This is a genomic window from Methylobacterium sp. BTF04 (assembly GCF_010692745.1).
GTDB lineage: Bacteria > Pseudomonadota > Alphaproteobacteria > Rhizobiales > Beijerinckiaceae > Methylobacterium.
The window spans coordinates 1-42,564 of record NZ_JAAHTB010000037.1 but is presented as its reverse complement, the minus strand read 5'-3'; the positions used below and the strand labels follow the sequence as shown (position 1 = coordinate 42,564).

Here is a 42,564-nt window from a genome sequence, read left to right as displayed (position 1 = left end):
ACCTGCTCGAAATCCACGACGAGGTCGCGGCCAAGAACTACCACCGGGCGATCAAGAGCGGGAAACGCCTGATCGAATACGAGGCCATATCTTAGGCAGGACCACAGCGTTGGCGGCCTCCACCGCCAGGGGCGCGCGCGACAAGTCGGACGATCATCGCAACATCCGGCTGGCTTCGGCCCTCCATGTGCGCTCACAAAAAAGCTGCCCGGACGCGGTCCGGGCAGCTCTGCCGTGTTGCGGTGTCTGAGACCTACTTCGGCATCAGGACGGTATCGACCACGTGGATCACGCCGTTCGACTGCATCACGTCGGCGATGGTGACGGTGGACATGCCGCCCTTGGCATCGACGAGCTCGATCTTGCCGCCCTTCTCCTCGGCGGTCAGGCTACCGCCCTCGACCGTCTTCAGCATGGCCTTGCCACCGCCGGCCTTGATCGCCTTCTGGAGATCGGCCGCCGTCATGGTGCCGGCCACCACGTGGTAGGTGAGGATCTTGGTCAGCGTGGCCTTGTTCTCGGGCTTCACCAGTGTGTCGACCGTGCCGGCCGGAAGCTTGGCGAAGGCGGCGTTCGTGGGAGCGAACACCGTGAACGGACCCTTGCCGGAGAGCGTGTCGACCAAGCCGGCCGCCTTGACTGCGGCGACGAGGGTGGTGTGGTCCTTCGAGTTGACCGCGTTCTCAACGATGGTCTTCGACGGGTACATCGGCGCACCGCCGACCATCACCGTCTTCTCTTCCGCCGCCTGGGCCGCCGTGCCGAACGCGCCGATGCCGGTGAGGGCCATGGCGACGGTGAGGCTTGCGACCTTGAACATGCGTGTCATGCGTAACTCCGAGTCTTCGGCCCCGTCAGGCGGGGTCATCAGTCGTTACGATCCACGGACGGAATAAGTTTCAGGTCGACCGACTTGGACCGGTCGACGGGTTCGTTAGACGCGCCGGCAGACGGCCATGAGTGGCACGCAACGCCGTCTGGTCGTCTCATCACGTCCCTTGGAGGGACGCCTTCACTTTCGCGGGGGTGAAGGGCACCGAGCGCGCCCGCGCACCGGTGGCGTCGAAGATCGCGTTGGAGATCGCGGCCGGCACGATCGCCGCAGAGGGCTCACCGGAGCCCCACGGCTTGTCCGAGGGGTGGTCGATGAGATCGATGATCACCTCCGGCACGTCCGGGAACGTCAGGATCGGGTAACTGGCCCAATCGAGGCTCGTCACTGCGCTCCGGTTGAAGGTGACCTCCTCCATCAGCACGCGGCTCACCGTCTGAATGACGTTGCCGTCGATCTGGTTTCGCACGCCGTCCGGGTTGATGATCTGCCCGCAATCCTGGACGATGAAGAACCTCGGTACCCGGACGGCACCGGTTTTCCGGTTCACCTCGACCTCGGCGATACCTGCCACATAGGTCCGGTAGAGTTCATAGCGCACATAGGAAAGCCCGCGCCCCCGGAGGATATCGCCCTCGCGGGCGGAGGGGTCCCGGTGGGCGGGAGACGGACGCGTCTCCCATTTCGCGAGCTCGGCAGCACGCTTCAGCACCGCGATGCCGCGCGGGTCCTGGAGCGCCTTCAAGCGATAGGCGAGCGGATCGGCCCCCGCCGCTGCGGCGCATTCGTCCAAAAACGCTTCGTTCGCATAGGTGTTCTGCATCCGTCCCGGTGTGCGGATCCATGACGGCCGGAGCGGTGTGTCGGCCAGACGGTGGCAGACCGTGCGAATATTCGGGAAGGCGTAGGGCAAGGCCGAGTTCTGGATGATGTTGCCCGGCGACAGCGTCGTTTCATGAGGCAATTCGGCCAGGGTCGCCGCCACGAGCGGAACGTTACCCGCGGCGCCGTCCGGCAGGAGGAACTGCGAGTGCCAAGTAAGCACATTGCCATCCTGGTCGAGCCCCGCCCTCACATCGATCAAGGTCGGCGGTCCCTTCGGGTCCCAGCCATGCTCGTCGGCGCGCGACCATTGAACCCGGACGGGGCGTCCGACAGCCCGCGCGACGAGTACGGCATCGCCCGCGGCATCCTCGTGACCGTTTCGCCCGTAGCAGCCCGACCCTTCGAGGTAGATGCAGCGTACGGCTTCGGGCGCCATGCCGGTCATCGCCGCGAGTTGCTTGCGCAGCGCATGCGTCATCTGCGAAGCGCTCCAGCAGGTCAGCTGGCCGTCTTTGATCTCCGCGACCGCGCAGGACGGGCCGATCGAGCCATGCGTATGAATGGCGAAGTCGTAGCTCGCCGACAGGGTCTTGGCCGCATTCGGGAAAGCAGCCGGAGCGTCGCCGACGTTGCTCGTGACATCGTCCTTCGTCACCTTGGTCGCGCGGACGTGATCCCAGAGATGCTCCTGCTCGGGCAAGCCCTCCCAGGATGACCACTGTGCCTTGAGGGCGCCTGCCGCCTTGATCGCCGCCCATTCGCGCTCGGCCACGACGGCGAGAAAGTTGCCCTCGCGAACCACCTTGATCAGACCCGGGATACCGGCGACCGAGTCGGCGTCGACACTCTCCAGGTTCGCGCCGATCGCGGGCGGGCGCACGACTCGCGCATGCACCATGCCGGGGACGCGGAAGTCCTGCATGTAGGTGAAGCGCCCCGTCATTTTATCGGGAATGTCGAGGCGGGCCACGGATCTGCCGACGAGTTTAAACAGGGCCGGGTCCTTGGTGGGGACCTCTTTATCGACCTTCATCTCGAAGTGGCCGCCCTGAATGAGATCGGCATAGCTCACGCTCGGTCCACCGGCCGTCGAACGAATGGTGCCGTTTTCTGCGACGAGGGACTGTGAGGCGACTCCAAGGCGTTCGGCCGCGAGACTGATGAGGCGCGCGCGCGCCGTTGCCGCCGCTTGGCGGATCTCGACGCCGCCCTTCTGGATCGAGAGGCTGCCGTAAGTCGGCCCCTGGTCGGGCGTCAGTGCCGTGTCACCCTGAATAATGGTGACGCGGTCGAGCGGCAGGTCGAGTTCCTCAGCCGCCATCTGCGCCAGTGCAGTCTTGACCCCGGTGCCGAGGTCGACCTTTCCGGAGAAGATCGTCACGCGGCCATCCGCGTCGAGCGCGAGGAAGCTGTCGACTTGATCGAGAGCAACGGACTTGCTGCCCGTTGCCTTCGGGTTCGGCGCGCCACCCTGAGCGGCAAGCGTGTCGCCGAGGCTGAAGCCGATGAGGAGGGCGCCGCTTCCGGTCAGGAGCGTCCGACGCGACAGGGCCGTCTGGGTCATCAAGGACATTTCGGCCACCCTCTCACAGCGTCTCGGAGGCGCGCTTGACGGCGCGCACGATGCGAAGATGCGTTCCGCACCGACACAGATTGGCCGCCAGCGCCTGCCGGATATCGTCCTCGCTCGGTCGCTTGTTCGTCGAGAGCAATGCGGCCGACTGCATGATCATGCCATTGATGCAGTAACCGCACTGCGCAGCCTGCTCATCGATGAACGCCTGCTGCACCGGATGCGGCGCCTCCGGGGAACCCAGGCCCTCCAGGGTGACGATTTTCTGAGACGGCTTGAGGCTCGAGATCGGCGTGACGCAAGAGCGTATGGCCTGGCCGTCGACGTGAATGGTACAGGCCCCACACTGGCCGAGGCCACAGCCGAAGCGCGGCCCGCGCAAGCCGAGATCGTCGCGCAGCACGTAGAGAAGCGGGGTTTCCGGATCGTCGAGAGACGCTGTGATGCCCTGGCCGTTCACGTTCAGAGATACGGTGTGCGCCACGCTGCGCCTCCTCGCCTGGAACCATTCTTATCTGGTGCGATATACCTCAATCGACACCATGACAACGTGACGTCATGGACCTATATTTCTCACGTCTATCCGATGTCTGGCGCGATACAGGTGCGTTCGGTCGGCTTGCTCGGCCGGGAGACGCCCATGTCGACCTGTTCGGGGCGGCGCATCGGTCGCGCCTGCGACCAGCGCGCCAGCCGATCCTCGACCCGCAGGCGGATGGGCCGACCCCGACCCCAACCTTTAAGCCGAACTGACCGAAGGCGGTCCCTGCGACGCCGGGTCCCGGAGCCTTCGCAAGTGTCGGCAGGATTCCGCGAAGGCCATGAACTCGCGAAGGCCATGAATCCGCGAAGGCAAAGCCCTTGGTCGTCGACGAGCGACGACACGCGAACCGGGCAAATTCGAGATTCGGGTGCGACATCGCAACGAGGCTGTACCTCTTGCCAGCGGACCGTTTCGGCTGGCTTGTCCGCCGCCTGAGACCGACGCGTCCAAGGTCATGGTACGGCGCTCGGAGGACGGACAGCTTTTGCGACGGTGCCGCTTAGCCCCGGCCCGCCGTCTCGCCCTTCCGGTCGGCAACGGGCCGTAGGGAGGATCCGGTGGGAGACTTGCCGTGCCTCTGTCGCCCGATCGATCCGATGAGCGAGGAAGATCATGTGCCGGCTCGTAGCTTGACTGGTCGAATGCCCGCCGCCGTCGTGCAGCACCATCGTCATGGGCAGCCCCCAGGTCCGCCGCGCCACGTCGCTTGCAACCGGATACTGCGTCGTTTGCGGACGATCACCGTGGCCGTGCCGCTCCTCTTCGTTGGCGGCTGCGACGTGTTTAAACTCGGCGTCGCAAACCATGCGGGGCCCGTCGCCGAAAGCCAATGGCACCTTCTCGTTATCGTCGGGATCGTGCTGTTCTTCGTCGCTGCGCCGGTGTTGGTCCTGACCCCGATCATCGCCTGGCACTATCGGCTGGGTAAGAAGGGCAACGTCTATAAGCCGAAGTGGAACTTTTCCTGGCCGCTCGAAGGTCTGATCTGGATTCCGCCCACCGGGATCGTCATCGGGCTCGGCTTCGTGCTGTGGACCTACACCCAGGCGCTCGATCCCTATCGTCCGATCGCGTCGGCGCAGCCCGCCCTCGAGGTTCAGGCGGTCGGGCTCGATTGGAAATGGCTCTTCATCTACCCCGATCAGACGGTCGCCGTGGTGAACCAGATGGCGATTCCCGTCGGTCGCCCGGTCCATATCAGCCTGACGAGCGGCACGGTGATGCAGTCGCTGCTGATCCCCCAACTCGCCGGTCAGATCTACGCGATGGCCGGCATGACGACCCAGCTCAATCTCGCGGCCAGCCGGCCCGGAACCTTCCGCGGTGAGAACACCCAGTTCAACGGCGACGGTTTCCAGAACCAGAAGTTCGACGTGCTGGCCCTGTCGCCCGCCGACTTCGACGCATGGCTCGCGAGCGTGCGGGCTTCGGCCCGGCCGCTGGACCCGGCGGCGATCGACCGGCTGCTGCAGAAATCCGTTCCGCCCGAGCCGATCCTCTTTTCGTCCGTCCCGCCGGATCTGTTCCAGACCTTCATCGCCCGCGCCCAGGAACCGTCCCGATGACCGAGCCCCTGTGGAGTGCCGTGTTCGGCCGCTTCGGCTGGCTTGACCTCCCGGTCGTGCGCGCCTGGGAGAATCCGAGCGTCAACGAGATCATCGGTGCCGGTGCCGCCGCCCTCGTCATCCTCGGTGCGGTTGCGCTGGTCGTCCTGATCACGTGGCTCGGCCGCTGGGGCTATCTGTGGCGCGAATGGTTCACCAGCCTCGACCACAAGAAGATCGGCATCATGTACGTGGTGATCGCGTTCGTGATGCTGTCGCGCGCCCTCGTCGAGGCCGTCCTCATGCGGATGCAGCAGGCCGCCGCGATCAATGCGCCCGGCTTCGTCGAGCCCGATCACTTCGCGCAGCTCTTCAGCACGCATGGCAGCATCATGATCTTCTTCATGGCGATGCCGTTTCTCACCGGCGCGATCAACTACGTGATGCCCCTCCAGATCGGCAGCCGCGACGTGGCGTTTCCGCTCCTCAACTCCATCAGCCTGTGGCTGACCGGAGGCGCTGCCGGTCTGATGATGGTGTCGCTCGTCATCGGCCGGTTCTCGACCGGCGGGTGGACCGGGTATCCGCCCTATACCGAATTGGCCTTCAGCCCCGATGTCGGCCCCGATTACTGGATCTGGGCGGTGACGCTGGGCTCGATCGCCACGACCCTGTCCGGTCTCAATTTCGCGGTGACGATCTACAAGATGCGCTGTCCCGGCATGGACCTGATGCGCATGCCGCTCTTCGTCTGGACGTCGCTATGCACGGCGATCCTGATGATCTTTGCGATGCCGCCGCTCACTGTCGCGACCGCGCTCCTCGCCCTCGATCGCTACCTGGGGTTTCACTTCTTTACGAACGACCTCGGCGGCAACATGATGAACTACGCCAACCTGTTCTGGCTGTTCGGTCATCCCGAGGTCTACATCCTGATCCTGCCGGCCTTCGGAGTCTATTCCGAGGTGGTGTCGACGTTCTCCTCAAAAGAACTCTACGGCTACACCTCGCTCGTCATCGCCACGATGGCGATCGCGGTGCTGTCCTTCACGGTCTGGGTGCACCACTTCTTCACCATGGGCCAGAGCGCCAACATCAACGCGGTGTTCGGCATCGCGACGATGACCATCGGGCTGCCCACGGGGGTGAAGATCTACGACTGGATCTGGACGATGTTCCGCGGCGAAGTCCGCTTCACCGTGTCGATGCTCTACTCGCTCGCCTTCATGATGACGTTCGTGCTCGGCGGCCTCACCGGCATCATCCTGGCCTTTCCGCCGCTCGATTACCTCGTCCACAACACGCTGTTCCTGGTCGCACACTTCCACAACATGCTGATCCCGGGCCTGCTCTACGGCATGCTCGCCGGATATCATTATTGGTTCCCCAAGGCGTTCGGGTTCCGCCTCGACGAGAAATGGGGGCGGATCGCGTTCGGCTGCTGGGTGGTGGGCTTCTACCTCGCCTTCATGCCGCTCTACGTCCTGGGTGCGGGTGGGATGGCGCGGCGGACGCAGGCGGTGTTCGAGCCCGCTTTCCGGCCCTGGCTCTACATCGCCGGCGTCGGCGCCCTGGTTCTGCTCAGCGCCCTCGTATCGCTCCTCGTCCAGCTCTGGGTCAGCATCCGTGATCGGGCGGAGAACCGGGTGTTCGCGGGTGACCCGTGGGATGCGGGCGGGCTCGAATGGGCGATCTCGGCACCGCCGCCCGAATACAACTTCGCCGTCATCCCCACCGTCACCGCGCGCGATCCGTTCTATGTTGAGAAGGCCGGGGGTAATGCCTACGCACCGCCCGCGAGCTACGCGGACATCGAAGTGCCGAGGAACAGCATGACCGGCCCGGCTCACGGCATCCTGGGCGCGATGACCGCCTTCGCGCTTGTCTGGCATATGTGGTGGCTCGCCATCCTCGGCACGCTCGCCATCGTCGGCACGGTCATCGCCCGCAGCTTCGTGCGGGACCTCCACCGCATCGTCACCGCCGCCGAGGTCGAGCGCATCGACGGGCAGTGGCGCCGCGCAATTCGCGACGCAAGACCGATCGGGCGCATGATCGAGATGACGCCAGCCAATCAGGGCCTCGCCGAGGTGCGCGCATGAGCCGGAGCGAAGGCGCGCATCCCGGCCTCAATCTCGGACACACCGACGCGGTCACGCATGAACAGGCCGAAACGGGCTTGTTCGGCTTCTGGGTCTTCCTCATGAGCGACGCGGTGATCTTCGCGCTGCTGTTCGCAACATATGGCGTTATGTTGCACGCTACCGTCAACGGACCGACGCCTGCGAGCGAGTACCAGATCGGCCCGGCTTTGGCCGAGACGCTGATTCTGCTCACCAGCAGTTTCACCTTCGGCATGGCGTCGGTGGCGATGAAGCACGGTGCCCCCCGCCTGCAGCTGCTCGGCTGGATGGGCGTAACGCTTCTCCTCGGCCTCGCCTTCCTTGTCCTGGAAGGCAACGACTTTGCGACGATGTTCGGCCATGCGGCCTACCCGACGCGCAGCGGGTTCCTCTCGTCCTTCTTCGCGTTAGTCCCGCTGCATGGCCTGCACTTGCTCGCCGGCTGCCTCTGGCTGGTCGTCATGATGGTCCAGATCGTCACGTTCGGGCTCGACAGCCGAGTGAAGATCAACATCATGCGTCTTGGTCTCTTCTGGCATTTCCTCGACGTGGTCTGGATCGCGATCTTCTCCGTCGTCTACTTGCAGGGGTTGATCCGATGAGTGGCGCACATCCCGATCGGGCGCGCGAAATCCAATCCTATACGATCGGATATCTCATCGCCCTGCTTCTGACCGGCGCGGCTTTCGGTGCGGTCTATTGGCAGAGCGCCTCAGCGACGGTCACCCTTGCCATCGTGCTCGGCCTCGCCCTGATCCAGATGGTCGTCCACTTCCGCTTCTTCCTTCACATTACCCTCGGAAAATCATCGCGCGCCGACCTCCAGTTGATCCTGTTCTCGACGCTGATCATCGTCTTGATGGTGATCGGAACGTTGGTCATCCTGTTGAATCTGCACCATCGCATGATGTGAGGCGGCGTCCTGAAACCGGTTCTGGGGAGGCCAGGCAATCCAACGGTGCTATCGAAACTGCGCCTGACGCGATCCAGAACGCGATGGCCCGTGTGATCGCCCTGCGGCGGCAGTGGGAAGGTTCAGTGCGGATGGCGCAGGTGAATTCGGATTGTCTCGCGACCCCGGCCGAAGGACGGGACCTGCAGGAGATAGTCCAAGCCGTCCTCTGGGCGTGCGGAGCGTGAAGGGGCACGCCTTTGCCAGACGCGCATCATCGGCCACTCGCAGGCGCAAGTCAGTGATGATGCGAAGCTGCCGAGACAAGGGCGCTGCGTGCGTCTGCTCCTGAGGACGAGGTCCGCCGAATTCGACGCATACGCCTCCCTATTTCGCCGGGATAGGCTTGCCATCGCCGGGGCGACCCTTCGGCCCTGGAGCGCTTCCCGAGACGGCCGTCTTCGTCGCCCATTCGGGATTGGACCGCGGTCCGCCCGGGGTATCGGTCGCGCCGGTCAGCTGCCCTGGCACGACATCCGTCACGCGTTTCCAGGTCTGCGTGGCGCACAGCACGGCCAGCAGGCAGCCCCGCACCGAGAGCTCGGTCGGTGTCTCGCTCCAGATGGTCACATCGTAGGACTTGCCGTTGTCGCCGTTATAGATCTTGCCCTCGTGCCGGCCGTCCTCGCTCGGCTTCAGCCCGAGGATCAACTGGTGGCCGAGCAGGGCGCGCGTCTGCTTGCCCGGATCGGGATTGTAGCGGTCGACCTTCGGCTTGCCCGTCTCGTCCAATGGCTTGCTGCCCCAGACGACGTAGCCGCAGAGATGCGCGTTCCTCGGCCCGCAGGGCTCGGTACGGACACGGGCACGGCCGTCCTCGGTCAGCCACGTCCCGGCGGCATCGGCCGCCTTGGCGGGACCTGATCGCACGCAGGAAAACGCTGCTAACCCGACCAGTACTGCCGTCGCGACGCGGACGATGATGGGTGTCATCGGGACTCCTGATTTGAAAGATGGACTGGGGTTTCTACACCGGCCGAGCCAGTGCATCGTCCCGAAAAGTAGGCACCACTCTTCGGAAAAAATATTATAGAACAGTATGTTAGGATATCAGGTCGGTTGCCCTGTCCGATCCGATATCCTAGTGGACGCGTTCCGTCATCGGATGCGCCATCGATGAGTCCGTGGCCTCGTCGCGGGCGCCGACGAAGCGTCCGAACAGGTGCCCGATCAGGGTGCCGAGGCTGTCCATCAACAGGAACACGGCGGGCACGAAGACCAGCGAGAGCAGGGTCGAGACGATCAGTCCGCTGATGACCGCCACCGCCATCGGTGCGCGGAACTCGCCACCGACCCCGAGCGCCATCGCCGAGGGAACCATACCGGCGGCCATGGCGAGCGTGGTCATCACGATGGGCCGGGCGCGTTTGCGGCCGGCATCGACGATGGCGGTCACCCGGTCGACGCCCCGCGCCATCTCCTCGACCGCGAAGTCGACCAGCATGATCGCGTTCTTCGTGACGAGGCCCATCAGCATCAGGATGCCGATCACCACCGGCATCGAGATCGGCATGTTGAAGACGAGCAGACCGAGGATGGCGCCGCCGATGGAGAGCGGCAGCGAGAACAGGATCGTCAACGGCTGGAGGAAGTTGCCGAACAGCAGCACCAGCACCGCGTAGACCATCATGATTCCGGCGCCCATGGCCATGAGAAAGCCGGAGAAGACCTCGCCCATGATCTCGGCGTCGCCGGTCTGTCGGATCGTCACGCCCGGCGGCAAGTTCTTCGCCGTCGGCGTGGCGAGCGCCTGGGCGATCAGGGATCCGAGGGCGTCCGAACCGTCCATGTTGGCCTCTACCGCCACGCGAACCACACGGTCGTAGCGGTCGATGGCGCCCGGGCCCTGGTCGAGCTCGATGTCGGCCACGGCGGCGAGCGGCACCGCGGCGCCGTTCCGGGCCGTGACCTTGAGGTTCTCCAGCCGCGAAACCGCACCACGGGCGCTTTCGGGCAACTGCACCCGGATCGGGATCTGCCGGTCGGCGGCGTTGAACTTGGCGAGGTTCAAGCCGATATCGCCGATGGTCCCGACCCGGACGGTCTCGGCGATGGCGTCGGTGGAGACGCCGAGATCGGCCGCCGAGCCTTTTTTGGGACGGATGCGGACCTCGGTCCGATTGAGCGGCGCGGTCGACATCACCGCCACGAGATGCGGGATCGCCGCCATGTCGCGCTGGAGCCGAGCCGCCACCTCGGCGACGATCTCGGCGTCGGGGCCGCCGACCACGAGGGCGAGATCGCGCTGGCCGTTGTCGCGCAGCGACCATGAGCGGATATCCGGCTCGTCGGCGAGCAGTGCCGCGATCTCGGTCTCGACCTGGGCCTGCTTCTTGGAACGCCGGTTCTTCGGGGTCAGGTTGACGGTGAGCGTGGCGAGCCGCGTCTCCTTCTTGCCGCCGACCTGACGACCGCCATCGGCGAAGACCGAGACGACCTCCGGGAGCGCCCGGATGCGTGCGACGACCCGGTCGGACACCGCGATGGTGTCGGCGAGCCTGGCGCCCGGGGCGAGCTCCACCATGAACAGGGTGCGGGCGTTGTCCTGCTTGGGGACGAAGCCCGAAGGCAGTAGGACAGTGGAGGCGAGCGACCCCGCGAACAGGCCGAGCCCGACGAACAGGGTGATCACCCGGTGGCGCACCGACCAGCCGACGAGCCGGCCGTAGGCCCGCATCACCGGGCCTTCCGTCTCCTCGGCAGGGCCATGGTCGCGCAGGAAGTAGGCGGCGAGCATCGGAGTGATCAGACGCGCCACCAGGAGCGACATGAACACCGAGACCGCGATGGTGAGCCCGAACTGAATGAAGTAGCGCCCGGCGATGCCCGGCATGAACGAGACCGGCGCGAACACCGCGATCAGGGTCGCGGTGATGGCGATGACCGCGAGCCCGATCTCGTCGGCCCCGTCGATGGCCGCGCGGTAGGGCGATTTCCCGAGCCGCATGTGGCGGACGATATTCTCGATCTCGACGATGGCGTCGTCGACGAGGATGCCGGTGACCAGCGTGATCGCCAGGAGGCTGATGCCGTTCAGGGTGAAGCCAAGCGCGTCCATGGCCCAGAAGGTCGGAAAGACCGAGAGCGGCAGGGCGATGGCGGCGATCAGCGTCGCACGCCAGTCCCGCAGGAACAGGAACACCACCAAGACGGCGAGCAGGGCGCCCTCGACCAGGGTGTGCATGGCCGAGTCGTAGGAGCCGATCGTGGCCGAGACCGAGGAGTCAATCTTATCGAAATGGACGTCGGGATAGGTCTCCCGGAACTCGGCGATCTTCTTGTCGACGCCGGCTGCGACCTCGGCGTCGCTGGCGCCGCTACCCCGCGATACCGCGAAGGCGACCACCGGATTGCCGTTGAAGCGGGCGAAGGTGCGCGGCTCCTCGATGGCGTCCTGCACGGTTGCAAGGTCATCGAGGCGCACCTTGCGGCCGCCGGGCAGGACGATGGATGTGTCTTTAAGATCGCGCACTGTGCGGGAGGCCGCGAGGGTCCGGATCGACTGTTCGCGTCCGCCGACTTCACCGCGTCCGCCAGCCATGTCGGCGGAGGTCAGGCGCAACTGCCGGTTCACGTCCGCCGCGGTGATCCCGAGGGCCAGCAGGCGGTCGGGCCGGAGAACGACGCGCATCTCGCGGGCGACACCGCCGACGCGCTCGACGCCGCCGACACCCTTCACGCCCTGGAGGGTCCTGGCGACCTTGTCCTCGACGAACCACGACAGCTCGGACGGCATCATCGCGGGTGCGGTGACGCCGTAGACGAGGATCGGCAGCCCGGCGATCTCGACACGGCTGATCACCGGCTCGTCGATGGTGCGCGGCAGGTTGATGCGGATCTTCGAAACCGCGTCCTTCACGTCGTTGACGGCACGGTCGGTGTTCACCTCCAGGCGGAACTCCACCGTTGTGACCGACGAGCCCTCGGTGATGGACGAAGTGATGTGCTTGACGCCGCGCACGCCGGCAATCGAGTCCTCGACCCATTTCGTCACCTGGGTCTGGAGCTCGGACGGAGCGGCGCCCGATTGCGTGATCGCCACCGAGACGATGGGCACGTCGATGTTGGGCATCCGCGTCACCGCCAGGCCGCGGAAGCTGACGAGGCCGAGCACGATCAGCACGAGGAACAGGACCAGCGGCCCGATCGGGTTACGGATCGCATAAGCCGAGACATTCAGGCGCATCGGGGCAACCCAATCGAACAGGGCATCATGGGATCGGACGAACGCGGCGGGGAACGCGGCGGTTAAGGCACACTGGCGTCGGCGGCCTCGCGCGGCGATGCGATGCCGGCCATGGCCGGCTCCTGTGCGGCCTGAACGACGGGGCGGACGCGGTCGCCGTCGCGCAGGAAGCTGCCCGCTCGGGCCACGACCCGTTCTCCGGCCTCGAGGCCCTGGCGGATCTCGATGTCGTCGTCGTCACCGAGTCCGGTACGGACCTCACGGGCCTCCACGGTATCGCCCGTGACCACCAGCACGCTGCTGCGCTTCGGGCCGCCGTAAAGCACCGCAGCCTGCGGGATGGTCACACCGCGGGTGCGGTCGAGCTCGATCCCGCCCCTGGCGAAGCTCCCGACGCGTAGGCGTGGATCCGCATCGAGCCGCACCCGGACCTTGCCGAGCCGCGTCGCCTTGTCGACCTCGGGGTAGACGGCGCGCACGCTTCCGGCGACGCGGACGCCGCCGCCGAGATCGATCCAGGCGGGCCGCCCCTCATGAAGCAGAGGAAGCTTGGTCTCGATGACCTCGCCCTCGAGTTCGATCTCGCCGCGGGCGATGAGGCGGAACATGGGTTCCGCTGACGCCGAGGCCGCCGAGCCGACGCGGGCCGTCCGGCGGTTGACGATTCCCGCCTCGGGAGCGCGTATTTCCGTGCGGGCGAGGCGCAGGTCCATCTCGTTGCGCACGGCGCGGGCTTCGGCGAGATCGGCCTTGGCGACGAGCAGGCCACTGCGTGCGAAGGACAGCTTGCTCTCCGCCTGTCGCAGGGTCGACGTCCGGCCTTCCATGATGACGGCTGTGCCGTTTCCGCTCTGCATGAGCTGCTTTGCCCGGTCGTAGGACAGGCGCGCCTCCATCTCGGCGGCTTCGGCCTGCTCGATGGTGCTCTGCGCCTGCGGGACCGCCGCCGTGGCCTTGTCGACGAGGGCGTTCTGCTGGGCGATCTGTCTGTCGATGAGGTCCCGCGACAGCCGGGCGAGCACCTGCCCGCGCTCGACCCGCATGCCCTCTTCGACGAGGACTTCGGTGACCCGGTAGCCTTCGATCTCCGGCGTCACCAGGATTTCGTCACGGGGGACCAGCGTCCCGGTGACGATGACCGTCTCCACGACCTCGCGCCGCACCGCCTCGACCACGCTGACAACGGGGAGCAGCGGTGCTCTTAACGGAGCGGGTGCGCTTTCGGCCCACGCCGCGGTCCCGGTCATGCCGAGTCCGAAGGCCAGGATGAGAGGACGAAAGATCTTGAGGCTCCGGGTCATCGGTCGAGCTCCCCATCGCGGCTCGAAGAAGCCGGCAGGCGGCCCGCCAATCCCGCGTCGATCAGGCTGCAGAGTCGCGCGACCGCGCGTGCCGGGTCGTAGGCAGTCTGCAGGGCCCGATCGACGATGAGGCCCTTCATCAGGGGGCGGACGGTCTCGTACAGCGCTGTGGGATCGCAGTCCGGCGATGTGGCAAGGGTCTGGAACATCGCGATGAACCAGGCGCGTGTTTCCGTCTCCGATTCTTCGGTCATGGCCGCGATGGCTGGGTTCCGGGTCGCCTCTGACCAGATCTCCAAGCGCAGCACGGCGGTGTCGCGCGCCATGGCGACGAAGTAGCGGGAGAAGACGCCGAGAACCGCCGCGCGCCGGTCGCCGTCCTGTTCCAGACGCAGGACGAGTTGCGCGCCCCGCTCCCGCTCCCGCTTCGCGAGGCCGAGGACCAAAGCCTCCTTCGATCGGAAGTAGTGGTAGAAATTGCCCGCCGTCATTCCGGCTTCACGCGACAGATCCTGCATCGTCGTCCGGTGGAAGCCGTTGCGGACGAAGCAGGCCTCGGCGGCGTCGAGGATCTGTTCGCGACGGGCAGTCTGGCCGCTTCTGGCGTCGATGACGGTGCTGGCGACCGCACTCATGACGCAGCTCCGGCAACGGCCCCGTGAGGAGCGATGCGGCTCTGATCCTTCCGGGGCTGGACGGAACTGCAGGAAGCCGGCGGCAGGTCGAGACCGGCGCAGGATCGGGCCTGCCAACTGTCCGGGCCTGCTCCCGTCCATCCGATGAGCGCCATCCAGCTCAAGGCGATGACGCCCGCAAGTGCCAAGCTCGATGGCGTGCACAATGACCAGACGCATGTCGCGACCTTGACGGCCAACGGACGATCAATAGCCGTGCCGTCGACAGGGTCGGCCCAACGGTCTTGTGGTGACATGCCCATCGCGAACTCCTGCGTGTCCGTTTGATCTATCGAACGTTCATTCAAATGTCAATGAACGTTCGTTCATTCGATGGTTTCCCTTGTGGGATGCGAGCCGTAATTCAGGCTCGGCACGGGTTCGACGTGGTGTTTTCCGAAATCGCCTTGGCGGGGATGGACGGCGTCGATATGGCTCGCGAGCTTCGCCACCGTTATGCGGACCCGTCAGCGTCGCGTCGGCCTTGGGCTTCAATCCCTGTGTTCGGAGCGATGTGATGGCCGAGCAGGGCAGGCCCTGACTCCCGCCACCGACGAACTTGGGTTCGGTGGAGAACCTGTCCCGTGTGCTGCGATGGGCCGTGAACCGTGAACGGGATTCTCAAGGCCGCCACGCGTCCCTTCGCCCCAATGCAACGGTTGCGCTCCCGACAGCGTTCTGGCCCGTGACCCGGGTTTCGCCGGGTGTCTCGGGAGTAAAACATGTTGGTACGTTTCGGGCTCAGCGTCGTGCTCGCCACCCTTGCGACGAGCGCTGCTCTGGCAGCTCCCATGGCCCCCGAAGACAAAGCGGTCCTTCAGCAGCAATGTGCCGGTGATTTCACGACGTTCTGCATTGGCCTGCCGCCGACGGATGGGCCAGAGACGCAAGCCTGCTTCGAGAAGAACATGTCCAAGCTCTCGCCCGGGTGCCATGCCGCGATCCAGGCCTACAAGAAAAAGGGCTGAAGACGAGGCGAGGCCCAGGTCTCGCCGTTTCAGTCGTTGTGGACGTCGGCAGCACCGCGTTGCTGCCGACCCATCCTATCGCGCTCCCCGTTTTAGTCCCTAAGCCTGGACCGTGTTGAATTTGACGAGGGTCTCGGGCTTCTTATATTCAGTGCAACTCTAGTTAACTTGGCATTCTCGCAGGATACCGGACTGCTGCCGGCGGCGCAGACGCGGGAGCAACGATCTGCATGAAGTTGCACGGGCTCACTTTTTCGGCTCGCTCCATCCAAGATGAGCGGAGTAGTGCGGGTATCTCCTGACCGCCGGCGTCATCCCGTCGGCAAAGCCTCGTCGAGCACCCGTGCCACGTGGAGCGCCTCGATCCCCAACCCATCGTGGATCTGATGCCGGCAACTCGTGCCGTCCGCTACCACGAGATCGCCGGGGCCCGCCTTGCGCAAGGCCGGGAACAGCGACAGCTCCGCCATGGCCAGGGACACGTCGATGGTGTCGGCGCCGTAGCCGAAGGCGCCGGCCATGCCGCAGCAACTCGATTCGATCACCCGCACATCGAGCCCCGGCACCGCACGCAGCACTGTTTCCACCGCCCCCATGGCAGCGAACGCCTTCTGGTGACAATGGCCGTGGAGATGGGCGACCCGGCCGTGCTGGTCGGCCAGCGGCAGGGTGATCCGACCGGCCTGGAGATCGGTCGCCAGCAACTCCTCGAACAGGAGGCTCGCCGCGGACAGCGCATCGGCGTCCGAGCCCGGAAGCAGGGAGGCGAACTCGTCACGGAAGGTGAGGAGGCAGGAGGGTTCGAGCCCGACCACCCGAGCCCCAGCTCTCACATAGGGCAACAGGGCGGTGAGGGTGCGGCGCGCCTCGGCGCGGGCGCGATCGGTCTGGCCCGAGGCGAGGTAGGTGCGACCACAGCAGAGCGGGCGCCGTCCGCGGCTCGGAAAGACGCGGTGCAGGCGATAGCCGGCGGCGATGAGCACCCGCTCGGCGGCCTCGAGATTTTCGCGCTCGAAGGCCCGGTTGAAGGTATCGCCGAACAGGACGATGTCGCGAAAATCGCCGGCCACGTCGGCCGGATGGGCCGGCTCGCCCTTTTCGCGCCACGGCCGGCGCCAGTGCGGCAGGGTCCGCCGGGCCGAGAGGCCGAGCATCCGCTCGGACAGTCTGGCGAGGGCGGGCAGGCGATCGCGCAGGTTGAGGAGCGGGGCGAGACGCGCGGCGGTGCTGGCATAGAGCGGGAGCGCCGCTACCAAGCGCTCCTTCAGCGGCAGGCCATGCCGGGCATGGTAGTGATGAAGGAACTCGATCTTCATCTTGGCCATGTCGACGCCGGTCGGGCATTCCCGGCGGCAAGCCTTGCACGAGACGCAGAGATCGAGGGTGCGCTTCATCTCGTGGCTGGTGAAGGCGTCCGGCCCGAGCTGCCCCGAAATCGCCAGCCGCAGGGAATTCGCCCGACCGCGAGTGAGGTGCTGCTCTTCGCCCGTCACGCGGTAGGACGGGCACATGGCGCCACCAGCGAGCTTCCGGCAGGTGCCGTTGTTGTTGCACATCTCCACGGCCGGACCGAACCCGCCCCAACCCGACCAGTCGAGGGCGGGCGCCTCGGGCTTCGTGACCGCGTAGCCCGGCTGGAAGCGCATCAGTGCGCGGTCGTCCATCTTCAGCGGCCGGACGATCTTGCCGGGGTTCAGCCGATTGTCCGGGTCGAAGCCGTCCTTCACCGCCTCGAAGGCGCGGGTCAGGCGCGCCCCGAACATGGGCTCGATGTATTCCGAGCGCGAGATGCCGTCGCCATGCTCGCCCGAATAGGAGCCCTTGAAGCGGCGAACCTCCGCGCTGGCCTCCTCGGCGATGGCGCGCATCTTCGCCACGTCACCGCCCTGCTTCATGTCGAGAATCGGACGAACGTGAAGACAGCCCACCGAGGCGTGGGCGTACCAGGTGCCGCGCGTGCCGTGCCGGGTGAACACCGCGGTCACCGCATCGGTGTAGTCGGCGAGGTGCTCCAGCGGCACCGCGCAATCCTCGATGAAGGAGACGGGCTTCGCGTCCCCCTTCATCGACATCATGATGTTGAGACAGGCTTCGCGCACCTCCCAGACCGACTTCTGCCGGACCGGCTCGGGCACCTCCACGACGGCATGGGGAAAGCCGTGATCGGCCATGCAGGCATCGAGGCGCTGGAGGTCCCGCAGCAGCGTGCCGTGATCGTCGCCGGCAAACTCCACGAGGAGCAGGCAATTCGGCCGGCCCCGGGTGATATCGGCGAGCGTGGTGCGGAACAGCGGAATATCCGCGCCCAGCACCAGGACGTTGTTGTCGACGAGTTCGACGGCGACCGGACCGAGATCCACCAGCGCCTTCGTCGTCTCCATGGCGGCGCGGAAGGACGGGAAGTGGCAGACGCCCATGACGCGATGGGCCGGCAGGCGTGACAGCTTCAGGGTCACGGAGGTCGTGGCCGCCAACGTCCCCTCCGAACCGACGAGCAGATGCGCGAGATTCGGGCGCGGCTCGATGAGGGCGTCGAGATTGTAGCCGCCGACCCGGCGCTGGACCTGGGGAAACCGCGCCAGGATCTCATCCCGCTCTGCCTCAGCGAGGGCACGAAGGGTTGCGGCCAGAGTGTCGGCGCGGGCAGACCCGGTCACGCCCGTTGTATCGTTGCCGGTGAGCCCGAAGCCAAAGGCCGCGCCGTCGTGGAACAGCGCCTCCATGGCGAGGACGTTGTCGCTCATCTTCCCGAAACGCAGCGAGCGCGCACCGCAGGAATTGTTGCCGGCCATGCCGCCGATGGTGCAGCGGGTGGCGGTGGAGGGCTCCACCGGGAAGAACCAGCCATCGGCCTTCACGCGGGTGTTGAGGCGCTCCAGCACCATGCCGGGCTCCACCGTGACGGTGCCTTGCTCGGGATCGTAGGCGGTGATGCCGTTGAAGTGGCGCGCGCAATCGACGACGAGGCCGCGCCCGATCGGCTGGCCGTTCTGCGACGTGCCGCCCCCGCGCAGGATCACCGGCACGTCGTGCTCGGCCGCGATCTTCAAGGTGGCAACGATATCGGCCGCACTTTTGGGGAAGACGACGCCCGCCGGCATGATCTGGTAGATCGAGGCGTCGGTGGCGTAGCGTCCACGCGTGAAGGCATCGAAGCGCGCCTCACCTTGCAGGGCCTCCGCCAGGCGCCGCGGCAATCCGGCATTCTGCCGCGTGGCGGCGCGGAGCGTGGTTTGAAGCTTGGCCTGGGCAGTCATGTCTCAGTCGTCCTCGTGCGGGCGCGGCCGATAGCCTCCGCGCCGCGATACCGGGATGAAGCAATTGGACGGAAGGACCGGAACGGGGTGGCGGTCCGGGTCGGCCCGGCTAGGATGGTTTCAGACGGTTACATGCAAGCCAGGCGGGCCGATGATCGACTTGTTCAGCGATACCCAGACGCGGCCCACGGCGGGGATGCGAGCCGCCATGGCGGCGGCGGAGGTGGGGGACGAGCAGTCGGATTCGGACCCGACGACGCTGGCCCTGTGTGCGCGTGTGGCCGGCTTGCTGGGCTTTGAGGCGGGCGTGTTCATGCCGTCCGGCACGATGTGCAACCTCGTGTCGGTTCTGGTGCAGACGCGGCCCGGGGACGAGATCGTGGTCGACGACCAGTCCCACATCTACAACACCGAAGCGGCGGGATCGGCGGCCATCGCGGGCGTGTCGGTGGCAGCCCTGAAGACCCCGGCGGGGGTCTACACCCCCGAAGCGTTCGAGGCCGCGATCCGCCCCACGGGTCGAACGGCACCACGCTCGGCCCTGGTCTCCATCGAGCAGACCACGAGCTTCTCCGGCGGCTCGGTCTGGGCCCTGGCGGACATGCGGCGGATCCGCGACATCGCCCATGGCCGTGGACTGAAGGCGCATATCGACGGGGCCCGCCTCCTGAACGCGGTGGCGGCCACCGGCATCTCGGCCCAGGATTATGCGGAAGGGTTCGACAGCGCCTGGATCGACCTGAGCAAGGGCCTCGGCTGCCCGGTGGGGGCCGTGCTGTGCGGCAGCCAGACCTTCATCACCGAGGCTTGGCGCTGGAAGTACCGGCTCGGCGGCGCCATGCGCCAATCCGGCATCCTGGCCGCGGCCGGGCTCTACGCGCTCGATCACCACATCGACCAGCTCGGCCGGGACAATGCCAATGCCGGGCTCCTGCGCGACCGGATCGCGGACGCGCCCGGCCTCGCCATCGACGCCGGCGCGGCCCAGTCCAACATCCTGTGCTTCTCGGTGGAGCCCCTCGGGGTGACGGCCGCGGATTTCGCGAAAGCCTGTCTGGCGGACGCGGTCAGGGTCCGGGCGATCGGGGCGTACCAGATCCGCGCCACCACCCATCTGGAGGTCGACGCCGCCGATATTCTTCGCGCCGCGACAGTGATCCGCGCCGAGGCCGAGCGTCTGTCCGCCAAGCGCGGATGAGGCCGGAGGCGGCAGGACGACCGACGGTAAGGCTGCCATGGCGGTCGGTCAGCCGTCGGTGGCGTCGGGCGGAACGACAGTCTCTTGTACTGCCGCCGCTTTTCGCTTGTTGCGCAGGTGCCGGAACAGGATGTCGCTGAGCTCGGAGCCGGCCCGCCGGCGCAGGGCGTCGAGGATTTCCTCGTGCTCGCGCATGGCCTCGCCCCAGCGGTCGCGGTTGTTGTCGAGATTGGCGGCATAGCGCACCCGGCGCAGGCGCCCGGCGAAATTGGCATAGGTCGTCCGCAGGGGCGCGTTGTCGGCTGCCTCCACGATCCGATCGTGGATCGCCTGGTTGCAGGTGAAGTAGCCATGCAGGTCCCGCCGCAGATAGGACGCGTACATGGTATGGTGCAGGCGCTCGATCTCGGCATAGCCGGCTTCGGTGATCTTCTCGCAGGCGAGCCGGCCCGCCAGGGCTTCGAGACCGCCCATCACGTCGAAGAGCGCGACCATCTCGTCGGCTCCGAGCTGACGGACCCGCGCGCCGCGGTTCGGCAGCAGCTCGATCAGACCCTCCGAGGCCAGGACCTTGAGGGCTTCCCGCAGGGGGGTGCGCGACACGCCGAAGCGCTCGCACAGGCTCCGCTCCGGCACCCGGGCGCCGGGGGCGAGGTTCCCCTCCACGATGAAATCGCGCAGTTGCGCAAGAACACCAGCATGCAACGTATCGGGGGGGGTTGCACCCGGCGACGCGGCCGAATGCATCGCGGCAGGCGCCGCCGCGGCGCCTTCGTCGATCGCTGGGCCGGTCGCGGAATCTAGCATCATCGTTCCACGATTAGCAGCCGGAATGGCCCCGGTCGAGCCGCATGGCGCGCAAAATAATGCTTGTGCCATTGAAAAATGAATGCAAATTCTTGGTCGATCAGATCGAAGTGAGCGCAAATCGCCGACGATCCAGCCTGTGCTGGCGGCGATGCCGCTGTTCCCGACCATGCCCGCGAGGCCCAGATGACGACACGGACCGGACGCCACTTCCTGCACATTCCGGGGCCGAGCCCGGTGCCCGAGCGCGTCCTGCGCGCCATGGACATGCCGGTGATCGACCATCGCGGGCCGGACTTCGCCACCCTCGGACGGGCCGTGCTGGAAGGATCGCAGGCGGTGTTCCAGACCCGCGCGCCGGTGATCCTCTATCCCGGTTCGGGCACCGGCGCCTGGGAGGCCGCCATCGTCAACACGCTCTCGGCCGGCGACCGGGTGCTGATGTTCGAGACCGGCCACTTCGCCACCCTGTGGCGCCAGATGGCGGCGCGCTGGGGCATCGCGGTCGAGTTCGTGCCGGGCGACTGGCGCCACGGCGTCGATCCGGCGGCGGTGGAGGCGATCCTGGCCGAGGATCGGTCCAAGTCGATCAAGGCCGTGATGGCGGTGCACAACGAGACCTCCACCGGCGCCACGAGCCGGATCGCCGAGATCCGCAAGGCGATCGACCGGGCCCATCACCCGGCCCTGTTCCTGGTCGACACCATCTCGGGCCTCGGCTCGGCCGAATACGCCCACGACGCCTGGGGCGTCGACGTCTCGGTGAGCTGCTCGCAGAAGGGCCTGATGCTGCCGCCGGGGCTCGGCCTCGTGGCGCTCTCGGACAAGGCGCTCGCCGCGACCAAGACCGCGACGCTGCCGCGCTCCTACTGGGACTGGCAGGAGATGCTGAAGCCGAATGCGGCCGGATACTTCCCCTACACGCCGGCCACCAACCTGCTCTACGGCTTGCGCGAGGCCATCGCCATGCTGATGGAGGAGGGCCTGCCGCAGGTCTTCGCCCGCCACCAGCGCCTCGCCGCCGCCACCCGCGCGGCCGTGGAGGCCTGGGGCCTCGAGATTCTGTGCCAGGAGCCGTCGGAGTATTCGCCGGTGCTCACCGCCGTGATGATGCCGGACGGCCATGACGCCGATGCCCTGCGCACCCTGATCCTCGACAAATTCGATCTCTCCCTCGGCACCGGGCTGGCCAAGCTCAGCGGCAAGGTCTTCCGCATCGGCCATCTCGGCGAGTGCAACGACCTGATGCTGATGGCGGCGCTGTCCGGCGTCGAGATGGGCCTCAAGGCCGCCGGCGTTCCCCACAAGAGCGGCGGCGTGCTCGCAGCCATGGATTCTCTGCGCTCCGGTCTCGACGATTGAGAGACGGACCGACGCGGTCCGACCAACGGAACCGTCCCGGACGACCGTACCAGGCCCCCTCGCCTTCCGAGAGAGGGAACCTGGCCCGCCCGTGCCCATCGCGGTCGACAGCCGGAACCGTATCAGACCAACCCGACGCGTGACCCCGTCAAAGCCCGGCGATCAGATCGGGCGGGGTGGCGCGTTCAACGCGAGGAAACCCCGATGACGCCTGCCAAGAGACGCGTGACCGCGTCGAACATGGTGCTGTTCCTGCTCTGCCTGATGTATTTCGTCACCTATCTCGACCGGGTGAACATCGCCACGGCGGGCGGCGAGATCATGAAGGATCTCGGGTTGTCGAACACCCAGTTCGGCTTGATCCTCTCCGCCTTCGCCTATCCGTACGCGATCTTCCAGGTCATCGGCGGGTCGATCGGTGACAAGTTCGGCGCCCGGCGCACGCTTCTGGTCTGCGGCCTGATCTGGGCCTCGGCGACGATCCTGACGGGATTCGTGGGCGGGATCGTCAGCCTGTTCCTCGCCCGCGTGCTGCTCGGCTTCGGCGAGGGCGCCACCTTCCCCACCGCCACGCGCGCCATGCAGAACTGGACGGCGCCCGGCAAGCGCGGCTTCGCGCAGGGCATCACCCACGCCTTCGCGCGCCTCGGCAACGCGGTGGCGCCGCCCATCGTCGCCGTCCTGATCTATCAGGTCGGCTGGCGCGTCGGCTTCGTCGTCCTCGGTGCGGCGAGCTTTCTCTGGGTGGTGGTCTGGTACCTCTATTTCCGCGACGACCCGAAGGATCATCCGAGCATCACGCCGGAGGAACTCGCGGTCCTGCCCGAGCCCCGCAAGGTCGGCGTCAAGCAGACCATCCCCTGGGGCCGCCTGACGATGCGCATGCTGCCGGTGACCCTGACCTATTTCTGCTACGGCTGGACCCTGTGGCTGTTCCTCGGCTGGCTGCCGAGCTTCTTCAAGCTCAACTATGGTCTCGATCTCAAGAACTCGGCTTTGTTCGCCTCCGGCGTGTTCTTCGCCGGCGTCGTCGGCGATACCTTGGGCGGCGTGTTCAGCGACCGGATCCTCAAGCGCACCGGAGACCTGAAGCGCGCCCGCCTCAGCGTCATCGTGGTCGGCTTCCTCGGCGCGGCGGCGAGCCTCGCCGGCGTATTCTTCACCAAGGACCTGACGCTGGTGGCCCTGCTGCTCAGCTCGGGTTTCTTCTTCGCCGAACTCGTCATCGGTCCGATCTGGTCGGTGCCGATGGACATCGCGCCGAAATATTCGGGCACGGCGGCGGGCCTGATGAACACCGGCTCGGCGGTGGCGGCCATCGTCTCACCCATCGTGTTCGGGCTCATCGTCGACACCACGGGAAGCTGGACCCTGCCCTTCGCCGGCTCCATCGGCCTCTGCCTGCTCGGCGCGGGCCTCGCCTTCACCATGCACCCGGAACGTCCGTTCGAGGAGGAGCCGGAGATGCCGGTCGGCCGGGTGGTCCCGGCGGAGTAGTCCACGCAAGTCACCGGATGTCCGCTGAGGCTGGAGCGCAGTCCCCTCTCCCCGCTTGCGGGGCGAGGGGATGCGCACGAGGCGTGGCGGGACGCCTCGGCCCACCTACGCGACCACCGTACCCGTTCGACTGCACAGCAAAACACAGGAACCGGCTCGATGGACGAACCCGTGCACGCGGACGCCGCGCCACCCCGCCCCCTCCCCTTGGCGGGGCTGCGCGTCCTCGACGTGACGCAGGTGATGGCGGGGCCGGTCTGCAGCATGCTGCTCGGCGACCTCGGGGCCGACGTCATCAAGATCGAGCCGCCGGGTACCGGCGACCAGACCCGGAGCGCCATGGGGTTCAAGATGAAGGGGCCCGACAGCATGGGCTTTCTCAACATGAACCGGAACAAGCGCAGCCTCGCGCTGAACCTGAAGAGCCCGGCCGGCCGCGACCTGCTGCTCGCCATGGCGGAGGGCGCCGACATCGTGGTGGAGAATTACCGCCCCGGCGTCATGGCCCGGCTCGGCCTCGGCTACGAGGCGATGCGGGCGCGCAATCGCGGATTGATCTACGCCAGCATCTCGGGCTTCGGCCAGACCGGCCCCTGGGCCAAGCGTCCGGGCTACGACCTGATGGCCCAGGCCATGTCGGGGGTGATGAGCGTCACCGGCCATCCCGGCGGACCGCCGGTGAAGGCCGGGGTGCCGGTGGCCGATATCGGCTGTGCGCTTTTCGCGGTCTATGGAATCCTCAGCGCGTATATCGGCCGGCAGAGCAGCGGCGAGGGCCAGTACATCGACGCCTCTCTGTTCGATTCGGCGCTGGCCTTCTCGATCTGGGATATCTCGGAATATTGGGGCACCGGCCAGGTGCCGGAGCCCCTCGGCACCGCCAACCGCATGAGCGCACCCTACCAGGCCGTGCGGGCGGCGGACGGCTATTTCGTCATGGGAGCGACGAACCAGAAGCTCTGGCGCCTGCTCTGCGACGTGCTCGGGCGCGAGGACTTGCTGGCGGATACCCGCTTCACCGCGATCGCGGACCGGCTCGCCAACCGTGCGGCGCTCATCGCCGAACTGGAAAAGAGCTTCGCGCAGAAGAACGCCGAGGAATGGGTCACTGATCTCCTCGCCGCCGGCATCCCGGCCGGCCGCATGAACACCTATCCGGAAGCCTTCGAGAGCGACCACGGCCGACATCGCGCCATGCGGATCGAGGTGCCGCACCCGATCGAGGGCAGCGTGCCGAATATCGGGTTTCCGGTGAAGCTCTCGGGAACGCCGGCACGGGCGCGTCGGCACGCCCCGCTGCTCGGCGAGCATTCCAATGAGATCCTCACCGAATTCGGGCTTTCGGCCGAGGCGATCGAGGGCTTGCGCAATGCCGGGGCCTTCGCCGCCTGACATTTGCAAACGACCGGATCGCGGCCCTCGCCAGCCGATGCGGTTTCGTGCGGGCCTTTGCCAAGACGAGCGCCAAGCCGTGACATCGGTCACGCGACCGAGCTGCGCGAGGCCCAGAGCCGCGCCCCGACCCTCTACGGCGAGATGTTCGGATTGCTGACGATTCTGCAGGCCGGCGGCGGTACCCACCCCAGCCGCCGCTTCGCTCGCCTCGATCCCGGAATCGTGGGCGGGCGCAGACCTCAGCCACGGACGCGTCACACCCGGCCTGCCGGCCTCTGCGCGCTATCACTGCCAGCTCAGCCGCATCCTCGCGGAGGGCTACGCGGCGCTGTTCAGCTAATCGGCGTGAGCGAAGCTCCGTCCGTATTTTTGGTGCTGCCGGGTATTCGAGGCCCGACTGGGAGAATTTCGCTGGCTCTTCTTAACCAACTCACCCACCGCGGGCACGCTGTGGTGGGCTTTTCTGATGGTGTGCCCTAGATCATCCGCGACAACACCGGAGGAATACCTTTGCTCAACCGACTTGGCAGAATGACACCGATCATCGTGGCCCTTGCCCTCTCCATCCCTCTTTCGTCCGGAGCGATGGCGCAACCTGCGGCGCCCGACGCCAAGACTGACGTATCGGCGACCACAGATCCGGCGACCCTGAAAGTCGCGCGCGAGGTCGTTGCTCAGATGCAGGGTGACCGCGCAACCACGCTGAATTCGATGGCCGCACCCATGGCTGCGATGATGCAGCAGATGGGCATCAAGGAGCCCGAACGCGCTCAGGTGATCGTTCGCGAAGCCGTTCTTCCGATGCTGTCGGATCATTACGACGCGCTGCTCGACATCCAGGCGCGCAGCTTCGCAAGCGTCCTCAGCAAGGACGACTTGCAGGCGATCGGAACGTTTTACGCGTCCGCGGCAGGCCGGCGCCTGGCGACCGCCCAGCCGCGTCTCGCTCAGGCTCAGATGACGGGCATGTCTCAGTGGATGCAGGGATTGATGCCCGAGATGCAGACGCGGGTCATGCAAGCTATCAAGGCACACGGATGGGCTCCGGGCGACAAGCCGAAGTAATCGGTCCGAAATCAGGCCCTCGACTGTCGTCCGAAATCATCGTCCGCATCGCCGTCGCGGGCCCTCGACATCGTGGCGCGCCCTGCGCCTCTCACCCGCTCGGCTCTGCTGGGCGGGACTTTTTTTATGTCCTGTCTCGCATCGACGGAGATCCCGTCATGCTGAAGGACCCTCCCGACCCACGAATCGGGACAATCAACCGCATCACCTGATGTCGAATGCGTCATCGACGCCCAGGAACTCTCACGCGACACCCGCGCTTCTTTCGCACTGTCGATAAAGTGCGTCGCCCTATTGGCTGGCCGCACTTCAGGGGAAATTGTTCATGCGGATTAGCCTCGTATTACCGGCTGCCCTCGTCATGCTGGGAGCCGTCGGGCCGGCCTTCGCCTCGAGCTGTGGCGAACAGATCGCCACGATCGAACGGCGCCTCGACAGCACGGGCGCTGAAAAGGTGACGGGTATAGAACCGGCGGGCGGCGCCACCTCGTCGAACTCTCCCAAGGCCCTCGACAAAACCCCGAACGTGAAGCCCACCGATCCCACCACCACCGCGACCGCTGGCGGAATCTCCGAGGCGCGCGACCTGATCAAGACAGCCCGCGCGCAGGACAAGGCCGGCGATGAGACGGGGTGCAACGATACGATGACGAAGGTGAAGCAGAAGGCTGGTGCGCTGCCATAGCGCTCCCGGGCGCCACCCCGAGAACGAGGGGCGTATCGCCCCGGTCTCAGGGCGGCGCCCGGCTTTTCCCCCGCCCGATTGCGGCCGCGGCCGGTCGAGCGTGCGGGTTTGCCCTCGGATGCGACACCGCAACCGAGCAACCGGAGCGGGTCGGTTTTGCTTATCAGCCACGATCACCGGGCGGTCCTCACCCGTTTCGACTGGAAACGCATAGTCCCATGAAGACGTTCATCCTCGCTGGTGCCGCCGTCCTTCTCGCCGTGCCGGCTTTCGCGCAGGCCCCGGCGGCAGCGCCGCATCAGCCCGGCACCACCGGCACCACCATCGTGCGCGAGCCGAACAGCACCGGTAACGACCGCGACGTCGTGATCTCGCGTGGCGCGACCGGCGCGGACACGGCCACGACCGACTCCGCTGCTGGCGGAAACGCCAGCCGGCCCGAGCAGGCGGTCCCGAACAGCAGCAGCCGCTGAAGGTTCGCTCTGCGCGACGAACACGAACCCGCCCGGCCGCCGTCATGGCGCGCCGGGTTTTTTTGAGCCCGTCGCCGGTAAATGTCTGTCCGGATATTTGGGCCCATTGGCGCGCTGACCCCGACTTGTCCCACCGGGCCACACGTGCCGACGCAGCCCGGTGATGGGGGATGGAGGCTCGGCGGGGCCGGAAGCGGGTCGGCCTCGTCCCCTGTCCGACTGACAACCGTTCCGATCTCAGCCCGCGACAGGATCGGAGTGCAGCGCGCGCCGGTGGTCATCCATTCTGTCGCAGCGACGAACCGCTGTCTGTCACGTTAGCCGAGGCCCCTCGAAGGACAGACGATGACCTCAGACCCGCGCTCCGCCGGCCCGCGCCCGCCATTCCCTGGAAATCAGCAGCAGGAACGGCCCGGGCTGACCTCGAAAATGACGCCGGCACCGGATCACGGCGAGGACAGCTACGTCGGCAAGGGTCTGCTCACGGACAAGGTCGCCCTGATCACCGGTGGAGACAGCGGAATTGGTCGGGCAGTGGCCATTGCGTATGCCCGGGAGGGCGCCGACGTCGCGATTTCCTATCTTCCCGTCGAGCAATCCGATGCCGAGACGACGGCCCATTGGATCGAAAAAGCCGGACGCCGTGCTTTGCTCCTGCCGGGCGATCTTCGGGACGAGGGCCATTGCCGCGATCTGGTTGCCAAGACCGTTCAGGCTTTCGGCGGGATCGACATCCTGGTGAACAACGCCGCCGCGCAAACCGTCAACGACGCTCTCGATGACGTGACGGCCGAGGATCTGGAGGGGTCGTTCCGCGCCAACGTCTTCGCGATGTATTACCTGTGCCAAGCGGCCGTGCCGCACATGAAGCCAGGCTCGGCCATCGTGAACTCGACGAGCCAGCAGGCCAAGATCGCCGACAAGACGATGCTGATCTACGCCGCTACGAAAGGCGCCATCGCCAGCCTGACCATCGGACTGTCGAATCTGCTCGCGCCGAAAGGCATTCGTGTGAACTGCGTGGCGCCCGGGCCGATCTGGACCCCGATCCAGCCGATCGTGAAAAGTCCGGATCAGATCGAAACGCTCGGGGCGGACACTCCGCTCGGTCGCGCCGGGCAGCCGGCGGAGCTCGCACCGGCCTATGTGCTTCTGGCCTCGCGCGAAGGCAGCTACATGTCCGGTGCACTGGTGCCGGTGACCGGTGGCACCCCTATGTATTAGGAACGCGAAGGGTAACGTTCCATCGTTGTGCTGAGGCGTTGGTCCCTAGACTTGGATCATCTCGTTTCGACGGTCTCTTAGATTTTCTCGCCAAACAAAAAGCCCCGCAGCACTGTTGCTGCGGGGCCGAAAAGACGCTCTTTTTTGGGCAGACGAGTCGCTAAGACTGAGGTCGCCTGACTGCCGGTCGATTACTTTCCGCTCGGCGCCGCGCCGCTGCCCGTCGTCGCGTTGCCGGCTCCTGCGCCGCTGCTCTTCGGCATGGCAGCGGAGCCCATGGAAGAGCCGGTCGCGGGCGCCATGGTGCTACCGGTCGCTGACCCGGTGGTGCGTTCCATGCTCTTCTCGCTGTCGCTCTTGACGCTGCCGGGATTGTTCATGTTGCCAGTTGCACTGCCGCCACCGGCCGGGGCTTGTGCAAAGGCGGAGCCCGAAACAGTAAGGGCAAGAGAAGACATGAGAACGAGTGCCGTGAGACGCATCGGGTTTCCTCCATATTTTTAATTCTTAGTGCAAACGCCGCTGAGTCGCCTTTCGTTCAATTTAAAATCTGGTTCTCGACCAGGGGATCATCTTTCCGCGCTGACGGCTGGTGCAGGCCGTCGATCGCTGTAGACGGCGGCACACGGCCCTCTGTTTCTCGCGATCGGCCCCGTTACCGGCCGTAACGCGACACCGGCCGTCGCGTCGAAAACTGACCTGATGCGGCCGGATGAGACTCCGCGGGCCTCGATCGGCGAGCGCGACGCCGCGCCGATAGCGGTGATGGGCGAGCCGACCAGACGGGTCCGGCGAGGCGGTCCCTCGCCGGCGCCCTCAATTCGTATCGGACCGTGCGAACGCAGTCAGTTCGGCCAGCAGCGGCGCCCATAGCGGCCGATGTGGAATCCCGGCGGGCACGAGGCTCCGCGGACATAGCCGCCCCACTGGCCGCCGGTCCGGCAGCCGCCATAGGGACCACGGTGGCGATAGGGACCGCAGCCGCCGTAGACCTGGATGATCTGGGCGCCGTCAAACCCGGTGGACACGGCATTCTGGATGAGCGGCACCGCCGAGGCCGGGACCGCGAGGGCCAGCAGGACAGCGACCGGGGCGAGGATTTTCAGCATCGATGAACTCCACTTGCTCATGTGAGCGGGACCTGGGGTGAATTCCCGGTGTCCCGCCGTCCCGGCCAGATCGCCGCGACGGATGAGGGGAGGTTCGTCCATGGCTCCTTCCCGGATGTGACGGGCCGATGCCTCTGGGTAACGTTGTGTAACCGGTGCCCGCGCTCCGGCCTCCGCCGTCAGGAGATCGCGGGCAGCGTCACGACGAGCCGCGCGCCCCCGAGCGAGGCCGCTTCGGCCACCACCGACCCGCCATGCGCCTCCGCGATCTGCCGGGCGATGGCGAGCCCGAGACCGGTGCCGCCGGTCTGCCGGTTTCGCGACCCCTCGATCCGATAATAGGGGCTGAACACCGCCGAGCGCTCCGATGCCGGGATACCCGGACCGTCGTCCTCGACGACGACCTGACAGACCGTGCCGGCCCGTCGGACCGCGACGAGGATCGAGGATTGTCCGAACTTGACGGCGTTCTCGATGAGATTGGCGACGACCCGACGCAAGGCGACCGCATCGCCGGCGACGACGGCGTCCTCCACGTCCTCGCCGCTCAGGCTGATGGGCGTCCCCTGTGCTGCGTGCTCGGCGACCTCGACGGCCACGAGATCGGCGATGTCCACCGCCCTGCGGCCCACCTCCACCGCAGTGCCGCGGGCGAAGCTGAGCGAGGTCTCGATCAGCGCGGTCATCCCGTCGAGATCCGCGATCAGCCGGCCCCGCCGTTCGGGCTCCGACACCCCCTCGGCCCGCAGGCGCAGGCGCGTCAGGAAGGTCTTGAGATCGTGCGAGATGGCCCCGATCAGCAGCGAGCGCTCGCCGATAAGGCCGGCGATCCGCTCCTGCATGGCCTGGACCGCGCGGGACAGCCGGCGGATCTCAGGCGCCCCGTGCGTGGTGACCACCGCCTCGGGCGCACGGCCGTCGAAGCGGGACACCGCTTCGGTCAGGCGTCGCAACGGGATGAGTTCGTGGCGTGTCCCGACCAGGACGAGGCCGGCGACGGCGGCGCCGAGGACGGCCACCCACAGGCTCAGCGGCTGGCCGAGCAACCAGGGCATCAACGAACGGTGATGCGCGAAGGCCGAGACGATCAAGGTCCGACCGTCGGGGAGATCGTAGGTGGCCGTTGCCAACCGGCCCAGGGGCCAATGGGTGTCGCTCTGCTCGACCTCCGCCGGATCGACGCCGCGACGCAGCATGTCGGAATCGGTGAACGCCCGTATCCGACCGTCCGAATCCCCCACCATGCGATGCAGACGCGCTTCGAGGCGCGGCTCGCGGATCAAACCGCTCTCGAGAAGCGGCGCGTCGGTGATCTCCGCCTTCAGCGCCTCACCGCTCACCGCCCTGAGGATGGCCGTGCGTTGCCCGGCATCCGCATCCCGCAGCAGCGTCATGATGCCGGCGGTCTGCTCGAGGCGCGGGAAGCGGGTGGCGTAGGGGGAATGCTCCTGCCGCCGCTGCCACCTGTCCAGGGCGACGGTGGCCAGCACCAGGACCGAGAGCGCGCCGAGCAGCAGCAGCATGATGCGGCCGAGCAGGCCCACACGGGCCATCACGACCCGGATTTCACCGGCGCGGCCAGGATGTAGCCGGCGTTTCGCACGGTCTTGAGCAACGCCGCCGCGGTGCTGCCCGACGCGTCGAGCTTGTGCCGTAGCCGGCTCACCTGGACGTCGATGGTGCGGTCGAAGGCATCCGCCGTCCGGCCCCGCGTCCAATCGAGAAGCTGGTCGCGCGAGAGCACCCGCTGCGGCCGGGTGACGAAGCAGTGCAGCAGGTCGTACTCGGCGCTGGTGAGCGCGATCTCGGCGGCGGGTGCCCCGGTGGTGACACTGCGCGCCGCGAGGTCGACGACGAGGTCGGCCACCGTGAGTTTTTCCGGGTCGGAATCGGCCGCTCGGGCCCCGTTCCCATCCGAGCGGCGCAGGACGGCGCGGATGCGGGCGAGCAGCACGCGGGGGTTGAACGGCTTCGAGACGTAGTCGTCCGCCCCCATCTCCAGGCCGAGCACCCGGTCGATGTCCTCGTCCTTGGCGGTCAGCATGACGATGAGCGGACCGCCGGCCTCGCGCAGGCGCCGGCAGATCGACAGACCGTCCTCGCCCTGGAGCATCCAGTCGAGGACGATCAGGTCCGGCGCCGGTCCTGCCTTGAGGAGACGGTCGAGCCCAGCGCCGCCATCGAGGCCCACCACGCGAAATCCTTCGCCCTCCAGGTAGCTGGCGAGCTGGCTGCGGATGTCGCTGTCATCCTCGACGATGACGATGGTCGGACCGTCGTTCATGCCCCGAGCATACGGAGACCGAACCACTCGGCAACGCGAAAGACGCCGTTGTTACGAAACGTTACATCGGCGGAAATGTCCGCCGCACGGGGGGATTCCTCGGACAACGCGAGGCATGACGCCGTCATGCGGTGTCTGAACATTGCTCCACCAGCCGCGGAATCGCCGATTTCACCTTGAAGAAGCCGCGGGTCGATAGCCGCCACGTCGCCTCGTCCCAACGGCGGCGAATCCGGATGCACTCGGATGGCAGGGTTTCGGCGGACGGGCCGACCGGCGCCCATGCGGTGACGACGGGACGATCGCCCGACCAGCCGGGGGCGACGATCCGCGCGTCGCAGCCGAAATGCGCCGCCGCCCTGTCCAACCCATCCGACATCGCCGCCGCATCCGCCGCCCTGACGCGATCCGATGCACCGGGCGCGTGGGACATTAGCCCGCCGATGCGGACGACCTTCGCGGGGCCCAGGGGCAGACTTTCCGGATGGAGGTCGTCGAGATGCAGCAGCAACGCGACCGCGCCATCCGGCGGCGAGGCGGCCGGCGCCAGCGCAACCTCCCGCGGCGGCATCGGCTCGTCCAGCGGGTCGGGGTATTCGTCGAGCCCGGCTGGATCGAAGCGTCCATCGGTGTAGCGACGGATGTTCTCGGCGCGGGCGACGTAGTGCTTGCCACGGGTATGGAGCCCGCCCACCCAGCGCCAGGACAGGGTGTTGCTCGCCGGATCCCCATCGAGGAGATGGCGCAGGAAGAAATCCGCGCCGAGCTCCCAGGGCAGCCGCAGGGTGAAGATCCAGATCGAAGCGAACCACATCCGGGCATGGTTGTGGAGCCACCCGATCCCGACGAGTTCCCGGGCCCAATCGTCGAAGCCGTCGATGCCGGTCCGGCCTTCGGTCGCCGCTTGGTAGATCCGGCGCAATCCGGGTTCCGCCGCGATCCGCTCCTGAGCCGCGGCGAGGCCCGACAGGTACCCGGACCAGGCCTCGGGGTGGGTTTCGAGGTGCCCCTTGAAGTAGGTCCGCCAGAACACCTCGCTCACGAATTTGTCGGCACCGTCCGGGCCATGGGCGGCGATGGCTGCCGCCACGACCTCGGCCTCCGTGACCAGCCTGCGTCGCAGATAAGGCGACAGCGCCGACGTCGTCGCCCGCCCGCCGGGCCCGCGATCGGTGTTGCGCGATCCGGCATAGTCGGAACCGGCTCCGGTGAGGAAGTCGGACAGGCGTTCGAGCCCGGCGTCGCGGGTCAGGGGAAAGGTGCGATCCATTCCAGGAACCTAGGGCGACGGCGATGGCCGACACGTGCGACCCATCTCCCGGGGCGGCCGCGAAACGCAGGACCACGAACACCCCTTCACACCAGTTTCCGAAAGCCGGAAGCCGGTGAGGGATGGAACGGGGCTCGCCCGATCGCGCATCGGCGGTCGGGCGCTTCAAAGTTCTCAACGCCGAAATGAAAACATCTCGGGTTGGGCTGTTTGCGTTGCCTGTGCGACCTGCGCGATCGGCCTACGGGTGAACCCAGCCCTCGAAACTCTGCCGGACTTGGACGTCGGGCACGGTGATACGCCGCATCAGAGCCTCGTTGGCAAACACCCATTTCCTTGCGCTGACGAGAACTTGGACGCCCAGCTCGCGGGCACATGCGTGAACGGTATCGGCCAACGGCTCATATTGGTAATCGTCGCCGAACATTACGCCGGTCTCGCTGAGCCGTGGGTAATATCGCATGATGTCGTTCCGCACCGAGACCGGGTCGTGACCGGCATCGACGAAGATCAAGTCGGCTTTGAAATCCGTTAGACGCAGGATCTCCGAGGCGGCGTAGCTGTCGGATGTCAGCGGGAAAATCTTACCGGCATTGCCGCGCGCCAAGGTGTTTCCAAGGAAACGCTCCAGTATGGTGGGGCGGCCGAGTTCACGATGAAGGGTCTCGAGACCACCCGGTAAAACCCAATGTTCGGGGCCACCCAAGAAGGTATCGATACAGACTACACGCGCATCGATGTTGTTTTTCTTGCACAGATCCATCATGTAATTCGCGGAATGCCCTTTCCACGAACCGATTTCGACGATCTCTTGAGGCCGCATGGTTCTGATGAGAAATTCGAAGATATGCTCATCGCCGAACATCGAATGATCTTCTTCGACGAAACGGGATCGATCGAGGCTGGACCAGAAATCGCCCGGGAAAAATTGGTCGAAAAAGGCTTTATTTGTTTGGCTTGACATGTCGGCTTCCTCGCCACGTCGGCGTTTCTTTGACCATAGGGGAATCCACTTCACGGACGGAAGATCGGCACGTCCGAACGGACCAATCCCTTCTGGAGTTTGCTGTCGTTCTTCATATGAAGGCGGTACCTCGAACCTCTTCAGGGTGACGCTTCGATGGAATCCCGCGCCTCGGGCATCATCCACCGTCAACGTAGGCCACGCGTCATCGCCTCCGTCTCGCGTCCGCGACTAGACCGGTGACGGTTCCCACGTCACACGCGTCAGCGGCCGTCTCGCGGTCGAGCCTATCGCAGGATCTGCCGTACCATTTCGGCTACCTTCTCAGGTCCGTTGCGCTAACATGGCTTCTCTCGCAATATCAAGTCTACAAAGATAATTTAAGATCGAATAGGAGGCGAAATTTTCTCTTAATGTGATTTTAATTCGAACAATAATTGTATACGATTCAATAGTGGTCGTGCCGTTATTCGGTATTGCGAGCGGTATCAGATCGGCTGAATATTTTCATTATAGATAATCAGCATAAGTATCAGATATAGTAAATATATCAGTTATTTATGTCTAATTAATCTTCATCTTGAAACACTATAAATTGGTTGTCCGATAAAATTCGATAGGCTGACATTCAGGACGTTGCCCCTATCGTAAACCATCCCGATAGGTTCCGCATCTTAGGATTTACAATAAAACTACTAATAGATACAGCGGCGACTATCTGTATTAAAAGTAATGAAATCGGCACGAACTGTGATAGTCTGTCTGTCTTGCAAATCTTGGACGGTATGAGTTCAGGGTTGCTTGTGGAGGGATTGCCGGAACTTCGCTCCGAGATTGTTGGCCCTGTCGGCTGAGGTCGCAGGCCGGAAGCCCCGTTTCGCAGCCATGAACCACCGATCCGGGGGAAAACCCTGCGGATCGCGTTCAGCACCAGAGCCGCTCATGTCTGCCGCCGTCCGAGGCGCGATCACCGCCCCTCCCCAGAATGGCAAATCCACGCCACGTGTCGCCCGGGTCCGATCAGGGATATCGGACAGGCGCGGGACTATCCGGCAGCGGGATGAATTCGGACTCCCCCGGGACCGTGTCGAACCGCGCTTGGCGCCAGTCTTCCTTGGCCTGCTCGATGCGATCGAGGCGCGAGGAGACGAAGTTCCACCACAGATGGCGCGGACCCTCCATCGGCTCGCCGCCGAGGACCATGAACCGGGCCGGTTCGATCGCCCGCACGCTGATCTGGTCCCCCGGGCGCAAGACCAGGAGCTGGCCCGGGCCGAATCCGTCCCCGGCGATGTCGATCGCTCCGGAGACCGTGTAGATGGCCCGCTCGTCGTAGGTCGGGTCGATGGGCAGGACGGCGCCCGCTTCCAACGTCACGTCCGCGTAGACCATCGGGCTCGAGGTTCGCACCGGCGATCGCGCGCCGAAGGCCTCCCCGGCGATGAGGCGGACGATCTTGCCTTCGCCCGTGAGGATCGGCAGCGCCGAGGCTTCGTAATGCTCGAAGGCGGGTGCGCTTTCCTCGTCCTGCGCGCTCAGGGCGACCCAGCTCTGGATGCCGAACAGCGTCGAGCCGGTCTGTCTCAGCCCCGCTCCGGTGCGTTCCGAATGGGTGATGCCGCGCCCGGCGGTCATCCAGTTCAGTTCGCCCGGACGGATCGGCAACGCGGTGCCGAGGCTGTCCCGGTGCATGATCTCCCCGTCGAACAGGTAGGTGACGGTGGACAATCCGATATGCGGATGCGGTCGCACATCCATGCCCTGGCCGAGCAGGAACTCGGACGGCCCCATCTGGTCGAAGAAGATGAACGGACCCACCATCCGGCACGCGGTGGAGGGCAGCGCGCGCCGTACGGCGAAGGAGCCGAGGTCGCGCGAGCGCGGCACGATCAGGGTCTTGATCGCGTCGCAGCTGAAGTGATGGCCCGGGATCGGGTCTTCGGCACCGTGCCAGCTCATCCTGTGATCTCCGTCTCGCTGCGGGGGTCGGGGTCAGCGTGTTTCGCGAGGTAAGCGATGGCTCGGCGCACGGACCGGCGGAGGTCGCCAGCAATCCGCCGGGCGCGTGCACCGGTGGGGTTCATCGCAGGACGTGACCTCGCCGGCTGTCCTTCTCGGACGACGGGATGCCGACCATGCTGGTCGGCGAGACCGCGAAAAGATCACGCTTTTCGGTTCGAGGAAACCGAAATGCCGCAGAGTGCGGATGACGCTGACGATGCTCACCGGGGTGGAGAGCAGGATCGGCTCAGGCCTTGGCGCGGCCGGCCGGCTCCTCCCCGAGTGTCCCGGCGAGGATCACGGCCGGTGCCAGCAGCAGCGCCGCCGCACCCGCGAGGTAGAACAGGAGAGCCGCCAGGGCGCAGCCGAGCGCGAAGGTGGCCACCGCCACCGACATTGTGCGGATGCGTGCCCGCGCGGGGTGGCCGGGCGGCAGCCCGTGCACGAGGTCGGCGAGATCGATCATGATCTGCGTGGTGGTGCCGGTCATGATGGTCGAGGGCGGGGCATCGGACAGATGGGTGCGGTGCGCCGCGTTCTGCACCGCCATCGCCACGACGAGGACCATCCCGGTGACCAGCGCTTCCCAGCGGTCGCCGTCGGCGAACGGACCGAAGGCGATGGCCAGGACCGCACCGACCGACAGGGTGAAGAACTGGACCGAGAGCAGCACCCGCAGGACCGGATGCCCCTTGCGTTCGAGGACCTGGCTGCCGAGGCGGGTGAGGATGACGGTGACGCAGAACACCGGCAGGGCCAGGAGCTTGGCCCAGGCGCCCGAGGCTCCGTGCACCAAAGCCGCCCCGAAGGTCACGAAATTGCCGGTGACGTGCGTGGTGAACAGCCCCTGGAGGGCGAGGAAGCCGACCGTATCGACGTAGCCGCCGACAAAGCTCAGGATCAGCGCCAGCGGAAATTTCATGAGCATGTCGCGGTCTTGCCTGTCGAAGGTCGAGGGGTGCCGAACCGCCACTCCCCCAGCAGAGCGAAGCGCGGTGCCGAGAGACGGGTCACTGGCGCCGCCGCGCAGCGCCGCAGATTCGGCCTCTCGGTCCGGCGGATGTCTTGCCTTAAAGCGCGATCGACGGCCACACTCGGAGGAGGATCGTCCCGCCCTCGAACCGGACGGAGACAGGGAACCACGCGTGGCCATGAGCATCCCTCCGCCGCAAGATGGACCGCGCCCGACCGCGCGCGCGCAGCAGCGTGCCGAAATCCTCGACTGGCTGCTGCGCGGCACCCTCGACATGCGCTACCTCGACGACATCTTCGTCGAATTCTGCCGGCGTGTGGCGGAGGCGGGCGTGCCCGTGGCGCGGGCGACGGTGTACCTGCGCACGCACCATCCCCTGTGGCTGGGGACCCGCATCCTGTGGCGAACCGGGCTGAAGGAGGCCGAAACCACCAATTTCGACTACGGCATCGTCGATACGAGCCAGTTCAAGCACAGCCCGGCGGCCGAGATCCATGCGGGCGCGGACGAGGTCCGCCAGCGCCTCGATGAGGCGGATCATCAGGGGAACGGCCATGCGCTCTACGACGAATTGCGCGGCGAAGGTCTGACGGACTACGTCGCCTGGCCGCTGCTCTTCACGCTCGGCAAGCGCCACATCGTGACCTTCGCGGCGGACCGGGCCGGCGGCTTTGCCGAGGACGAGTTGGCGATGCTGGCGGCGTTGGTGCCGGCCCTGGCGGTGGTTTCGGAGGTCCGGCACAAGAACCGTCTGACCCGGCTGCTCCTCGACACCTATGTGGGACCGCATGCGAGCGAATTGATCCTCAACGGTGCGACCCGGCGCGGCAGCGGCGTGACGGTGGAGGCGGCCATTCTGGTGATCGACCTCAGGGGCTTCACCGAGATCTCCGAACTCTGGCCGCGCGACGACGTCATCGCTCTGCTGAACGATTACTTCGACGCCATCTCGCTGCCGATCGAGCGGCACGGTGGCGAGATTCTCAAGTTCATGGGCGACGGCCTGCTGGCGATCTTCCATCTCGACACGCCGGCCGCCTGCACGGCCGCGCAAGCCGCGGCCTGGGAGGCCCATGCGGCCATGCTGGCCTTCAACGAACAGCGGTCCGCCGCCGGGTTGCGCAGGCTGGGCTACGGCATCGGCGTGAATGTCGGCGCCGTGATGTACGGCAATATCGGCTCGCGCACGCGTCTCGATTTCACGATCATCGGTCCCGCGGTCAATGTCGCGGCGCGCCTGGAAAGCCTGACGAAGGTGCTCGACGTCACCGTGTTGTTCTCGGGTGCCTTCGTCGCCCGATCGCAGGACGGGCATCGCCTGGCCCGTCTCGGAACGTTCCCGCTCAGGGGGGTCGGCGATCCCCTGGAGGTCTACGGTTTTCCCAGTGAGGTCGCGGATTCCAGCACGGACGCGTGAAACGAAGGGCGATTATATCCTTTACACACCACGCGACTTAAGGTAGGGTTTGGGCATCGGAGCCCTACCCATGTCCAGCCTTTCCACCGCCCACCTGCACTGCGAAGACGCCGCCTTCGCCTACCTTGAGGCGAAGCTCTGGCCGAACGGTCCGGTGTGCCCGCACTGCGGCTCCTTGAACGCGAAGCACTACGATCTGTCCAAGACCCGCCGTGGCCTCCGCAAGTGCGCTGAGAAGCAGTGCCGCAAGCAGTTCACGTTGAAAGTCGGGACGGTCTTCGAGAGCGCCCATATCCCGCTCCACAAGGTGCTTCAGGCCGTCTACCTCCTGTGCGCCTCTAAGAAGGGTGTAAGCAGCCACCAGATCCATCGGGCGCTCGGCATCACCTACAAGAGCGCGTGGTTCCTAACGCACCGCATTCGCGAAGCTATCCGCGACGGCGCTCTCGCCCCCATGGGCGGTATCGACGGTATGCCCGGCGCTGGCGGCATCGTGGAGGCTGACGAGACCTTCATCGGTCGCGAGCCTGGCGTTCCGAAGAAGCGCGCCTACCATCATAAGATGAAAGTGCTGTCCCTGCTTGATCGCGACGCCGGCAAGGTTCGCTCCGTCGTAGTAGACGACATCCGTCCCGAGACCCTTCGCCCGATTATCGAGGCGAACATCCTCAAGGAAGCCAGCCTCTTCACCGACGAGTCCAGCATCTACACGAAGGTCGGGACCACATTCGCTGACCACCAGATGACCACCCACTCCACCAAGGAGTACGTGCGCGGCATCGTCCACACGAACACCGTCGAGGGCTACTTCTCCGTCTTCAAGCGCGGTATGAAGGGCGTCTACCAACACTGCGGCAAGCAGCACCTTCACCGCTATCTCGCCGAGTTTGATTTCCGGTACAACAACCGAGTGAAGCTTGGCGTGAACGATACTGAGCGAGCGGATCGGGCACTTCGAGGCATCATTGGGAAGCGGCTTACTTATCAAAAAATTGGTACTGGCGGCGAAATTCTACAATAATAGAAATCATAAAAAGCGACTGGATTAGGAAGGTATAAATATTCAAGCCGCAATGCCTCGTGAAGGCTCTATTACGGCTGGTATTTTAAGTTCGTCACTATAGACCATGACTTCTTTGCCAGCGTGCTTTTTGCCTGCAGTATACCAAATTCCAAAAGTTGTTTGCCGTTTGTTAGCATAGAAATTTCTAATAGGCTCCACATTGTCATACGACACGATCCACGGCAGGCGCAGTTCCTTTTGGACAATGTTGGCGATGCTGGCGTGATCATCATGGCTATAATGGTCTTCGTAGAGGCCCTTGCCTTTGATGTAATAAGGTGGGTCCAAATATACCAAAGTTTCTTTTGGAAGGCTTGGCAAGACATTGCGAATGAGAACGGCGGCATCGAGATTGTATAAGCTAATGCGGGAGCTATAGCTTGCAATTTTCTGAACTCGCGCAATTAGCTCCTTTGCATTGTAGCGTGCATCGAGCTTCCAATCCCCCAGCTGACTTTTCCCACCGATTACGCCACCTTTTATTATCCCAGATCGGTTAGTTCTATTCAAAAAGAAAGTCGAAAAACCAAGCTCGATACTATTTGCCGCCGAATCGAACTGTAAGGATCTTTGTCGGTACCACTCATCCATGCTCAAAGGAGTATCGCGGATCAACCGGCATAAATCCTCCGGATTTCTGAGAACTGCATCCCAAAAAGCGTAAACGGATTTATTGATATCATTTAAGTGAATATGACTAGCATATTCGAGATACAGCAGTGTTATCGCAATACCGGCACCTCCGGCATACGGCTCGACGTACTCACAGCCAGAAAGACCATTCTCGTCGATAAGGTCGGCGACAAACTGTGTCAGCCTACCCTTCCCACCGGGGTAGCGCAGCGGAGAAGTGAACTGTTCCATATCGCACTGTAGCTCATTCAGAATGCGTTGGCCATCGCGTCAATCCGGCTCGTTCAGCGCGGTGTGGAGCGCTCGAAGGTAGGCCTCCCACCCATCCCAACTTGCTTTCACAGTCGTTTCTTCCGGTAGAACGTGATGGTTGTGAAAATAACTATGAAGTGTCTTGATTGAAAAATGACCAATGTAATCTGGCTTTATAGCCGATTTAGCTTGAACAAAGATCGGAGATTTGCCGGACGGATCAATTGAGTGAATTACAGCTGATATTTTCTCAGACAGCTTTACCTTGTAGTCGCTCCATTCGGTGACACTCTTATTCTTCAAATTCGGAGGGATAGGGACTTTCTTTACTTCAAGATAAACCTCACTGCTCAACTCTATGAACACTCTCACGAGAAATGCAGCAGCATTCTCATTGTTTTTGACAATAATCTTTCTGCATTCATTGTATAAAGGCCCCAGCCTAATTCCTCGAACAGGCAATAGTCTTGGGCCACCTTGCGGCGCTAATGTCTTTCTACTTGCGTCAGTAGCTTGTCGCCGAGTCGGCGATGGATTCGATCGCTGCACGGGGCGAAGAGATTCATCCGAGCTTGCCTCAATTTGCGCGTCCGTTTGCTCGTCCACTGATGGTGAGTTTTGGGGTTCTGCCGTTCGCGAAGTAGGCGCCGAGGAATAACCCCATTTTGGAGCGCCAGGCGCGGCTTTTACATTAAATTCAGAAAACTTATCTATAAAATCTTTGCGGTCGTCTTTATCTTCTACCTGTATAAATTCGAACTCTGGATCCGCCATTGCGGACAGTATGCGCTGTAGTAATGCTTTGCCTGCCGTTTCGTCGCCATTCTCGAATGAAACAACGCTAGTTTTCGGATTGATATCTACGCCCAATGTTTCCTTGAACGGACCTGCATTCAAGACGCGGTCAACCGTGGTCCATCGACCATCCAAAGCCTCAAGTATTTCTGCCCATTGGTCGCTACGATCATCGCCAAAAAACTCAACGACGGCTAAGGAGCGAGGCGCGTCTAGGCCGATATCTCGATTGGCTCGACCTTTGGCCAATGGTTTCCAAGACGCGAGCCCAACACCTGAACCAGCAGTCATGTGTCGCCTGCGCTTCCAAGGTGTAACGTCTTCTCGGCTGTCAAAGAGACGGCCATCGACCTCTCTAATCGGGCTTTCAGCAAAAATTTTCGAAAGTTTACGGAATTGTTTTGACAGAGGTGTCCCGTCAGCGAGTGCTGGCGTTTCAAGTAATTTTAAAACTGTTATCCGGCGGTTTCCCTCTTCAACTATGTACTGCCCTCTTGTTCCTGCGGGTATGACCCAAATCGGCTCGCCGGGACTAATCCCACCCATTTGCATGATGTCTTTAGCTATACGAACTAATTTTGAACCCTGCTCATCAATCATAGCCCGAATAGCATCTCGTTGGGTGGCTTGTGGCCCCAAACGATAATTTTCCTGATCCAAGCGAAGTTGGTGCAACTTCAGCGTGACCCATTTACCCCTTGACATGAAGCTTCACCGCCTGACCTCGTTTGCGGCCAAGCTATCGAGTCGTTGTGAGGCCTGCAATCCAGTATGCTAGGTTGCAGATTGGCTGCCTGACAGTTTTGGCGATTTATAATGCCGTCGCGACATTTTTGCTGTCACAGGGCTATGCCGCTATGGTGCGAGCATCGAACGGAATTGGCCATTGTCCGTCACTACCCATACCAGTCCGAAGCCGCCCGGCAAGCTCGGCGCTGAGAAGCTGACGCCGGAGGAGCAACGCCGCCGGTTCGAGGAGTTGGCGCGCGAGGCTGGGTGTGATGAGCAGTCGGATGCTCGGTTTGAGGCGGCAGTAAAAGTCATTGGACGCAAGAGCCTCTCGCCTTCCTCCAAACCATAACTATTTATCGCGCCGTCCTTTAAATACGTATTCAGGATAGTGCTGTTCCAGTATCGTGCGCCGTGTTCCTGTTGAGTATTTAAGCAAGCGAAATTCTATAATAAGATCATCGAAATCGTTTGATACCTTTGACATTCCATTTAAGCCGACTAGAGCGATTTCGTAACGTGACAGCTGACTTCGCTGAGCATCTATCAGTTTGAACCCTTGTCGTTGACGGCCTGACTCCGCCTGTGA

The 42,564-nt window shown here is 64.8% G+C and carries 34 protein-coding genes and 1 pseudogene; 15 read left to right on the top strand and 20 right to left on the bottom strand.

Annotated features, from left to right (window positions below):
- Positions 1 to 253: 253 nt before the first annotated feature.
- The 3 genes from G3T14_RS18565 to G3T14_RS18555 all read right to left on the bottom strand — a co-directional run bounded on the left by G3T14_RS18565 (position 254) and on the right by G3T14_RS18555 (position 3,714).
- A complete protein-coding gene (locus tag G3T14_RS18565) occupies positions 254 to 829 on the bottom strand; it encodes a fasciclin domain-containing protein (protein ID WP_204262934.1) in 576 nt (191 codons plus the stop codon).
- A 160-nt stretch (positions 830 to 989) separates the two neighbouring features.
- On the bottom strand, positions 990 to 3,221 hold the full coding sequence (locus tag G3T14_RS18560; RefSeq protein ID WP_163644024.1) for a molybdopterin cofactor-binding domain-containing protein: 2,232 nt from the start codon (positions 3,219 to 3,221) through the stop codon (positions 990 to 992).
- Between the two features lie 22 nt (positions 3,222 to 3,243).
- Positions 3,244 to 3,714 carry a (2Fe-2S)-binding protein gene (locus tag G3T14_RS18555; RefSeq protein ID WP_163644023.1) on the bottom strand — a complete coding sequence of 157 codons (471 nt, stop codon included), beginning with the start codon at positions 3,712 to 3,714 and terminating at the stop codon, positions 3,244 to 3,246.
- A gap of 788 nt (positions 3,715 to 4,502) precedes the next feature.
- Here G3T14_RS18555 and G3T14_RS18550 point away from each other — a divergent pair.
- From G3T14_RS18550 to G3T14_RS18535, 4 genes are read left to right on the top strand one after another with little or no spacing between them, the layout of a single operon-like run.
- A complete protein-coding gene (locus tag G3T14_RS18550; RefSeq protein ID WP_246733416.1) occupies positions 4,503 to 5,339 on the top strand; it encodes a ubiquinol oxidase subunit II in 837 nt (278 codons plus the stop codon).
- Positions 5,336 to 7,420 carry a cbb3-type cytochrome c oxidase subunit I gene (locus tag G3T14_RS18545; protein WP_163644021.1) on the top strand — a complete coding sequence of 695 codons (2,085 nt, stop codon included), beginning with the start codon at positions 5,336 to 5,338 and terminating at the stop codon, positions 7,418 to 7,420. The genes G3T14_RS18550 and G3T14_RS18545 overlap by 4 nt, the downstream gene beginning before the upstream one ends.
- The gene (locus tag G3T14_RS18540; protein WP_163644020.1) at positions 7,417 to 8,043 is read left to right on the top strand and encodes a cytochrome c oxidase subunit 3; all 627 of its coding nucleotides are present in this window, start codon (positions 7,417 to 7,419) and stop codon (positions 8,041 to 8,043) included. The genes G3T14_RS18545 and G3T14_RS18540 overlap by 4 nt, the downstream gene beginning before the upstream one ends.
- Positions 8,040 to 8,354, top strand: a complete 315-nt coding sequence (locus tag G3T14_RS18535; protein WP_163644019.1) for a cytochrome C oxidase subunit IV family protein — start codon at positions 8,040 to 8,042, stop codon at positions 8,352 to 8,354. The genes G3T14_RS18540 and G3T14_RS18535 overlap by 4 nt, the downstream gene beginning before the upstream one ends.
- 366 nt (positions 8,355 to 8,720) lie before the next feature.
- On the opposite strand, the gene G3T14_RS18530 is transcribed toward G3T14_RS18535, so the two are convergent.
- The 4 genes from G3T14_RS18530 to G3T14_RS18515 all read right to left on the bottom strand — a co-directional run bounded on the left by G3T14_RS18530 (position 8,721) and on the right by G3T14_RS18515 (position 14,515).
- Complete coding sequence (locus G3T14_RS18530) at positions 8,721 to 9,326, bottom strand: DUF2147 domain-containing protein (protein WP_163644018.1); 606 nt, start codon at positions 9,324 to 9,326, stop codon at positions 8,721 to 8,723.
- A gap of 148 nt (positions 9,327 to 9,474) precedes the next feature.
- Positions 9,475 to 12,579 (bottom strand): efflux RND transporter permease subunit, encoded by a 3,105-nt coding sequence (locus tag G3T14_RS18525; protein WP_163644017.1) that lies wholly within the window; start codon positions 12,577 to 12,579, stop codon positions 9,475 to 9,477.
- Between the two features lie 62 nt (positions 12,580 to 12,641).
- A complete protein-coding gene (locus G3T14_RS18520) occupies positions 12,642 to 13,826 on the bottom strand; it encodes an efflux RND transporter periplasmic adaptor subunit (RefSeq protein ID WP_246733417.1) in 1,185 nt (394 codons plus the stop codon).
- Between the two features lie 50 nt (positions 13,827 to 13,876).
- A complete protein-coding gene (locus tag G3T14_RS18515) occupies positions 13,877 to 14,515 on the bottom strand; it encodes a TetR/AcrR family transcriptional regulator (RefSeq protein WP_163644015.1) in 639 nt (212 codons plus the stop codon).
- Between the two features lie 761 nt (positions 14,516 to 15,276).
- Between G3T14_RS18515 and G3T14_RS18510 the strand changes: the two genes are divergently transcribed.
- The gene (locus G3T14_RS18510) at positions 15,277 to 15,522 is read left to right on the top strand and encodes a hypothetical protein (protein WP_163644014.1); all 246 of its coding nucleotides are present in this window, start codon (positions 15,277 to 15,279) and stop codon (positions 15,520 to 15,522) included.
- 311 nt (positions 15,523 to 15,833) lie between these two features.
- On the opposite strand, the gene G3T14_RS18505 is transcribed toward G3T14_RS18510, so the two are convergent.
- Positions 15,834 to 18,779, bottom strand: a complete 2,946-nt coding sequence (locus G3T14_RS18505; RefSeq protein WP_163644013.1) for an FAD-binding and (Fe-S)-binding domain-containing protein — start codon at positions 18,777 to 18,779, stop codon at positions 15,834 to 15,836.
- Between the two features lie 151 nt (positions 18,780 to 18,930).
- Between G3T14_RS18505 and G3T14_RS18500 the strand changes: the two genes are divergently transcribed.
- Positions 18,931 to 19,977, top strand: a complete 1,047-nt coding sequence (locus G3T14_RS18500; protein WP_163644012.1) for a threonine aldolase family protein — start codon at positions 18,931 to 18,933, stop codon at positions 19,975 to 19,977.
- A 48-nt stretch (positions 19,978 to 20,025) separates the two neighbouring features.
- On the opposite strand, the pseudogene G3T14_RS18495 reads toward G3T14_RS18500, so the two are convergent.
- Positions 20,026 to 20,685 (bottom strand): annotated as a pseudogene (locus G3T14_RS18495) (GntR family transcriptional regulator); the annotation flags it as partial.
- Between the two features lie 285 nt (positions 20,686 to 20,970).
- On the opposite strand from G3T14_RS18495, the gene G3T14_RS18490 reads away from it, so the two are divergent.
- The 7 genes from G3T14_RS18490 to G3T14_RS18460 all read left to right on the top strand — a co-directional run bounded on the left by G3T14_RS18490 (position 20,971) and on the right by G3T14_RS18460 (position 28,485).
- Positions 20,971 to 22,146, top strand: a complete 1,176-nt coding sequence (locus G3T14_RS18490; protein WP_163644010.1) for an aminotransferase class V-fold PLP-dependent enzyme — start codon at positions 20,971 to 20,973, stop codon at positions 22,144 to 22,146.
- Between the two features lie 204 nt (positions 22,147 to 22,350).
- Positions 22,351 to 23,643 (top strand): MFS transporter, encoded by a 1,293-nt coding sequence (locus tag G3T14_RS18485; RefSeq protein ID WP_163644009.1) that lies wholly within the window; start codon positions 22,351 to 22,353, stop codon positions 23,641 to 23,643.
- A gap of 159 nt (positions 23,644 to 23,802) precedes the next feature.
- Complete coding sequence (locus G3T14_RS18480) at positions 23,803 to 25,035, top strand: CoA transferase (protein WP_163644008.1); 1,233 nt, start codon at positions 23,803 to 23,805, stop codon at positions 25,033 to 25,035.
- Positions 25,036 to 25,569: 534 nt separating this feature from the next.
- Positions 25,570 to 26,103 (top strand): DUF2059 domain-containing protein, encoded by a 534-nt coding sequence (locus G3T14_RS18475; RefSeq protein WP_163644007.1) that lies wholly within the window; start codon positions 25,570 to 25,572, stop codon positions 26,101 to 26,103.
- Positions 26,104 to 26,428: 325 nt separating this feature from the next.
- Positions 26,429 to 26,788 (top strand): hypothetical protein, encoded by a 360-nt coding sequence (locus G3T14_RS18470; RefSeq protein ID WP_163644006.1) that lies wholly within the window; start codon positions 26,429 to 26,431, stop codon positions 26,786 to 26,788.
- Between the two features lie 218 nt (positions 26,789 to 27,006).
- Entirely contained in the window at positions 27,007 to 27,261 is a 255-nt protein-coding gene (locus G3T14_RS18465) for a hypothetical protein (RefSeq protein WP_163644005.1), read from the top strand.
- Positions 27,262 to 27,606: 345 nt separating this feature from the next.
- Complete coding sequence (locus G3T14_RS18460) at positions 27,607 to 28,485, top strand: SDR family oxidoreductase (protein ID WP_163644004.1); 879 nt, start codon at positions 27,607 to 27,609, stop codon at positions 28,483 to 28,485.
- 191 nt (positions 28,486 to 28,676) lie between these two features.
- Here the strand turns inward: G3T14_RS18460 and G3T14_RS18455 are convergent, their stop codons facing one another.
- The 8 genes from G3T14_RS18455 to G3T14_RS18420 form a co-directional block, all read right to left on the bottom strand.
- The gene (locus tag G3T14_RS18455; RefSeq protein ID WP_163644003.1) at positions 28,677 to 28,967 is read right to left on the bottom strand and encodes a hypothetical protein; all 291 of its coding nucleotides are present in this window, start codon (positions 28,965 to 28,967) and stop codon (positions 28,677 to 28,679) included.
- Between the two features lie 363 nt (positions 28,968 to 29,330).
- A complete protein-coding gene (locus tag G3T14_RS18450) occupies positions 29,331 to 29,594 on the bottom strand; it encodes a hypothetical protein (protein ID WP_163644027.1) in 264 nt (87 codons plus the stop codon).
- A 179-nt stretch (positions 29,595 to 29,773) separates the two neighbouring features.
- On the bottom strand, positions 29,774 to 31,147 hold the full coding sequence (locus G3T14_RS18445) for a HAMP domain-containing sensor histidine kinase (RefSeq protein ID WP_163644026.1): 1,374 nt from the start codon (positions 31,145 to 31,147) through the stop codon (positions 29,774 to 29,776).
- Positions 31,147 to 31,878: a response regulator transcription factor gene (locus G3T14_RS18440; RefSeq protein WP_163644002.1), complete on the bottom strand. Its 732-nt coding sequence runs from the start codon at positions 31,876 to 31,878 to the stop codon at positions 31,147 to 31,149. Before G3T14_RS18440 ends, G3T14_RS18445 begins: the two co-directional genes overlap by 1 nt.
- Positions 31,879 to 32,002: 124 nt before the next feature.
- Positions 32,003 to 33,148 carry an FAD-binding domain-containing protein gene (locus G3T14_RS18435; protein WP_163644001.1) on the bottom strand — a complete coding sequence of 382 codons (1,146 nt, stop codon included), beginning with the start codon at positions 33,146 to 33,148 and terminating at the stop codon, positions 32,003 to 32,005.
- A 241-nt stretch (positions 33,149 to 33,389) separates the two neighbouring features.
- Positions 33,390 to 34,112 (bottom strand): class I SAM-dependent methyltransferase, encoded by a 723-nt coding sequence (locus G3T14_RS18430; RefSeq protein ID WP_163644000.1) that lies wholly within the window; start codon positions 34,110 to 34,112, stop codon positions 33,390 to 33,392.
- A gap of 1,020 nt (positions 34,113 to 35,132) precedes the next feature.
- Complete coding sequence (locus G3T14_RS18425; protein ID WP_163643999.1) at positions 35,133 to 36,071, bottom strand: pirin family protein; 939 nt, start codon at positions 36,069 to 36,071, stop codon at positions 35,133 to 35,135.
- Positions 36,072 to 36,360: 289 nt separating this feature from the next.
- A complete protein-coding gene (locus G3T14_RS18420) occupies positions 36,361 to 37,035 on the bottom strand; it encodes a YoaK family protein (protein ID WP_163644025.1) in 675 nt (224 codons plus the stop codon).
- A gap of 229 nt (positions 37,036 to 37,264) precedes the next feature.
- Between G3T14_RS18420 and G3T14_RS18415 the strand changes: the two genes are divergently transcribed.
- Both G3T14_RS18415 and G3T14_RS18410 read left to right on the top strand, forming a co-directional pair.
- Positions 37,265 to 38,503 (top strand): adenylate/guanylate cyclase domain-containing protein, encoded by a 1,239-nt coding sequence (locus tag G3T14_RS18415; protein ID WP_163643998.1) that lies wholly within the window; start codon positions 37,265 to 37,267, stop codon positions 38,501 to 38,503.
- Positions 38,504 to 38,573: 70 nt separating this feature from the next.
- The gene (locus G3T14_RS18410; RefSeq protein ID WP_163643997.1) at positions 38,574 to 39,524 is read left to right on the top strand and encodes an IS1595 family transposase; all 951 of its coding nucleotides are present in this window, start codon (positions 38,574 to 38,576) and stop codon (positions 39,522 to 39,524) included.
- 42 nt (positions 39,525 to 39,566) lie between these two features.
- On the opposite strand, the gene G3T14_RS18405 is transcribed toward G3T14_RS18410, so the two are convergent.
- The 3 genes from G3T14_RS18405 to G3T14_RS18395 form a co-directional block, all read right to left on the bottom strand.
- Entirely contained in the window at positions 39,567 to 40,430 is an 864-nt protein-coding gene (locus G3T14_RS18405) for a DNA adenine methylase (RefSeq protein WP_163643996.1), read from the bottom strand.
- Positions 40,431 to 40,469: 39 nt separating this feature from the next.
- Positions 40,470 to 41,951 carry a hypothetical protein gene (locus G3T14_RS18400; RefSeq protein WP_163643995.1) on the bottom strand — a complete coding sequence of 494 codons (1,482 nt, stop codon included), beginning with the start codon at positions 41,949 to 41,951 and terminating at the stop codon, positions 40,470 to 40,472.
- A 376-nt stretch (positions 41,952 to 42,327) separates the two neighbouring features.
- Positions 42,328 to 42,564 (bottom strand): putative phage abortive infection protein (locus tag G3T14_RS18395; RefSeq protein ID WP_163643994.1); only part of this gene is annotated, 237 nt, incomplete at its 5' end.

Bases quoted from the DNA above. Each gene is read 5' to 3' on its own strand.
- G3T14_RS18420 (WP_163644025.1), bottom strand. From the start codon at position 37,035: ATGAAATTTCCGCTGGCGCTGATCCTGAGCTTTGTCGGCGGCTACGTC.
- G3T14_RS18470 (WP_163644006.1), top strand. From the start codon at position 26,429: ATGCGGATTAGCCTCGTATTACCGGCTGCCCTCGTCATGCTGGGAGCC.
- G3T14_RS18560 (WP_163644024.1), bottom strand. From the start codon at position 3,221: ATGACCCAGACGGCCCTGTCGCGTCGGACGCTCCTGACCGGAAGCGGC.
- G3T14_RS18515 (WP_163644015.1), bottom strand. From the start codon at position 14,515: ATGAGTGCGGTCGCCAGCACCGTCATCGACGCCAGAAGCGGCCAGACT.
- G3T14_RS18510 (WP_163644014.1), top strand. From the start codon at position 15,277: ATGTTGGTACGTTTCGGGCTCAGCGTCGTGCTCGCCACCCTTGCGACG.
- G3T14_RS18450 (WP_163644027.1), bottom strand. From the start codon at position 29,594: ATGCTGAAAATCCTCGCCCCGGTCGCTGTCCTGCTGGCCCTCGCGGTC.
- G3T14_RS18430 (WP_163644000.1), bottom strand. From the start codon at position 34,112: ATGTCAAGCCAAACAAATAAAGCCTTTTTCGACCAATTTTTCCCGGGC.
- G3T14_RS18400 (WP_163643995.1), bottom strand. From the start codon at position 41,951: ATGTCAAGGGGTAAATGGGTCACGCTGAAGTTGCACCAACTTCGCTTG.
- G3T14_RS18440 (WP_163644002.1), bottom strand. From the start codon at position 31,878: ATGAACGACGGTCCGACCATCGTCATCGTCGAGGATGACAGCGACATC.
- G3T14_RS18565 (WP_204262934.1), bottom strand. From the start codon at position 829: ATGACACGCATGTTCAAGGTCGCAAGCCTCACCGTCGCCATGGCCCTC.
- G3T14_RS18505 (WP_163644013.1), bottom strand. From the start codon at position 18,779: ATGACTGCCCAGGCCAAGCTTCAAACCACGCTCCGCGCCGCCACGCGG.
- G3T14_RS18530 (WP_163644018.1), bottom strand. From the start codon at position 9,326: ATGACACCCATCATCGTCCGCGTCGCGACGGCAGTACTGGTCGGGTTA.
- G3T14_RS18405 (WP_163643996.1), bottom strand. From the start codon at position 40,430: ATGGAACAGTTCACTTCTCCGCTGCGCTACCCCGGTGGGAAGGGTAGG.
- G3T14_RS18490 (WP_163644010.1), top strand. From the start codon at position 20,971: ATGACGACACGGACCGGACGCCACTTCCTGCACATTCCGGGGCCGAGC.
- G3T14_RS18500 (WP_163644012.1), top strand. From the start codon at position 18,931: ATGATCGACTTGTTCAGCGATACCCAGACGCGGCCCACGGCGGGGATG.
- G3T14_RS18425 (WP_163643999.1), bottom strand. From the start codon at position 36,071: ATGAGCTGGCACGGTGCCGAAGACCCGATCCCGGGCCATCACTTCAGC.
- G3T14_RS18480 (WP_163644008.1), top strand. From the start codon at position 23,803: ATGGACGAACCCGTGCACGCGGACGCCGCGCCACCCCGCCCCCTCCCC.
- G3T14_RS18415 (WP_163643998.1), top strand. From the start codon at position 37,265: ATGAGCATCCCTCCGCCGCAAGATGGACCGCGCCCGACCGCGCGCGCG.
- G3T14_RS18460 (WP_163644004.1), top strand. From the start codon at position 27,607: ATGACCTCAGACCCGCGCTCCGCCGGCCCGCGCCCGCCATTCCCTGGA.
- G3T14_RS18435 (WP_163644001.1), bottom strand. From the start codon at position 33,148: ATGGATCGCACCTTTCCCCTGACCCGCGACGCCGGGCTCGAACGCCTG.
- G3T14_RS18535 (WP_163644019.1), top strand. From the start codon at position 8,040: ATGAGTGGCGCACATCCCGATCGGGCGCGCGAAATCCAATCCTATACG.
- G3T14_RS18475 (WP_163644007.1), top strand. From the start codon at position 25,570: ATGACACCGATCATCGTGGCCCTTGCCCTCTCCATCCCTCTTTCGTCC.
- G3T14_RS18445 (WP_163644026.1), bottom strand. From the start codon at position 31,147: ATGGCCCGTGTGGGCCTGCTCGGCCGCATCATGCTGCTGCTGCTCGGC.
- G3T14_RS18455 (WP_163644003.1), bottom strand. From the start codon at position 28,967: ATGCGTCTCACGGCACTCGTTCTCATGTCTTCTCTTGCCCTTACTGTT.
- G3T14_RS18465 (WP_163644005.1), top strand. From the start codon at position 27,007: ATGAAGACGTTCATCCTCGCTGGTGCCGCCGTCCTTCTCGCCGTGCCG.
- G3T14_RS18540 (WP_163644020.1), top strand. From the start codon at position 7,417: ATGAGCCGGAGCGAAGGCGCGCATCCCGGCCTCAATCTCGGACACACC.
- G3T14_RS18520 (WP_246733417.1), bottom strand. From the start codon at position 13,826: ATGACCGGGACCGCGGCGTGGGCCGAAAGCGCACCCGCTCCGTTAAGA.
- G3T14_RS18485 (WP_163644009.1), top strand. From the start codon at position 22,351: ATGACGCCTGCCAAGAGACGCGTGACCGCGTCGAACATGGTGCTGTTC.
- G3T14_RS18545 (WP_163644021.1), top strand. From the start codon at position 5,336: ATGACCGAGCCCCTGTGGAGTGCCGTGTTCGGCCGCTTCGGCTGGCTT.
- G3T14_RS18410 (WP_163643997.1), top strand. From the start codon at position 38,574: ATGTCCAGCCTTTCCACCGCCCACCTGCACTGCGAAGACGCCGCCTTC.
- G3T14_RS18525 (WP_163644017.1), bottom strand. From the start codon at position 12,579: ATGCGCCTGAATGTCTCGGCTTATGCGATCCGTAACCCGATCGGGCCG.